52 protein-coding genes (2 of these 52 cut by a window edge) are annotated in these 55,874 nt (G+C 72.0%); 30 read left to right on the top strand and 22 right to left on the bottom strand.

The features are described from left to right. On the top strand, positions 1-241 hold the final stretch of the coding sequence (locus ACFV5H_RS02910; protein WP_385051161.1) for a sensor histidine kinase. 1,043 nt of this gene lie to the left of the window's left edge; only the last 241 of its 1,284 coding nucleotides appear in the window; the start codon falls outside the window, past its left edge; it ends in the stop codon at positions 239-241. Between the two features lie 23 nt (positions 242-264). Then, positions 265-897, top strand: coding sequence for a response regulator (locus ACFV5H_RS02915; protein WP_385192608.1), 633 nt, complete (start codon positions 265-267; stop codon positions 895-897). Positions 898-943: 46 nt separating this feature from the next. Here the strand turns inward: ACFV5H_RS02915 and ACFV5H_RS02920 are convergent, their stop codons facing one another. Continuing rightward, positions 944-1,870, bottom strand: coding sequence for an NAD-dependent epimerase/dehydratase family protein (locus ACFV5H_RS02920; protein ID WP_385192418.1), 927 nt, complete (start codon positions 1,868-1,870; stop codon positions 944-946). After that, complete coding sequence (locus ACFV5H_RS02925) at positions 1,867-2,826, bottom strand: ScbA/BarX family gamma-butyrolactone biosynthesis protein (protein WP_385192420.1); 960 nt, start codon at positions 2,824-2,826, stop codon at positions 1,867-1,869. Before ACFV5H_RS02925 ends, ACFV5H_RS02920 begins: the two co-directional genes overlap by 4 nt. A 257-nt stretch (positions 2,827-3,083) precedes the next feature. Here ACFV5H_RS02925 and ACFV5H_RS02930 point away from each other — a divergent pair, with 257 nt between their 5' ends. From ACFV5H_RS02930 to ACFV5H_RS02945, 4 genes are all read left to right on the top strand, one after another. Continuing rightward, positions 3,084-3,746, top strand: coding sequence for a ScbR family autoregulator-binding transcription factor (locus ACFV5H_RS02930; protein ID WP_385051155.1), 663 nt, complete (start codon positions 3,084-3,086; stop codon positions 3,744-3,746). 230 nt (positions 3,747-3,976) lie between these two features. After that, a complete protein-coding gene (locus tag ACFV5H_RS02935; protein WP_385192610.1) occupies positions 3,977-5,416 on the top strand; it encodes a DUF2252 domain-containing protein in 1,440 nt (479 codons plus the stop codon). 91 nt (positions 5,417-5,507) lie between these two features. After that, on the top strand, positions 5,508-6,347 hold the full coding sequence (locus ACFV5H_RS02940; RefSeq protein WP_385051153.1) for a J domain-containing protein: 840 nt from the start codon (positions 5,508-5,510) through the stop codon (positions 6,345-6,347). A gap of 52 nt (positions 6,348-6,399) precedes the next feature. Continuing rightward, complete coding sequence (locus tag ACFV5H_RS02945; protein WP_073933291.1) at positions 6,400-6,729, top strand: rhodanese-like domain-containing protein; 330 nt, start codon at positions 6,400-6,402, stop codon at positions 6,727-6,729. Positions 6,730-7,040: 311 nt separating this feature from the next. On the opposite strand, the gene paaE is transcribed toward ACFV5H_RS02945, so the two are convergent. The 5 genes from paaE to paaA are packed head-to-tail and all read right to left on the bottom strand — an operon-like array spanning position 7,041 to position 10,663. Continuing rightward, positions 7,041-8,099 (bottom strand): 1,2-phenylacetyl-CoA epoxidase subunit PaaE, encoded by a 1,059-nt coding sequence (gene paaE / locus ACFV5H_RS02950; protein ID WP_385192422.1) that lies wholly within the window; start codon positions 8,097-8,099, stop codon positions 7,041-7,043. Beyond that, positions 8,099-8,641: a 1,2-phenylacetyl-CoA epoxidase subunit PaaD gene (gene paaD, locus ACFV5H_RS02955; RefSeq protein WP_385051149.1), complete on the bottom strand. Its 543-nt coding sequence runs from the start codon at positions 8,639-8,641 to the stop codon at positions 8,099-8,101. The genes paaE and paaD overlap by 1 nt, the downstream gene beginning before the upstream one ends. Further along, complete coding sequence (paaC, locus tag ACFV5H_RS02960; protein ID WP_385192424.1) at positions 8,635-9,369, bottom strand: 1,2-phenylacetyl-CoA epoxidase subunit PaaC; 735 nt, start codon at positions 9,367-9,369, stop codon at positions 8,635-8,637. Before paaC ends, paaD begins: the two co-directional genes overlap by 7 nt. Beyond that, positions 9,366-9,653 (bottom strand): 1,2-phenylacetyl-CoA epoxidase subunit PaaB, encoded by a 288-nt coding sequence (gene paaB, locus ACFV5H_RS02965; RefSeq protein WP_385051144.1) that lies wholly within the window; start codon positions 9,651-9,653, stop codon positions 9,366-9,368. The genes paaC and paaB overlap by 4 nt, the downstream gene beginning before the upstream one ends. Beyond that, a complete protein-coding gene (paaA, locus tag ACFV5H_RS02970) occupies positions 9,650-10,663 on the bottom strand; it encodes a 1,2-phenylacetyl-CoA epoxidase subunit PaaA (RefSeq protein ID WP_385192426.1) in 1,014 nt (337 codons plus the stop codon). The genes paaB and paaA overlap by 4 nt, the downstream gene beginning before the upstream one ends. A 311-nt stretch (positions 10,664-10,974) precedes the next feature. Between paaA and ACFV5H_RS02975 the strand changes: the two genes are divergently transcribed. From ACFV5H_RS02975 to ACFV5H_RS02985, 3 genes are read left to right on the top strand one after another with little or no spacing between them, the layout of a single operon-like run. Next, a complete protein-coding gene (locus ACFV5H_RS02975) occupies positions 10,975-11,868 on the top strand; it encodes a DUF5819 family protein (protein ID WP_385051140.1) in 894 nt (297 codons plus the stop codon). Further along, a complete protein-coding gene (locus ACFV5H_RS02980) occupies positions 11,865-13,106 on the top strand; it encodes an HTTM domain-containing protein (protein ID WP_385192429.1) in 1,242 nt (413 codons plus the stop codon). Before ACFV5H_RS02975 ends, ACFV5H_RS02980 begins: the two co-directional genes overlap by 4 nt. Before the next feature lie 10 nt (positions 13,107-13,116). Next, positions 13,117-13,890 (top strand): TrmH family RNA methyltransferase, encoded by a 774-nt coding sequence (locus tag ACFV5H_RS02985; RefSeq protein WP_385192432.1) that lies wholly within the window; start codon positions 13,117-13,119, stop codon positions 13,888-13,890. Between the two features lie 9 nt (positions 13,891-13,899). On the opposite strand, the gene paaN is transcribed toward ACFV5H_RS02985, so the two are convergent. Beyond that, on the bottom strand, positions 13,900-15,591 hold the full coding sequence (gene paaN, locus ACFV5H_RS02990) for a phenylacetic acid degradation protein PaaN (protein ID WP_385192434.1): 1,692 nt from the start codon (positions 15,589-15,591) through the stop codon (positions 13,900-13,902). A 160-nt stretch (positions 15,592-15,751) separates the two neighbouring features. Between paaN and ACFV5H_RS02995 the strand changes: the two genes are divergently transcribed. Together ACFV5H_RS02995 and ACFV5H_RS03000 are read left to right on the top strand one after the other, a co-directional pair. Next, on the top strand, positions 15,752-17,266 hold the full coding sequence (locus ACFV5H_RS02995; protein ID WP_385192436.1) for a 3-hydroxyacyl-CoA dehydrogenase: 1,515 nt from the start codon (positions 15,752-15,754) through the stop codon (positions 17,264-17,266). Then, positions 17,263-17,853: a TetR/AcrR family transcriptional regulator gene (locus tag ACFV5H_RS03000; protein WP_385051130.1), complete on the top strand. Its 591-nt coding sequence runs from the start codon at positions 17,263-17,265 to the stop codon at positions 17,851-17,853. Before ACFV5H_RS02995 ends, ACFV5H_RS03000 begins: the two co-directional genes overlap by 4 nt. A gap of 11 nt (positions 17,854-17,864) precedes the next feature. Here the strand turns inward: ACFV5H_RS03000 and ACFV5H_RS03005 are convergent, their stop codons facing one another. Then, positions 17,865-18,350 carry an Lrp/AsnC family transcriptional regulator gene (locus tag ACFV5H_RS03005; RefSeq protein WP_030856947.1) on the bottom strand — a complete coding sequence of 162 codons (486 nt, stop codon included), beginning with the start codon at positions 18,348-18,350 and terminating at the stop codon, positions 17,865-17,867. Between the two features lie 185 nt (positions 18,351-18,535). Between ACFV5H_RS03005 and pdhA (ACFV5H_RS03010) the strand changes: the two genes are divergently transcribed. The 6 genes from pdhA (ACFV5H_RS03010) (at position 18,536) to ACFV5H_RS03035 (ending at position 25,689) form a co-directional block, all read left to right on the top strand. Continuing rightward, a complete protein-coding gene (pdhA, locus tag ACFV5H_RS03010; protein WP_385051128.1) occupies positions 18,536-19,678 on the top strand; it encodes a pyruvate dehydrogenase (acetyl-transferring) E1 component subunit alpha in 1,143 nt (380 codons plus the stop codon). Continuing rightward, entirely contained in the window at positions 19,675-20,679 is a 1,005-nt protein-coding gene (locus ACFV5H_RS03015; protein ID WP_385051126.1) for an alpha-ketoacid dehydrogenase subunit beta, read from the top strand. Before pdhA (ACFV5H_RS03010) ends, ACFV5H_RS03015 begins: the two co-directional genes overlap by 4 nt. Next, on the top strand, positions 20,679-22,160 hold the full coding sequence (locus ACFV5H_RS03020) for a dihydrolipoamide acetyltransferase family protein (protein WP_385192439.1): 1,482 nt from the start codon (positions 20,679-20,681) through the stop codon (positions 22,158-22,160). Before ACFV5H_RS03015 ends, ACFV5H_RS03020 begins: the two co-directional genes overlap by 1 nt. An 84-nt stretch (positions 22,161-22,244) precedes the next feature. Next, positions 22,245-23,240 (top strand): NTP transferase domain-containing protein, encoded by a 996-nt coding sequence (locus ACFV5H_RS03025; RefSeq protein ID WP_385051122.1) that lies wholly within the window; start codon positions 22,245-22,247, stop codon positions 23,238-23,240. Further along, on the top strand, positions 23,240-24,598 hold the full coding sequence (locus tag ACFV5H_RS03030) for a molybdopterin molybdotransferase MoeA (RefSeq protein ID WP_385051120.1): 1,359 nt from the start codon (positions 23,240-23,242) through the stop codon (positions 24,596-24,598). Before ACFV5H_RS03025 ends, ACFV5H_RS03030 begins: the two co-directional genes overlap by 1 nt. After that, entirely contained in the window at positions 24,595-25,689 is a 1,095-nt protein-coding gene (locus ACFV5H_RS03035) for a potassium channel family protein (RefSeq protein WP_385051118.1), read from the top strand. The genes ACFV5H_RS03030 and ACFV5H_RS03035 overlap by 4 nt, the downstream gene beginning before the upstream one ends. Positions 25,690-25,712: 23 nt before the next feature. Here the strand turns inward: ACFV5H_RS03035 and ACFV5H_RS03040 are convergent, their stop codons facing one another. After that, positions 25,713-26,561 (bottom strand): ABC transporter permease, encoded by an 849-nt coding sequence (locus ACFV5H_RS03040; RefSeq protein ID WP_385051116.1) that lies wholly within the window; start codon positions 26,559-26,561, stop codon positions 25,713-25,715. Continuing rightward, positions 26,558-27,589, bottom strand: coding sequence for an ATP-binding cassette domain-containing protein (locus ACFV5H_RS03045; protein WP_385051114.1), 1,032 nt, complete (start codon positions 27,587-27,589; stop codon positions 26,558-26,560). Before ACFV5H_RS03045 ends, ACFV5H_RS03040 begins: the two co-directional genes overlap by 4 nt. Positions 27,590-27,725: 136 nt before the next feature. Here ACFV5H_RS03045 and ACFV5H_RS03050 point away from each other — a divergent pair, with 136 nt between their 5' ends. Next, positions 27,726-28,709: an NAD(P)H-quinone oxidoreductase gene (locus ACFV5H_RS03050; RefSeq protein ID WP_385051112.1), complete on the top strand. Its 984-nt coding sequence runs from the start codon at positions 27,726-27,728 to the stop codon at positions 28,707-28,709. A 283-nt stretch (positions 28,710-28,992) separates the two neighbouring features. On the opposite strand, the gene ACFV5H_RS03055 is transcribed toward ACFV5H_RS03050, so the two are convergent. Further along, the gene (locus ACFV5H_RS03055; protein WP_385192440.1) at positions 28,993-29,379 is read right to left on the bottom strand and encodes a hypothetical protein; all 387 of its coding nucleotides are present in this window, start codon (positions 29,377-29,379) and stop codon (positions 28,993-28,995) included. Between the two features lie 444 nt (positions 29,380-29,823). Here ACFV5H_RS03055 and ACFV5H_RS03060 point away from each other — a divergent pair, with 444 nt between their 5' ends. Then, on the top strand, positions 29,824-30,363 hold the full coding sequence (locus tag ACFV5H_RS03060; RefSeq protein ID WP_385051108.1) for a bacterial proteasome activator family protein: 540 nt from the start codon (positions 29,824-29,826) through the stop codon (positions 30,361-30,363). Positions 30,364-30,468: 105 nt separating this feature from the next. Here ACFV5H_RS03060 and ACFV5H_RS03065 read toward each other — a convergent pair whose 3' ends face one another. Next, the gene (locus ACFV5H_RS03065; RefSeq protein ID WP_385192442.1) at positions 30,469-32,112 is read right to left on the bottom strand and encodes a protein kinase; all 1,644 of its coding nucleotides are present in this window, start codon (positions 32,110-32,112) and stop codon (positions 30,469-30,471) included. A gap of 348 nt (positions 32,113-32,460) precedes the next feature. On the opposite strand from ACFV5H_RS03065, the gene ACFV5H_RS03070 reads away from it, so the two are divergent. The 4 genes from ACFV5H_RS03070 (at position 32,461) to ACFV5H_RS03085 (ending at position 38,049) form a co-directional block, all read left to right on the top strand. Further along, entirely contained in the window at positions 32,461-34,098 is a 1,638-nt protein-coding gene (locus ACFV5H_RS03070) for a protein kinase (protein WP_385192444.1), read from the top strand. Positions 34,099-34,459: 361 nt separating this feature from the next. Continuing rightward, a complete protein-coding gene (gene pdhA / locus ACFV5H_RS03075) occupies positions 34,460-35,662 on the top strand; it encodes a pyruvate dehydrogenase (acetyl-transferring) E1 component subunit alpha (RefSeq protein ID WP_385051102.1) in 1,203 nt (400 codons plus the stop codon). Position 35,663: 1 nt separating this feature from the next. After that, the gene (locus ACFV5H_RS03080; RefSeq protein ID WP_385192447.1) at positions 35,664-36,641 is read left to right on the top strand and encodes an alpha-ketoacid dehydrogenase subunit beta; all 978 of its coding nucleotides are present in this window, start codon (positions 35,664-35,666) and stop codon (positions 36,639-36,641) included. A gap of 10 nt (positions 36,642-36,651) precedes the next feature. After that, positions 36,652-38,049: a dihydrolipoamide acetyltransferase family protein gene (locus ACFV5H_RS03085; RefSeq protein ID WP_385192449.1), complete on the top strand. Its 1,398-nt coding sequence runs from the start codon at positions 36,652-36,654 to the stop codon at positions 38,047-38,049. An 88-nt stretch (positions 38,050-38,137) separates the two neighbouring features. Here the strand turns inward: ACFV5H_RS03085 and ACFV5H_RS03090 are convergent, their stop codons facing one another. After that, complete coding sequence (locus ACFV5H_RS03090; protein WP_385192451.1) at positions 38,138-39,130, bottom strand: Bro-N domain-containing protein; 993 nt, start codon at positions 39,128-39,130, stop codon at positions 38,138-38,140. A gap of 321 nt (positions 39,131-39,451) precedes the next feature. After that, a complete protein-coding gene (locus ACFV5H_RS03095) occupies positions 39,452-40,351 on the bottom strand; it encodes a D-alanyl-D-alanine carboxypeptidase family protein (RefSeq protein ID WP_385051094.1) in 900 nt (299 codons plus the stop codon). A 193-nt stretch (positions 40,352-40,544) separates the two neighbouring features. Between ACFV5H_RS03095 and ACFV5H_RS03100 the strand changes: the two genes are divergently transcribed. Continuing rightward, positions 40,545-41,201: a GntR family transcriptional regulator gene (locus ACFV5H_RS03100; RefSeq protein ID WP_385192453.1), complete on the top strand. Its 657-nt coding sequence runs from the start codon at positions 40,545-40,547 to the stop codon at positions 41,199-41,201. Further along, positions 41,198-42,490: a nitrate/nitrite transporter gene (locus ACFV5H_RS03105; RefSeq protein WP_385192455.1), complete on the top strand. Its 1,293-nt coding sequence runs from the start codon at positions 41,198-41,200 to the stop codon at positions 42,488-42,490. The genes ACFV5H_RS03100 and ACFV5H_RS03105 overlap by 4 nt, the downstream gene beginning before the upstream one ends. 174 nt (positions 42,491-42,664) lie before the next feature. Here the strand turns inward: ACFV5H_RS03105 and ACFV5H_RS03110 are convergent, their stop codons facing one another. Further along, on the bottom strand, positions 42,665-43,489 hold the full coding sequence (locus tag ACFV5H_RS03110) for a maleylpyruvate isomerase family mycothiol-dependent enzyme (RefSeq protein ID WP_385192458.1): 825 nt from the start codon (positions 43,487-43,489) through the stop codon (positions 42,665-42,667). A 183-nt stretch (positions 43,490-43,672) separates the two neighbouring features. On the opposite strand from ACFV5H_RS03110, the gene ACFV5H_RS03115 reads away from it, so the two are divergent. Beyond that, positions 43,673-44,476: a carbon-nitrogen family hydrolase gene (locus tag ACFV5H_RS03115; protein ID WP_385192461.1), complete on the top strand. Its 804-nt coding sequence runs from the start codon at positions 43,673-43,675 to the stop codon at positions 44,474-44,476. A gap of 53 nt (positions 44,477-44,529) precedes the next feature. Here the strand turns inward: ACFV5H_RS03115 and ACFV5H_RS03120 are convergent, their stop codons facing one another. From ACFV5H_RS03120 to ACFV5H_RS03140, 5 genes are all read right to left on the bottom strand, one after another. Further along, positions 44,530-45,900: a GDSL-type esterase/lipase family protein gene (locus ACFV5H_RS03120; protein WP_385192464.1), complete on the bottom strand. Its 1,371-nt coding sequence runs from the start codon at positions 45,898-45,900 to the stop codon at positions 44,530-44,532. Positions 45,901-45,988: 88 nt separating this feature from the next. Further along, the gene (locus tag ACFV5H_RS03125) at positions 45,989-46,483 is read right to left on the bottom strand and encodes an LURP-one-related/scramblase family protein (RefSeq protein ID WP_385051082.1); all 495 of its coding nucleotides are present in this window, start codon (positions 46,481-46,483) and stop codon (positions 45,989-45,991) included. A 127-nt stretch (positions 46,484-46,610) separates the two neighbouring features. Further along, positions 46,611-46,862 (bottom strand): DUF6458 family protein, encoded by a 252-nt coding sequence (locus ACFV5H_RS03130; RefSeq protein WP_085572917.1) that lies wholly within the window; start codon positions 46,860-46,862, stop codon positions 46,611-46,613. Between the two features lie 81 nt (positions 46,863-46,943). Further along, a complete protein-coding gene (locus ACFV5H_RS03135; protein ID WP_385051080.1) occupies positions 46,944-48,242 on the bottom strand; it encodes a M18 family aminopeptidase in 1,299 nt (432 codons plus the stop codon). Positions 48,243-48,400: 158 nt separating this feature from the next. Beyond that, on the bottom strand, positions 48,401-50,227 hold the full coding sequence (locus tag ACFV5H_RS03140) for an acyl-CoA dehydrogenase (protein WP_385051077.1): 1,827 nt from the start codon (positions 50,225-50,227) through the stop codon (positions 48,401-48,403). A 164-nt stretch (positions 50,228-50,391) separates the two neighbouring features. Between ACFV5H_RS03140 and ACFV5H_RS03145 the strand changes: the two genes are divergently transcribed. From ACFV5H_RS03145 to ACFV5H_RS03155, 3 genes are all read left to right on the top strand, one after another. Further along, on the top strand, positions 50,392-50,856 hold the full coding sequence (locus tag ACFV5H_RS03145; RefSeq protein WP_030856883.1) for an SseB family protein: 465 nt from the start codon (positions 50,392-50,394) through the stop codon (positions 50,854-50,856). A 140-nt stretch (positions 50,857-50,996) separates the two neighbouring features. After that, a complete protein-coding gene (locus ACFV5H_RS03150; protein WP_385192467.1) occupies positions 50,997-51,989 on the top strand; it encodes a pirin family protein in 993 nt (330 codons plus the stop codon). A 92-nt stretch (positions 51,990-52,081) separates the two neighbouring features. Then, positions 52,082-52,801 carry a sulfurtransferase TusA family protein gene (locus ACFV5H_RS03155; RefSeq protein ID WP_385052490.1) on the top strand — a complete coding sequence of 240 codons (720 nt, stop codon included), beginning with the start codon at positions 52,082-52,084 and terminating at the stop codon, positions 52,799-52,801. A gap of 33 nt (positions 52,802-52,834) precedes the next feature. Here ACFV5H_RS03155 and ACFV5H_RS03160 read toward each other — a convergent pair whose 3' ends face one another. Then, positions 52,835-54,958 (bottom strand): SpoIIE family protein phosphatase, encoded by a 2,124-nt coding sequence (locus ACFV5H_RS03160; RefSeq protein ID WP_385192469.1) that lies wholly within the window; start codon positions 54,956-54,958, stop codon positions 52,835-52,837. A gap of 145 nt (positions 54,959-55,103) precedes the next feature. Between ACFV5H_RS03160 and aspS the strand changes: the two genes are divergently transcribed. Further along, a protein-coding gene (gene aspS, locus ACFV5H_RS03165) for an aspartate--tRNA ligase (RefSeq protein WP_385192472.1) crosses the window boundary here: on the top strand, positions 55,104-55,874 show its beginning. Its footprint extends 993 nt past the window's final position; only the first 771 of its 1,764 coding nucleotides appear in the window; its start codon is at positions 55,104-55,106; its stop codon lies beyond the right edge, outside the window.

The raw sequence follows: 55,874 nt of genomic DNA on the forward strand, positions 1-55,874 counted from the left end.
CAACGTCGCCCGGCACAGCGGGGCGAGCCGCGCGCGGGTGGACGGCGGACACCACGACGGGCGGCTGCTGCTGGAGGTCCGCGACGACGGGCGGGGCGGCGCACGGGCCGGGGCGGGCAGCGGGCTGACCGGACTCGCCGACCGGGTGTCGGTGCTCGATGGCAGACTCACCCTGTCCAGCCCGGTGGGCGGACCGACCCTGCTGCGTGTGGAGATCCCTTGCGCCCCCTGCTCTCCCTGACGGACGGCCGAGCACTGCGCGTCGTGCTGGCCGAGGACAGCGTGCTGCTGCGGGAGGGCCTGATCGGCCTGCTCCAGCAGTGCGGGCACGAGGTCGTCGCGGCGGTCGGCGACGCCGAGGCGCTGGTCGCCGAGGCCGGGAAACACGAGCCCGACATCGTGGTGACGGACGTCCGGATGCCCCCGGGCTTCCAGGACGAGGGCCTGCGCGCGGCCGTGCGCCTGCGCACCGAGCGGCCCACGCTGCCCGTCCTCGTACTCAGCCAGTACGTGCAGCGCCGGTACGCCTCCGACCTGCTGGACTCCGGCGACGGCACCGGCATCGGCTATCTGCTCAAGGACCGGGTCGGCCAGATCGAGGAGTTCGTGACCGCGCTGAGCCAGGTCGCGGACGGCGGCACGGTGGTCGACCCGGAGGTCGTACGGCAGTTGCTGCGCCACCGCCGTGATCCGCTGGAGCGGCTGTCCCCGCGGGAGCGGGAGGTGCTGGCGTTGATAGCGGAAGGCAAGTCCAACGGCGCGATCGCCCGCGAGCTGGTGGTGTCGGAGGCCGCCGTCGGCAAGCACATCGGCAGCATCTTCACGAAGCTGGACCTGCCGTTGACGGACGAGACGCATCGGCGGGTTCTCGCGGTGCTGGCTTATCTGCGGGCGTGACCGGCCGTTACCAGGCGTGACAATTCAAACCGGCCAGACGGTTTTCTTATCGGCCGGTCATCATGTACGACCGGTACCAGGGCGCCGACCGCGCGAACGTACGGGCGAACCCCTCACCCGGTGAGCAGTCCAGATCCTTCCAGAAGCCGTCGTCCGCGAACCAGTGGTCCACGGTGAGCATGCCCAGGTGATGCAGCGCGCGCGGGGACCCGGCGGCCCGGGCGCGGGCGGCGGCCACGTCCACCGGGGCACCGCCGCCGGGCCGTTCCACCCGCTCGTACACGGCCGCGAGCAGCTCCGAGGCGGGGACGGGGTCCGGGTGGGCGACGTAGTGGGCACCGGAGCCATGGCCGGGGGACAGCGCCGCGGCGACGACCGCCCGGCCCAGGGTGTCGACGTCGATCATCGACTGGAGCGCCTCGCAGCCGGACACGGTCGCGGACAACTCCCGCAGCAGTCCCACCAGTCCGGGGATCATCCAGCGGTCGCCCTCGCCGTGCACCAGGTGCGGGCGCAGCACCAGGCCGCCCGCGTCGAGGACATGCCGTTCGGCCGCCGCGCGGGTGCGGCTGGCGGCGGAGGCGGGCGCGATCGGGGCCTCGCCGGGCCGTACGCCCCGGAAGGGGCCCCGGCCGTGGACGGCCGCGGTGCTCACGTACACGATCCGGCGCACTCCGCTCCGTACGGCCTCCTCCACCAGGGCCTTCGTGCCGAGGTCGTTGACCGCGGCGACGGACTCCGGGTCACCGCTCACGCGGGAGGCGCAGTGGACGAGGACGTCGACGCCGGCGCAAGCGCCGTGCAGGGTGCGCGGGTCGGCGAGATCGCCGGGCACCGTCCAGGAGCCCGGCCGCTCGGCCGGCGTACGGCGGGACAGCGACCGGACGCGGACCTCTGGGCGTTCGAGGGCCGCTGCCGCGACCCGGCTGCCGATGAAGCCCGTCGCGCCGGTGATCAGGAGGTCGACGGTCACGGCAGGGACCGTACCGGGTCCGTGGGCGCGCAGGTGAGGGTGGCGGCGAAGACGGGCCGGCCGTCCTGTGTGCCCGACACCCGCACCGTCACCTCGTCCTCGCCCTTGTCGAGCACTTCGGTGTCGAGCCGGCAGGGGCTGTCCAGTTCGGCGTAGCGACTGAAGGAGACGGACAGTTCGGACGGCAGGAAGGGCAGCCGGCCCGACGCCGCGGTCGCGGCCTGGCGGGCCGCCTCGAACAGGACCATGCCGGGGACGTGGTCGTTGGGACGCGGGAAGAGGACCGGGTGCCCGGTGTGTGCGCGCAGCAGCCAGGAGCCGGGCCGGTCCGCGGGGGCGAGGACGACGTCCTCCGCGCGGTGACGGCCCACCAGTTCGGGCGACACCGGTTCCGGCAGCGGTATTCGGGCTCCCTGGGCGGCCAGTTGGCGTTCCCGCAGGCGGCGGTAGGCGGCCGGGGAGGTGCAGCCGGTGCTGCCGGTGCCCCGGGCGACGAGGTGTCCCGCGCGGCGGAACTCCATCGTCGTGCGCATGCCGTTCAGGCCCCGGCCCCGGCGGCGGACCTCGGAACAGACGACGTCGACGGTGACCGGCTCGTCGGCGTCCGCGAGCAGCAGCCGGTCGGGGTCGGTGGTCACGTCCAGGTCCCGCATGACGAAGTGGGTGTCGGCGGGGGCGCCGAACTCCGCGTGGGCGAGGGCCATCGAGGTCTGGCGCAACGTTTCGCCGACGATCATCGGATCCTGGCGGCGGTCGTCGACGGGGCCGAAGAAGGCGTGGTCGGCGGGCCAGCGCGCGGTGACACGGAAGCGGACGTCCGAGAGCCGGACCCATTCGACCGGGAAGACGTCCGCCGCGCGGGGGCGGTGGGCGAGTTCGGTGGTGACGCGGGTGCGGGCACCGGGTCTGCCGGCGGTGTTTGCGGGCGGGACCCGCTGTCCGGTCTGATCCTCCATGGGGGCGCTCCAGGAATCCGGCTGCGGCATGAGGAACACCCGGGATCGGGAATCGGACCTCCGGGCGGTTCGCACTAAGATACGGACGAGTTGGTTTTTTTCCAAGGGTGATCCACACCGCCGGAGACGAGCCCACGCGCCCCGCACGACACGACAGACCGCACGGCGGCTACACGGCGGCTACACGGCAGCTTCACGATGACCGCACGGTGCGACCCACGAGATCCATGCGATCCACCCAGATCAGGAGGCACCCGATGGCGCGACAGGAGCGCGCGATCCGCACCCGGCGGACCATCCTGGAGGCGGCGGCGGCCGTCTTCGACGAACGTGGCTACACCTCGGCGACCATCGGGGAGATCCTGGAGCGGGCCGGGGTCACCAAGGGTGCGCTGTACTTCCACTTCGGCTCCAAGGAGGAGCTGGCGCTCGGCGTGTTCGAGGAGCAGCTCGCGATCTCCCTGCCGCCCCAGTCCAGCAAGCTGCAGGAACTCGTCGACTCCGGCCTGGTGCTGGCGCTGCGGCTGCGGACCGAGCCGCTGGTGCGGGCCAGCGTCGGGCTGGCCCTGGACCAGGGGGCGCTGGGGCTGGACCGCACTCCGGCGTTCGGCATGTGGATCGACCAGACCACCCGGACCCTGGCCGAGGCCAAGGCGGGAGGCGAACTGCTGCCGCACGTCGACGCGACGGAGACGGCGGAACTGCTGGTCGCGAGCTTCTCCGGGGTGCAGCTCCTGTCGCAGCTGCGCTGCCAGCGGCAGGACCTGGAGCACCGGGTCGCCGTGCTCTTCCACCACATGCTGCCGGGCGTGGCCGTTCCGGCCGTGCTGGCCCGGCTGGACATCTCCCAGGACCGCGCCGGGCGGTTGCTCGCCGAGGGGCGGCTGCCGACGGCGGGAGAGGTGGCGGAGGTCGGGTAGGGCCAGGACCTCGTACGCGCCGGGTCGGGCCCGGACTTCTCCACACCGGGTCGGGCCCGGACTTCTCCACACCGGGTCGGGCCCGGACTTCTCCACACCGGAGGAGTTGTCCACAGGGTCTGACGTGTTTCGGCCACCGGTTGTACGGTCGGCACGATCGATGTCGACGCGTGTGTACGGCACGTATGTGTACGGGGGAGGCGGTCGCCGTGACCGAAGCCGTTGCCGGGATGTCCGGGACCCATGAGCCTGCCGGTGCGAGCGGCACCGGCGGTACGGCCCCGGTGCGGCGGCTGCCGCGGGTGCCGGGATTCGCCGAGCGGTCCGCCGGGGGCCGCCCCAAGGACGAGGGCAAGGCCCTGCGCGGTCGGGTTCCCCGCGCGGCACACGCCGCCTTCGACCCGGACGCCTCCCGCCCCGGTGCCGTGAGCGCCGTCGAGGAGTCCAGCCGGGGCCGGCTGCCCGAGCTCGCACCGATCCGGGTGGGCAGGATGGCGGCGACACCGTTCGCCTTCCTGCGCGGATCGGCGGGCCTCATGGCGTACGACCTGGCCCGCACGCCGGTGACCCGGATCGGCGCCCAGATCTGCGGCGACGCCCACGCGGCGAATTTCGGCCTCTACGGCGACGCCCGCGGCGGACTGGTCATCGACCTGAACGACTTCGACGAGACGGTGCACGGCCCCTGGGAGTGGGACCTCAAGCGGCTCGCCACCTCCCTGGTGCTCGCCGGGCGCGAGGCCGGCGCGGACGAGGACACCTGCCGTGCCGCGGCCCACGACACCGTGGGCGCCTACCGCCGCACGATGCGGCTGCTGTCCAGGCTGCCGGCACTGGACGCCTGGAACGCCATCGCGGACGAGGAACTGGTCTCCCACACCGACGCCCACGACCTGCTGGGCACCCTGGAGCGGGTCTCCGAGAAGGCCCGCGCGAACACCAGCGGCCGGTTCGCGGCCAAGTCCACCGAGACGACCGGGGACGGCGGACGCCGCTTCGTCGACGCGCCGCCGGTCCTGCGCCGCATACCGGACGGCGAGGCCGCCGCAGTGGCCGCCTCGCTGGAGCAGTACCTCGGTACGCTCCCGCCCGACCGCCACCCGCTGCTGGCCCGGCACGCGGTGCACGACGTGGCGTTCCGCGTCGTCGGCACCGGCAGCGTGGGCACCCGCTCGTACGTCGTGCTGCTCCTCGACCACCGGGGCGAGCCCCTGGTCCTCCAGGTGAAGGAGGCCCGCCCCTCGGCACTCGTGCCGCATCTGCCGACGGCCGGGTTCGACGCCCCCGAGGCCGGCCACGAGGGCAGGCGGGTGGTCCACGGCCAGAAGCGGATGCAGGTGATAAGCGACAATCTGCTGGGCTGGACGACGGTCGACGGCCGCCCCTACCAGGTGCGCCAGTTCCGCAACCGCAAGGGCAGTGTCGACCCGGCCGCACTGGCCGCCGACCAGATCGACGACTACGCCCGCATGACCGGCGCCCTGCTGGCCCGCGCCCACTCCCACAGCGCAGACCCCCGTCGCATCGCCGGGTACTGCGGCAAGAACGACGAACTGGACGAGGCCGTGGCGGCCTTCGCCGTGGCCTACGCAGACCGCACCGAGGCCGACCACACCGACCTGGTGACCGCGGTGCGCTCGGGACGGATCGCGGCGGAGACGGGGGTGTGAGCGGTCGTCCGGGCCGGGCGCGCGCCTCTGACCGGGGAGTGCGCCGCCACAGCGGGGTATGCCGCCCGGCCGGGTGGCCTACGCTGTCCGGGTGACGACCTCGGAAGGTGAGCAGAGTGGCGGCGCCGGCGCGGAGCGGACCCCCGGCGGTGGTGGTGCGGCGCGGCCCGAGGAGCGGCTGGAGCAGGCCGTACGCGCGGCCGAGCAGGCGCTGATCGAGTTCGAGATCGCCGTGGAGACCTTCCGCGTCGAGGTCGAGAACTTCTCCCGGCTGCACGAACAGAAGCTCGGCCCGATGTACGCCCGGCTCGAGGAGCTGGACGCCCGGATCCTGGAGGCCAGGGCCGCCCGCAGCGACGACCCGGAGGACCGGCGCCGGGCCGACGAGGCACGCGCCCGGCTGATGCCCATCCCCGGCGTCGAGGAGCTGCTCAACGGCTGGATGGACGGCGACGGCCTCTTCCCCGAGGCCACCGCCATGCTCACCGACCAGCCGGTCCGGCCCCCGCGGCGGGTGCGGCCCAGCGAGGAGGCCCGCAAGCTCTACCGCGACCTCGCCCGCAAGGCCCACCCGGACCTGGCGCAGGAGGACAAGGAACGCGCGCGCCGGGAGGAGTTCATCACCCGCGTCAACGCCGCCTACGCCCGCGGCAGCGAGGACGAGCTGCGCGAACTCGCCGAGGAGTGGGCCAAGGGACCGGAGCTGAAGCGCGTCCCGAGCGCGGGTGAGGAGCTCTACGCCCGCCTCGAATGGCTCGCCCGGCGCAAGGAAATGCTCACGCTGGTCGCCAGGGAACTGGAGGACGGCGCCATCGGCTCGATGCTCCGCCTCGCCCCGGACGACCCCGACAGGCTCCTGGAGGAGATCGCCGAGCAGCTGCGGACCCAGGTGACCGAGCGCGAGGCGGAGCTGGCGGCGCTGCTGGCCTGAGCCGGGGCCCGCCCGGTCGGGTAGCGTCGGGGGCATGAGTTTTGGAGCTGGTGTGCCCACGGTCCGGGTCGCGGACATCGAGGACGGCGACTTCCTGCTGGACGTCCGCGAGGACGACGAGTGGAAGGCCGGCCACGCCGCAGGGGCGCTGCACATTCCCATCAGTGAGTTCGTGGCCCGTTACGGCGAGCTGACCGAGGCCGCCCCGCAGGACGGCCGGGTCCATGTGATCTGCCGTTCCGGCGGACGGTCGGCGCAGGTCACCATGTACCTGGCCCAGCAGGGCGTGGACGCCGTGAACGTGGACGGCGGCATGCAGGTGTGGGAGGCCGCCGGGCGCCCGGTCGTCACGGACGACGGAGCGCCGGGGCACGTTCTGTAGCACCCTCCCCGGAGACGCCCGCACGCTCGCCCGGCCCGCCGGACGCGGCCCTGCGGGCTCCCGGTGACACCGGCCGGCCGCCGGGTCGGCACTGGAGAGCGGCGCCGGCTGGCAGGGCCGGCACCGGAGGCGCCCCTGGGGTGGCCCCCGGCCCGCAGGGGCGGGCCGGAGCGAGCCGTGGCTCCTGCCGGTCGAAGTCCAGCTTTGCTCGCTCCGTCACCGGAGAGCGGCGCCGGCCGGTTGGGCCGGCGCCGGAGGCGCCCCGGGGCGGTCCCTGGCCGACGGGGGTGGGCCGGAGTGAGCGAGGGCTCCTACCGGTCGAAGTCCAGCTCCACCCGCTCCGTCACCGGATGCGACTGGCAGGCCAGGACGTAGCCCGCCTCCGTCTCCTCCGACTCCAGCGCGAAGTTGCGGTCCATCCGTACCTCGCCCGAGACGAGGAAGGCGCGGCAGGTTCCGCACACCCCGCCCTTGCAGGCGTAGGGCGCGTCGGACCGGTTGCGCAGCACCGTGTCCAGCAGGGACTCGCCGTCCTGGACGGGCCAGGTCCCGCCGCGTCCGTCGAGCCGGGCGGTGACCGTGCTGTGCGCGAGGGCGGGCGCCGTGGCGACGGTCGTCGTACCGGCGTCCACGTGGAAGATCTCCTGGTGGACGCGGGAGCGCGCCACACCCAGTCCGCGCAGCGCCCGCTCGGCCCCTTCGACCAGGCCGTACGGCCCGCACAGGAACCAGCCGTCCACCTGCTCCACGGGCAGCAGGGCCGGCAGCAGCCCGGTCAGCCGCTCCTGGTCCAGCCGTCCGGACGGCAGTCCCGCCTGCTGCTCCTCCCGGGAGAGCACCGTCACCAGCTGGAGCCGCTCGGGGTAGCGGTCCTTCAGGTCGGCGACCTCCTCCAGGAACATCGTCGAGGCGGCCGTCCGGTCACTGCGGATCAGGCAGAACCGGGCCCGCGGCTCGCGCGCGAGGAGGGTCGAGACGATCGACAGCACCGGTGTGATGCCGCTGCCGCCGACGATCGCCGCGTACCGGCCGGGCGCGGGAGGGAGCGTGAAGCGGCCGGCCGGGGTCATCACCTCCAGCTCGTCGCCGAGGCCGATCTCCTTGAGCGCGTACGTGGAGAAGGCGCCGCCCTCGACCAGCCGCACGCCGACCCGGAGGGTGCTCGGTGCCTCGCCGTCGGGTGCGGGGGAGCAGATGGAGTAGGTGCGCCGGATGTCCTCGCCGTCCGCGACGCGCCGCAGGGCCAGGTGCTGGCCGGGGGCGTACCGGTACTCCTCGGCCAGGTGCGGGGGGACGGTGAGGGTGAGGGCGACGGAGTCGTCGGTGAGCCGGTCGACCGCGGCCACCCGGAGCCGGTGGAAGCGGGCCATCACAACTCCTTGAAGTGGTCGAACGGTTCACGGCAGGCCAGGCAGCGGCGCAGCGCCTTGCACGCGGTGGACGAGAAACGGCTGAGCAGTTCGGTCTCGGCGGATCCGCAGTGCGGGCAGCGGACGGGCACCGGTTCGTCCTCCGGCCGGGTCGCGCGGGTGCGCGTCGGGCCCAGCTCCACCCCGACCGGCCCGGAGGCCGTCCGTACGCGGGGCGGGGCGATGCCGAACTCCCGCAGTTTGCGGCGTCCTTCGTCCGTGATGTCGTCGGTCGACCAGGCGGGCGCGAGCACCCTGCGCACGGTGACCTCGCGCACCCCGTGCTCGCGCAGCACCCGCTCGATGTCCAGGCTCATCGCCTCGACGGCCGGGCAGCCGGTGTACGTGGGGGTCAGCTCGACCTCGACGGTGTCCGCACCGCGCGCGTGCACCGCGCGCACGACGCCCAGTTCGCGCAGGGTCAGTACGGGCAGTTCGGGGTCGGGCACCGAGCCGGCGAGCTCCAGGAGTTCGGCCTCCAGCGGGGTGAGGGCGGTCACCATGTCGCCCCCGGATGGCTGCGGTGCAGGTGCTGCATCTCGGCGAGCATCCGGCCGAAGGGCTCGGTGTGCAGACCCTGACGGCCCGCACCGGCGGTCCACGCTCCCGTGCGCGGGCCCTCGGGCACCGTGAGGGTGGACCGGCGCAGCACCTCCGAGACCCACTCCAGCCAGGCCGTCTCCAGGCCGCTCCAGTCGACTTCCAGGCCCTCGACGGGCTGGAACATCTCACCGGTGTGACGCCACAGCGCGTCCACGGCACGCTGCATCCGCGCGTGGCTCTCGTCCGTGCCGTCGCCGAGCCGCAGCGTCCACTGCTCGGCGTGGTCGCGGTGGTAGGCGGTCTCCTTGACCGCCTTGCCGGCCAGCGGCGCGAACGGCCCTTCCCCTGCGGTCAGTTCGCCGTAGAGGAGGTACTGGTGGGCGGAGAAGAACAGCTGGCGGGCGATGGTGTGGGCGAAGTCGCCGTTGGGCTGCTCCACCAGCTGGAGGTTGCGGAAGGCGCGCTCCTCGCGGAGATAGGCCAGCTCGTCCTCGTCGCCCACCATCGACAGCAGCACACGGGCCTGGCCCAGCAGGTCCAGCGCGATGTTGGCGAGGGCGACCTCCTCCTCCAGCACGGGGGCGTGTCCGGCCCACTCGCCCAGGCGGTGGGAGAGCACCAGCGCGTCGTCGCCGAGGGCGAGCGCGGCCGTCACGTGGGCGGTGTCCTCGGCGGGGGTCGTGGTCACAGGTGCCGCACCCCCTCGGGGATCTCGTAGAACGTCGGGTGCCGGTAGGGCTTGTCGGCGGAGGGCTCGAAGAACGGGTCCTTCTCGTCGGGCGAGGAGGCGGTGATCGCGGACGACGGGACGACCCAGATCGAGACGCCCTCGCCGCGCCGGGTGTACAGATCGCGGGCGTTGCGCAGGGCGAGCTCCGCGTCCGGCGCGTGCAGGCTGCCGGCGTGGGTGTGGGACAGTCCCCGGCGCGAACGCACGAAGACCTCCCACAGGGGCCAGTCGGTGTGGGTCATGCTCGCGCAGCTCCTGTCTCGCTGTTCGTGTGCTTGGCCGCGTGGGCCGCCGCGGCCTCCCTGACCCAGGCGCCCTCCTCGTGGGCCTGCCTGCGCCGGGTCAGCCGCTGTTCGTTGCACGGGCCGTTGCCCTTGAGGACGTCCCGGAACTCGGACCAGTCGATCGCCCCGAAGTCGTGGTGTCCGCGCTCCTCGTTCCACTTCAGGTCCGGGTCGGGGAGGGTGAGGCCGAGCGACTCGGCCTGGGGGACGCAGATGTCGACGAAGCGCCGGCGCAGCTCGTCGTTGGAGTGGCGCTTGATCTTCCAGGCCATCGACTGCGCGGAGTGCTGGGACTCGTCGTCGGGCGGGCCGAACATCATCAGCGACGGCCACCACCAGCGGTTCACCGCGTCCTGCGCCATCGCGTGCTGCTCCGGAGTGCCCTTGCTGAGGGCCAGCAGCAGCTCGTAGCCCTGGCGCTGGTGGAAGGACTCCTCCTTGCAGATGCGGACCATCGCGCGTGCGTACGGGCCGTAGGAGCAGCGGCACAGGGGCACCTGGTTGGTGATCGCGGCGCCGTCCACCAGCCAGCCGATGGCGCCGACGTCCGCCCAGGTCAGCGTCGGGTAGTTGAAGATCGAGGAGTACTTCTGGCGGCCGGAGTGCAGCTTGTCGAGCAGCTCGTCCCGGCTGGTGCCGAGGGTCTCGGCGGCGCTGTACAGGTACAGGCCGTGCCCGGCCTCGTCCTGCACCTTGGCCATCAGGATCGCCTTGCGGCGCAGCGAGGGCGCGCGGGTGATCCAGTTGGCCTCCGGCTGCATGCCGATGATCTCGGAGTGGGCGTGCTGGGCGATCTGCCGGACGAGCGTGGCCCGGTAGGCGTCCGGCATCCAGTCGCGCGGCTCGATCCGCTCGTCGGCGGCGACGGCCGCGTCGAAGGCGCGCTCGTAGCCGGAGGTGTCGCCGGCGCCGGCCGGTGCGTCGTACGCCTGGCTGCCGGCCGTATCGCGGGCGGCTGCTGTCGCCATGAGGTCCCCCTCGACTGGATGCTTCCCGGAGCACGCTCCCGACCGATCGTTCGGTTCGTGCGATTCCATGGTGAGACGGGCGCCGCGAGGTGTCAACCGCTGTGGATAACCTGCGGGGACCGCCTGTGGACAACGGGGCTCGGGCCGCGCTGTGGATACGGCCACGGAACGGGACCCCGGCGGGACTGTGCTCGGGGGGCCGGTGCTGAGTACCGTTCCGTGCGACACGGCGGAGCGGTCGTGCGGGGCGGAACGCCGTTCTCGTGGCCGGGAGGGCGCGGCGACGGACCGGGATCGGGGAGCGGGGCGGAATGGACGCGTACGACAAGGGCTCGAACGCCCGGCACGGCCCTGCGGGGCCCTCCGCCGGGCCGGGCGGGCCGGAACCGGGCGCCGCCCTGCCCGGGCCCACCGCTCCGGGTGAGCCCGCCGCCCCGGCCGGCTCATCCGGACCCGGAGCCCTGCCGCCCGGTACCGGCCGCCCGGAAGACCTCCCGCACTCCCCCGCGGATCCCGGCGCCGGCTTCCACGCCGCCCCCGGCCCGCCCGCCGGGCCCCGTACCGGGGTGGCCGCGCTCTCCCTGCGCTATCAGATCGGTGCCGCGGTGGCGCTCGCGGTCGTCGCGGTCGTGGTCTGTGTGCACCTCGGCATGACGTTCCTGCACGTCGCGCCGGCGAACACGGTCAGCAAGAAGCACGGCGGGACGGTCGAGAACTGGATCTACCCGGAGTTCGAGCAGAACTGGAAGCTGTTCGCGCCGAACCCGTTGCAGCAGGACATCGCCGTCCAGGTGCGTGCCGAGATCCGTACGGCGGACGGGGGGACGCGGACCACCGGCTGGTACGACCTGTCCGCACAGGACGGCCGCGCCATCGACGGCAACCTCCTGCCCAGCCACACCCAGCAGAACGAGCTGCGCCGCGCCTGGGACTTCTTCGTCGCCACGCACGACGACGACAACCGGCCGGTGGGCCTGCGCGGGGCGCTGTCCGAGACGTATCTGCGCCGGATCACGGTGCTGCGCCTCGACCGCGCGGACGCGGCCGGTCCGGGCGGTGCCGTCGAGCGCGTCCAGATCCGCTCACGGACCGCCCAGGTGCCGCCGCCCGAGTGGAGCGGGGAGAAGGTCTCCACCACACCCGTGTACCGCACGCTGTCCTGGTGGTCGCTGCCCGAGGACGAGGTCCGGGGAGGCGCGGGGTGAACCGCTGCTCGCTGGCCCTGTCCCGCGCGATCGCCCGCGTCACCGACTCCGCGCTCGGCCCCTGCCAGACCGCCGTGATCCGCATCGGCTTCAGCCTGACCTGGCTGCTGTTCCTGCTGCGCGAGTTCCCCCACCGTCAGGAGCTGTACGGTCCCGACGGCCCCTGGAGCTGGGACCTCGCCGATCAGCTGGTCGCGACGAACGACGCCTTCACGCCGCTGCTGTGGTCGGACAGCCAGGTCTGGTTCGAGGCCGTCTACGCGCTCGCCGTGCTGTGGAGTCTCCTGCTGCTGCTCGGCTGGCGCACCCGCACCATGTCGGTGCTGTTCATGGTGGGTGTGCTGGCGCTGCAGAACCGCAGCGTCTTCATGGGGGACGGCGGCGACAACGTCCTGCACCTGATGTCGATCTACCTGGTGTTCACGCGCTGCGGCCGGGTCTGGTCCCTGGACGCACGCCGTGCGCGCCGCGCGGCCGTGGCACGCGCGCGTGGCGAGCGGCCGCGCGACCGGACCGGCCCGGTGCTGTGGGGCGTGCTGGGCCTGCTGCTGCTCCTGGCGACACTGGCGGGCCGGATGGACGGCGACTGGTTCATACCGGCGCTGCTGTGGACCGTATGGCTCGCGCAGGCGCTGTGGTGGCTGGTGGGGCGCCGCGCGGAGACCGGGCAGCCGCGGATCCTGCTGGACGTCGTCGCGAACGTCGTGCACAACGGCGCGCTGCTGGTGATCATGGCCGAGGCGTGTCTGATCTACGCCACGGCCGGCTGGTACAAGGTCCAGGGCTCCCGCTGGCAGGACGGCACCGCCGTCTACTACCCGCTGCACCTTGAGTACTTCTCCCCCTGGCCGGCTCTCGCGGACCTGCTGTCGGCCAGCGGCACGATGGTGATGCTGGTGACCTACGGGACGGTCGCCGTGCAGGTCGCCTTCCCGTTCACGCTGTTCAACCGGCGGGTCAAGAACGTCCTGCTGGCTTTCATGATCATGGAGCACGCGGTCATCGCCGTCGTGCTCGGACTGCCCTTCTTCTCCCTGGCGATGATCGCGGCGGACGCGGTCTTCCTGCCGACGGCCTTCCTGCGCCGCCTCGGGAACCTCGCGGTACGCGCGCGTGGGCGGCTGCGCCCGCGCGGGACATCGGTTCCCCGGCCGCGGCCCCCGGCCGGCCGGCCGGCCGGAAAGGATCCGGCGGAGGCCGCCCCGGTGCCCGGCGGAGTGCCGGGCCCGCGCACGTAGGCTGCACGCCATGACCGACCCCGCTCCCGAGACCCCGGCCGGCCCCGTCTCCGTCTGGCACCGCCTGGCCGGCACCGCCGTGCTGCTCGACGGCTTCCACGCCCTCAAGCACGCCGTGCGCTTCGGGGCCGAGGTCCCGGTGGCGCTCACCGCGGACCGGGCCGGCGCGCTCGCCCTCGCCGACGAGCTGGCCGGGGACGTGCGGGAGGCGCTGGCGGAGCTGCTGACCGAGGTGCCCCACGAGACGTACGCCGCTCTGGTGCCGCGCCCGCATCCCACCGCCGTGGCCGCCCTGGCCGTACGCCCCTCCCGCGCGGGCAACCTCGAGAAGCTGGCGCACACCCCGCGCACCGCCCCCGTGGTGGTCCTGGACAACCCGCGCAACCTCGGCAACGCGGGCGCGGTGATCCGGCTGGCCGCCGGTTTCGGGGCGACCGGGGTCGTCACCACCGGCACGCTCGACCCCTGGCACCCCACCGTCGTGCGCGGCGGGGCGGGGCTGCACTTCGCCACCGCCGTGGAGCGGCTGCCCGTGGAGGAGCTGCCGCCCGGGCCGGTCTTCGCGCTCGACCCGGAGGGCGAGGACATCCGCTCGCTGAAGCTCCCGGACGACACGCTGCTCGCCTTCGGCTCCGAGCGCAGCGGACTGTCGGCGGAGCTCCGCGCGCGGGCCGACCACCTGGTGGCGCTGCCGATGCGCCCCCAGGTCTCCAGCTACAACCTCGCGACCAGTGTGGCCATGACGCTGTACCACTGGAGCGCCACCGGGGGCGCGCCCTCCTGAAACGGTGTCCTACGCCTCCCGGCGCACCTCGACCACCCGGAACCGGTTGGCCACGAACGCGCCGTCGCACAGGGCCGCGTTGGCCGCCGGGTTGCCGCCGGAGCCGTGGAAGTCGGAGAAGGCCGCCGTCTGGTTGACGTACACCCCGCCGGTGAGGTTCAGGGAGAGCTGGGCGGCCTCCTCCAGGCAGACCTCCCGCACCGTCTCCTCGACCTCCGGGGAGGTCGTGTACGCGCCGACCGTCATCGCGCCCTTCTCGCGGACCGTGCGCCGCAGCAGCTCCGCCGCGTCGTCGGCGGAGTCGACCGCGACGGCGAAGGAGACCGGGCCGAAGCACTCGCTCATGTAGGCGGCCTCGGCGTCCGGCTTGGCGCCGTCGAGCTTCACGATCACCGGTGTGCGCACCACCGCGCCCGGGAACTCCGGGTGGGCGATCTCACGGGAGGCGAGGGCGACCTCGCCGAGCCCGGCGGCGGCCTCCAGGCGGGCCTTCACGTCCGGGTTGACGATCGCGCCCAGCAGCGCGCTCGCGCGGGCGTCGTCGCCGAGCAGGCCGTCGACCGCCTTCGCCAGGTCGGCGGTGACCTCGTCGAAGGACTTGGGGCCCTGGTCGGTGGTGATGCCGTCGCGCGGGATCAGCAGGTTCTGCGGGGTGGTGCACATCTGGCCGCTGTACAGCGACAGGGAGAACGCCAGGTTGGCCAGCATCCCCTTGTAGTCGCCGGTCGACTCCACGATCACCGTGTTGACGCCGGCCTTCTCGGTGTACACCTGCGCCTGGCGGGCGTTGTTCTCCAGCCAGTCACCGAACTCGGTGGAGCCGGTGTAGTCGATGATCCGGATCTCCGGGCGGGTGGCCAGCGTCTTGGCGATGCCCTCGCCGGGCCGCTCGGCGGCCAGCGCCACCAGGTTCGGGTCGAAGCCGGCCTCGGTGAGCACCTGACGGGCCACCTGGACAGTGAGCGCGAGCGGCAGCACCGCGCGGGGGTGCGGCTTGACCAGGACCGCGTTGCCGGTGGCGAGGGAGGCGAACAGGCCCGGGTAGCCGTTCCACGTGGGGAAGGTGTTGCAGCCGATGACCAGGCCGATGCCGCGTGGGACCGGCGTGAACCGCTTGGTGAGCGCGAGCGGGTCGCGCTTGCCCTGCGGCTTGGTCCACTCCGCGGTGCCGGGCGTGCGGACCTGCTCCGCGTACGCGTAGGCCACCGCCTCCATGCCGCGGTCCTGCGCGTGGGGGCCGCCCGCCTGGAACGCCATCATGAACGCCTGGCCGGAGGTGTGCATGACCGCCTGGGCGAACTCCATCGTCCGGTCGCTGATCCGCGCGATGATCTCCAGACAGACCACCGCGCGGATCTCCGCGCCCGCGTCCCGCCAGGCCCGCATCCCCGCCTTCATGGCGGGCAGCAGCTCGTCGAGGTCCGCGTGCGGGTAGCTCACGCCCAGCTCGATGCCGTACGGGGAGGTCTCGCCGTCCACCCAGCCGTCCGTACCGGGCTGGCCGAGGTCGAGGCGGGTGCCGAGCAGGGCGTCGAAGGCGGCCTTGCCCGCCGCCATGTCCAGGCTGCCGTGCTCCCCGTACGCCTTGGGGTGCTCGGGGTGCGGGGACCAGTACGCGCGCGTGCGGATCGCTTCCAGCGCCTGGTCCAGGGTGGGACGGTGCCGGGCGATCAGCTCGTGCGCCGTGGGTTCGGCGGCCATGCGGGACCAACTCCTCGTCTCAGGAACTCTTCGTCGAGCTCATGGACCTGTGCGGAAACGTAGTCAGAACGGGCGGTCAGAGTTAGAGTAACCGAACGATCGGTCGGGACAAGAGGGTCCGCCGCATCTGTGGAAAACCCCGTGCGGGAGGATCGCGCACATGACAGCACTCGACCTCAGCAGTCCCGTGGCCGTGGTCGGCACCGGCACCATGGGCCAGGGAATCGCCCAGGTCGCGCTGGTCGCGGGCCATCCCGTGCGGCTGTACGACGCCGTCCCCGGCCGGGCCCTTCAGGCGGCCGAGGCGATCGGCGCCCGGCTCGACCGGCTGGTGGAGAAGGAGCGCCTCACCACCGCCGAGCGGGACGCGGCCCGCGCCCGTCTGCGGCCCGCCGACGAGACGGCCGAGCTCGCCGACTGCGCCCTGGTCGTCGAGGCCGTCCTGGAGCGCCTGGACGTCAAGCAGGAGCTGTTCCGCGCGCTGGAGGACGTCGTCTCCGACGACTGTCTGCTCGCCACCAACACCTCCTCCCTCTCCGTCACCGCGATCGGCGGCGCCCTGCGCTTGCCCGGCCGCTTCGTGGGCCTGCACTTCTTCAACCCCGCGCCGCTGCTGCCGCTCGTCGAGGTCGTCTCCGGCTTCGCCACCGACGTCTCGTACGCCACGCGCGCGTACGAGACGGCCCGCGCCTGGGGCAAGACGCCCGTCGCCTGCGCCGACACCCCCGGCTTCATCGTCAACCGCGTCGCCCGGCCCTTCTACGCCGAGGCCTTCGCGGTGTACGAGTCCCAGGGCGCCGACCCGGCCACCATCGACGCGGTCCTGCGCGAGTCCGGCGGTTTCCGCATGGGCGCCTTCGAACTGACCGACCTCATCGGGCAGGACGTCAACGAGTCCGTCACCCACTCGGTGTGGCAGTCCTTCTTCCAGGACGTGCGCTTCACCCCCTCGCTCGCCCAGCGCCGCCTGGTCGAGTCCGGCCGCCTCGGCCGCAAGACCGGACACGGCTGGTACGACCACAGCGGCGGCGCCGAGCGCCCCCGGCCGCACACCGCGGAGCCCGCCGGGCCGCCCGCGTACGTGGTCGCCGAAGGTGATCTGGGACCCGCCGCCGAACTGCTCGCCCTGATCCGCGAGGCGGGCATCGAGGTGCGCGAGGAGGGCGAGGACAACGGCACCCGCCTGGTGCTGCCCAGTGGCGGCCAGCTGGCGCTCGCCGACGGTCAGACCTCCGTGGAGTACCGCGACGTCGTCTACTTCGACCTCGCCCTCGACTACCGCGCGGCCACGCGCGTCGCCCTGTCCCACGCCCCGGACACCTCCCCGGTGACCGTCACCGAGGCCACCGGACTGTTCCAGGCGCTCGGCAAGAAGGTCAGCGTCATCGGGGACGTCCCCGGAATGATCGTCGCGCGGACGGTGGCCCGGATCATCGACCTCGCGGTCGACGCGGCCGCCAAGGGCGTCGCCACCGAGGAGGACATCGACACCGCGATGCGGCTGGGTGTGAACTACCCCCTGGGGCCCTTCGAGTGGAGCCGCCGCCTCGGCCGCGGCTGGGCCGGCGCCCTGCTGGACGAAATGCACGAGATCGACCCGTCCGGCCGCTACGCGCCCTCCCTCGCGCTCTACCGGTACGCGTGCGCCACCGACAAGCGGGAGGACACCCCATGACCACCGCCAGGCGCGACACCTACACCCCGGAGACGCTGCTGTCCGTCGCCGTCCAGGTGTTCAACGAGCGCGGCTACGACGGCACCTCCATGGAGCACCTCTCCAAGGCCGCCGGCATCTCAAAGTCGTCGATCTACCACCACGTGGCCGGCAAGGAGGAACTGCTGCGCCGCGCGGTGAGCCGGGCCCTGGACGGGCTCTTCGGCATCCTCGACGAGGAGCACGCGCGCGTGGGGCGCGCCGCCGGGCGGCTGGAGTACGTCGTACGGCGCATGGTCGAGGTGCTGATCGCCGAGCTGCCGTACGTGACACTGCTGTTGCGGGTGCGCGGCAACACGGGCACCGAGCGGTGGGCGCTGGAGCGGCGGCGTGAGTTCGACCACCGGGTGGCGGCGCTGCTGAAGGCCGCGGCGGCCGACGGGGACGTGCGCGAGGACATAGAGGTGCGCCTGGTGACCCGGCTGGTCTTCGGCATGATCAACTCGATCGTGGAGTGGTACCGGCCGGACGGGCGCGGCATGAACGAGCTCGAGGTGGCCGACGCGGTGGTGCAGCTGGCCTTCGGAGGACTGCGCAAGGCGTCCTGAGGGCCCTCACCTCACCCCTGCGGCTCCAGGTCCTCCTCCTCGAACACCAGCAGGGTGCGCGTGCTCAGCACCTCGGGGATCGCCTGGAGCCGGGTGAGCACCAGCTCGCGCAGCGCCCGGTTGTCGGGCGTGTGCACCAGCAGCAGTACGTCGAAGTCCCCTCCGACCAGCGCGATGTGCGAGGCGCCCGGGAGCTGCCGGAGCTGCTCGCGGACCGTGCGCCAGGTGTTCTGGACGATCTTCAGGGTGATGTACGCGGACGTCCCGTGACCGGCCCGCTCGTGGTTGACGCGGGCCCCGAAACCGCGGATGACACCGTCCTCGACCAGCCGGTTGATGCGCGCGTACGCGTTCGCGCGGGAGACGTGCACCCGCTCGGCGACCGAGCGTATCGACGCGCGGCCGTCCGCCTGGAGCATCCGCAGGATGTCCTGGTCGATGGCGTCCAGGGGCCGCGCGGGAGCGAGCGGCCCGGTCCCCTCCTGGCCTTCGGCCATTTGTTCAGATGCCACCCGCCCCCACCTCTCCGCCGTGGACGTCCTGCATCCATCTCAGGTTGTGGAGAACCGTTTGTCCACAGCCTGGTGCCACCCGTAGCCAAAATGTGCCGGCGACCGAACAATCGGTTGGTGAGGCGCGTCACAGACGCCGCGCCTCCGACATCCCACGAGGAGGTGCCGTCATGACGGTCATGGAGCAGCGGGGGGCCTACCGACCGACCCCGCCGCCCGCCTGGCAGCCCCGTACCGACCCCGCGCCGCTGCTGCCCGACGCGGAGCCGTACCGCGTGCTCGGCACCGAGGCGGCCGCCGAGGCCGATCCGGAGCTGCTGCGCCGGCTGTACACGGAGCTGGTGAAGGGCCGCCGCTACAACGCGCAGGCCACCGCCCTCACCAAGCAGGGCCGTCTCGCGGTCTACCCCTCCAGCACCGGCCAGGAGGCCTGCGAGGTCGCCGCCGCGCTCGTCCTGGCGGAGCAGGACTGGCTCTTCCCGAGCTACCGCGACACCCTCGCCGTCGTCGCGCGCGGAGTGGACCCCGTCGAGGCCCTCACCCTGCTGCGCGGCGACTGGCACACCGGCTACGACCCCCACGAGCACCGCGTGGCCCCGCTGAGCACCCCGCTCGCCACCCAGCTGCCGCACGCCGTCGGTCTCGCGCACGCCGCCCGCCTCAAGGGCGACGACGTGGTCGCGCTCGCCATGGTCGGCGACGGCGGCACCAGCGAGGGCGACTTCCACGAGGCGCTGAACTTCGCCGCCGTCTGGCAGGCACCGGTGGTCTTCCTCGTCCAGAACAACGGCTTCGCGATCTCCGTACCGCTCGCCAAGCAGACCGCGGCCCCGTCGCTGGCCCACAAGGCCGTCGGCTACGGCATGCCCGGCCGCCTGGTCGACGGCAACGACGCCGCCGCCGTGCACGAGGTCCTGGCCGACGCCGTACGCCGCGCCCGCGCGGGCGGCGGTCCGACCCTGGTCGAGGCGATCACGTACCGCGTGGAGGCCCACACCAACGCCGACGACGCGACCCGCTACCGCGGCGACGCCGAGGTCGAGACCTGGAAGCGGCACGACCCGATCGCCCTGCTGGAGCACGAGCTGACCGGGCGCGGACTGCTCGACGAGACCGGTGTCGAGACCGCCCGCCGGGACGCCGAGACCATGGCCGCCGATCTGAGGGCCCGCATGAACCAGGACCCGGCGCTCGACCCCCTGGACCTCTTCACCCACGTCTACGCCGAGCCCACCCCCCAGCTCCTGGAGCAGCGCGAGCAGTTGCGGGCCGAGCTGGCGGCCGAGGCCGAGCCGGAAGGGACACAGCGATGACCACCGTCGCCGTCAAGCCGGCCACCATGGCGCAGGCCCTCACGCGCGCGATGCGCGACGCCATGGCCGCCGACCCGTCCGTGCACGTCATGGGCGAGGACGTCGGCACCCTCGGCGGGGTCTTCCGCGTCACCGACGGACTCGCCGAGGAGTTCGGCGCGGACCGCTGCACGGACACGCCGCTGGCCGAGGCGGGCATCCTCGGCACGGCCGTCGGCATGGCCATGTACGGACTGCGCCCGGTCGTGGAGATGCAGTTCGACGCGTTCGCCTACCCGGCCTTCGAGCAGCTGATCTCGCACGTCGCGAAGACGCGCAACCGTACGCGCGGGAAGATGCCCCTGCCGCTCACCGTCCGTGTCCCCTACGGCGGCGGCATCGGCGGCGTCGAGCACCACAGCGACTCCTCCGAGGCGTACTACATGGCGACCCCGGGGCTCCACGTCGTCACGCCCGCCACCGTCGCCGACGCCTACGGGCTGCTGCGTGCCTCCATCGCCTCCGACGACCCGGTCGTCTTCCTGGAGCCCAAGCGGCTGTACTGGTCGAAGGACTCCTGGAACCCACAGGAGCCGACGGCCGTTGAACCGATAGGCCGTGCGGTGGTGCGGCGCTCAGGGCGGAGCGCCACGCTCATCACGTACGGGCCGTCCGTACCCGTCTGCATGGAGGCGGCCGAGGCGGCCCGGGCCGAGGGCTGGGACCTCGAAGTCGTCGATCTGCGCTCCCTGGTGCCGTTCGACGACGAGACGGTGTGCGCCTCGGTACGGCGGACGGGGCGTGCGGTCGTCGTCCACGAGTCGGGTGGCTTCGGCGGCCCGGGCGGGGAGATCGCGGCCCGGGTCACGGAGCGCTGCTTCCACCACCTGGAGGCGCCGGTGCTGCGTGTGGCCGGGTTCGACCTGCCGTACCCGCCGCCGATGCTGGAGCGCCACCACCTGCCCGGAGTGGACCGGATCCTGGACGCCGTGGGGCGTCTGCAATGGGAGGCCGAGAGCTGATGGCACAGGTGCTGGAGTTCAAGCTGCCCGACCTCGGTGAGGGGCTCACCGAGGCGGAGATCGTGCGCTGGCTGGTCGAGGTCGGTGACGTCGTCGCCGTGGACCAGCCGGTCGTCGAGGTCGAGACGGCCAAGGCGATGGTGGACGTGCCCTGCCCCTACGGCGGTGTCGTCACGGCCCGCTTCGGCGCGGAGGGCACGGAACTGCCCGTCGGCGCTCCGCTGCTGACGGTGGCGGTGGGCGAGCCGGCCGACGGCCGCCCGGCCGGGGAGGCGAGCCCCGCGGAATCCGCGGAATCCGAGGGTGCGCGCGGCGGGACCCCCGCCGCCGGGGGCTCCGGCAATGTCCTGGTCGGCTACGGCACCGCGGAGGCACCGGCCCGGCGCCGCCGCGTCCGTCCGGCGGAGACGACACCCGCGACCCCCGCCGTACCCACGGCACCCTCCGCCCCTTCCACCCCCGTGGCGAACGGACAGCTCAGGACCGAGCAGCCCACCGCCGCGCAGGCCCGCACCCGGGGTGCGGTGGACGGCCCCGTCCCCGTGATCTCGCCCCTGGTGCGCAGGCTGGCCCGGCAGAACGGTCTGGACCTGCGGGAGATGACCGGCTCCGGACCCGAGGGGCTGATCCTCCGCGCGGACGTGGAGTACGCCCTGCGCGCCGCCGCCGCTCAGGGGCGCCCGGGTACGACGGCCGGCGAACCGCGCACGCGGACCGACCGGGCGGGCGCGGGCGCGCCGGCACCGGCCGCGGGCACCTCGGGCGTGACCCGTGTCCCCCTCAAGGGCATCCGCGGGGCCGTCGCCGACAAGCTCTCCCGCAGCCGTACCGAGATCCCCGACGCGACCTGCTGGGTGGACGCCGACGCGACCGAACTGATGCGCACACGGGCCGCGATGCAGCATTCTTCCGGGGGGAACCCCCGGACCCCCACGGCGGGCGGGCCGAAGATATCCGTCATCGCCCTGCTGGCCCGCATCTGCACCGCCGCGCTCGCCCGCTTCCCCGAGCTCAACTCCTCGGTGGACACCGAGGCCAGGGAGATCGTCCGGTACGGCGACGTGCACCTCGGCTTCGCCGCGCAGACCGACCGGGGGCTGGTCGTCCCCGTCGTCCGGGACGCGCACACGCGGAACGCCGAGTCGCTCACGGCCGAGTTCGCCCGGCTGACCGAGGCGGCCCGGACCGGCACGCTGACGCCGGCGGAACTCACCGGTGGCACCTTCACGTTGAACAACTACGGCGTGTTCGGCGTCGACGGCTCCACACCGATCATCAACCACCCCGAGGCCGCCATGCTCGGCGTCGGCCGCATCGTCCCCAGGCCATGGGTGCACGAGGGCGAGCTGGCGGTGCGGCAGGTCGTGCAGCTCTCGCTCACCTTCGACCACCGGGTCTGCGACGGCGGCACCGCGGGAGGCTTCCTGCGGTACGTGGCGGACTGTGTCGAACAACCGGCGGTGCTGCTGCGGACGCTGTGAGTCCGCTTCGAGTCACCGGTCTCTCCGGCCGCGTCTCGGTGCCCCCGCGTTCCCTGTGATCGTGGGGGCACGCATACTCGGAGGGTGACCGAGTATCAGCCACCCGGCGGTCCTTCCGGCGATCCCTCTGGTGATTCTTCCGGCGATCCTCCCGGTGGTCCCTCCGACGGCTCCTCCGGGGACCCCGACTCCGCGTACGACGCCGTCGTGCTCGCCGGTGGCGCCGCCCGGCGGCTCGGGGGCGCGGACAAGCCCGGGGTACGGGTGGGCGGCCGGGCGCTGCTCGACCGGGTGCTCGCGGCCTGCGCCGGCGCCCGGACCACGGTGGTCGTCGCCGGTGCCCGCCCCACCGCACGGCCCGTGATCTGGGCCCGCGAGGAACCCCCGGGCGGCGGCCCCCTGGCCGCGCTCGCCGCCGGACTCCGGCACACCACGGCCGACCAGGTCGTCCTGCTCTCCGCCGACCTGCCCTTCCTCGACCGCCGCACGGTGCGGGGACTGCTGGCACCCCTCCGGCACGGCACCGCCGACGGCGTGCTGCTGACCGATTCCGACGGCCGGGACCAGCCGCTCGTCGCCGCGTACCGGACCGGGCCCCTGCGCCGCGAGCTTGCCGTGCTCACCGGCCGGCACGGCGAGCTGACCGGGCTGCCCCTGCGCCGGCTGACCGGCGTGCTCGACCTCACCCGTATCCCCGACCCGGTGGCGTCCTTCGACTGCGACACCTGGGACGACATCGCCACTGCCAGGGCACGCATCAGGGAGCATGGACACGTGTTGGATGAATGGATCTCCGCAGTCAAGGACGAGCTGGGCATCGACCTGGACGTCGACACCGGCGTACTGCTCGACCTCGCCCGCGACGCCGCCCACGGGGTGGCCCGGCCCGCCGCGCCGCTGACCACCTTCCTCGTCGGCTACGCGGCCGCACGGGCGGGCGGTGACCGGGAGGCCGTCGCCGAGGCGGCCCGCAAGGCCGCGGCGCTCGCCCTGCGCTGGGCCGACGAGGAAACCCCCGACGCCACCCCCAAGGCTTCCGACGCCACCCCAGAAGCCCCCGACACCCGCCCGGACGCCTGATGACCGCGCGCGCCGCCCGGGCCGACGAGAACGCCGACGACCTCGACGTCGAGGAGGCGCTCGCCCTCGTGAAGAAACATCCCGGCGGCACCACGGACACCCCCCGCCACACGCACCCGCACCACGACGCCACCGCCTGGCCCGACGCCCGCGCCATCGCCGAGGACGCCCCGCGCCACGGCACCCGCGGACGCACCGGCTGCCTGACCCCGGTCGCCGTCCCCCTCGTCTCGGCCCTGGGCCTCACCCTCGCCGCCCCCCTCACCGCCCTCACCGACCTGCCCTCCTTCGACACCTCCGCGATGGACGGCTGGGCGGTCTCCGGCCCCGGCCCCTGGTCCGTACGGGACGAGGGCGTCCTCGCCGGGCACGCCGCGCACACCCCGCTCACCGACGGCGAGGCCGTCCGTATCGCCACCGGCGCCCGTGTCCCCCCGGACACCACCGCAGTACTCCGCAGCGAACACGGCCGCACCGACGACAAGGGCCGGCTGCACGTCACCGCCGCCACCCGGCCGCCGCACACCGTCACCCACGGCCAGGACATCCGCCCCCGCGGCCAGGAGTGCCGCAGCGGCGACCAGTTGCTGCCCGTGGGCACGCCGGTGACCCCGCCCGTCCTGGGCATGGCCGCCGCCGCCGGATACGACACGCTCACCGCCGTCCCCCGCCCCCGCGTCGACGTGTTCGTCCTCGGCGACGAACTGCTCGGCGAGGGCCTGCCGCACGACGGGCTGATCCGGGACGCGCTCGGCCCGCTGCTGCCGCCCTGGCTGCGCGCACTCGGCGCGGAGGTCACCGCCGTGCGCCGGGTCGGCGACACCGAACAGGCGCTGTACGAGGCGATCACGGCGTCCGGCGCCGACGTCGTCGTCACCACCGGCGGCACCGCCGCCGGCCCGGTCGACCATGTGCACCCCGCGCTGCGCCGCATCGGCGCCGAACTCCTCGTGGACGGAGTCAAGGTGCGCCCCGGCCACCCCATGCTCCTGGCCCGCACCAAGGACGACCAGCACCTCGTCGGCCTGCCCGGCAACCCCCTCGCCGCCGTCTCCGGCCTGCTCACGCTCGCCGAGCCCCTGCTGCGCACCCTCGCGGCCCGCCCCGCCCCCGAGCCGTACACGCTGCCGCTGCGGGACGGGGTGCAGGGTCACCCGTACGACACCCGGCTGGTTCCGGTCGCCCTGCGCGGCGATCGGGCGCTGCCGCTGCTCTACAACGGCCCGGCCATGCTGCGCGGCATCGCGGCGGCCGACGCGCTCGCCGTCGTACCCCCCGGCGGCGCACGGCCCGGCCAGGAGACGGAGCTGCTCGATCTGCCCTGGACGTCCGGGGGAATCGGGGTGTGTTTCACGTGAAACTTCCGGGCCAGGACGCCATCGCTCGTCAGGCGGACGAACACCTGGTGACCCATCGGGTGAAACTCCCGAGGAAGCTGGTGGAGCACCCGGTCCGCCAGGTCGCCAAACGGCTGTCGTGGGCCCTGGTGGTGCTGGTGGTGACGGCGCTCGTCGTGTACGCCGACCGCGACGGCTACAGCGACAACTCCGACGGGACCCTCGATCTCCTCGACGCGTTCTACTACGCGACCGTCACCCTCTCCACCACCGGGTACGGCGACATCACGCCGGTCAGCGACAGCGCCCGGCTCACCAACATCTTCGTCATCACGCCGCTGCGTGTGCTGTTCCTGATCATCCTGGTCGGCACCACCCTCGAGGCCCTCACCGAACGCACGCGGGAGGAGTGGCGACTGAACCGCTGGAGGTCCGCGTTGCGCGATCACACCGTCGTCGTCGGATTCGGCACCAAGGGCAGGTCCGCGATCAAGACCGTCTGCGCGACCGGGCTCCGGAAGGAGCAGGTCGTGGTCGTCGACCCCAGCGCGAAGGCGATCGAAGCGGCCACGGCGGACGGCTACGCGGGTGTCATAGGGGACGCCACGCGCAGCGAGGTGCTGAAGCGGGCCGAGGTGCAGCGGGCACGGCAGATCATCATCGCGACGCAGCGCGACGACACGGCCGTCCTCGTGACGCTGACGGCGCGGCAGATCAACCGGGGCGCGAAGATCGTGGCCGCGGTGCGCGAGGAGGAGAACGCCCCGCTGCTGAAGCAGTCGGGCGCCGACGCGGTCATCACCAGCGCCAGCGCGGCCGGGCGGCTGCTCGGGCTGTCCGTGCTCAGCCCCTCGGCCGGCATGGTCATGGAGGACCTGATCCAGCAGGGCACGGGACTCGACATCGTGGAGCGGCCGGTCATAAAGGTCGAGGTGGGCAAGACGCCCCGCGAGATCGGCGACCTGGTGGTGAGTGTCGTACGCGGGCACCGGGTGCTCGGCTACGACGACCGGGACGTCGGGACGCTGGAGCTGACGGACCGGCTGATCACGATCGTGCGGGCGACGCCGGGCACACAGATCGCGCCCGACGTCCGCCCGTTCCGCGGCTGAGGCCGTCTGCTTCCGGTTGCCGCCTACTTCCGGTTGTACAGCCGCATCGTGACCGGCCCGAAGACCACCACGAACAGTCCGGCCCAGCCCAGCGTCCAGGCGACCTCGTCGGCCGGCCAGTCACCCGCCATCAGTCCGCGCACCGCGGACGCCAGGTGGGTGACGGGGCTGTTGTTGACGAACGCCTGGAGCCAGCCGGGCATGGTGCGCGGGTCGACGAAGACGTTGGACAGGAAGGTGAGCGGGAAGATCACCATCATGCTGACGCCCATCACCGACTTCTCGGTGCGCAGCATCAGCCCGAACATGGTCCAGATCCAGGAGAAGGCGAAGGAGAACAGCACCAGCAGCGCGATCCCGGCGAGCACTCCGGGGACCCCGCCGTCGGCGCGGTAGCCGAGGATCATGCCGACGGTCAGCATCACGACGGACGCGATGGTGTAGCGCAGGGCGTCGCCGAGCAGATAGCCGACCATCGTCGACGGCCGCCAGATCGGCAGGCTGCGGAACCGGTCGAAGACGCCCTTCTCGATGTCCGTGTTGACCGAGACCCCGGTGTACATGGTGATCATCACGACCGACATCACCAGGATTCCCGGCAGCAGGAACTGGATGTACTCCTTCGGCGACCCGGCCAGCGCCCCGCCGAACAGGTACGTGTACATCAGCACCATCATGATCGGGAACGCCGTCACGTCGAAGAGCTGCTCCGGCACGTGCTTGATCTTCAGGATCGCCCGCCAGCCGAAGGTCAGCGAGGCCGACCAGGCGCTGGGCCGTGGCGGGCGCTCCTCGGCGACCAGCAGTTCGGCGAGGGAGTCGGTGCGCACCGGGGCGAGTTCGGCGCTCTCGGTGGTCGTCGTGGTGCTCATGCCGCCACCTCGTCCTTCGGGTCGTGGGAGTCGTCCTGGTCGGATGCGCCGGACACGCGCGTGTCGTGGCCGGTGAGGGCCAGGAACACCTCGTCCAGGCTGGGCTGGCCGAGCGAGAAGTTGTCGACGGTGACACCGGCGCGAGCCAGTTCGCTCAGCGCACGGGCGGCCTGCTCGGCGGCCGTGTCGTGGCTCGCGGCCGCGGTGAGGCGGGCGGTCAGCGCCACCGGGTCGGGCTCGGGCTGCACCCGCGCGTCGAGGGCGCGGCGCAGCAGATCGGCGGCGAGCGGCCGCTGCTCGGCGTCCCGCAGCCGCAGATGTACGGACCCGGCGCCGACGGACGCCTTCAGCTCGCCCTTGGTGCCCTCGGCGATCACCTTGCCGCGGTCGATGACGGCGATCCGGGACGCCAGCTGGTCGGCCTCGTCCAGGTACTGCGTGGTCAGCAGCACCGTCGTGCCCTGGGCGACGACCGCGCGCACGATGTCCCACACCTGGTTGCGGCTGCGCGGGTCCAGGCCGGTCGTCGGCTCGTCGAGGAACAGCAGGTCGGGGGTGTTGAGGATGGACGCGGCGATGTCGATACGGCGCCGCATGCCACCGGAGTAGTGCTTGACCTGCTTCCCGGCCGCGTCCGTGAGCCCGAAGGCCTCCAGGAGCTGGGCTGCGCGGGTGCGGGCGGCGGGCTTGCGGTGGCCGAGGAGCCGGCCCAGCAGGACCAGGTTCTCGGTGCCGGTGAGGTCCTCGTCCACGGACGCGTACTGGCCGGTGAGGCTCACCCGGCCGCGCACCTCGTCGGCCTCGCGCACGATGTCGTGACCGAAGACATGGGCTTCGCCGCCGTCGGGACGCAGGAGGGTGGCGAGCATCTTCACGGTGGTGGTCTTGCCGGCGCCGTTCGGTCCGAGGACCCCGTACACCGTGCCGGCCGGCACGGCGAGATCGACGCCGTCGACGGCCCGCGTCTCACCGAAGGTCTTGACCAGGCCCGCGGTCTCGATCGCCAGGCCGGACGTCTGCGTGCTCATGCTTCGGGTCCTTCCGCATGCTTGGGCTACGCATGGACAGACCTTCACCGTCGCGCAAACTCATCGCTTCCGCACACGGTTTTCCCCGGGCGGCCGGTCCGGCCCGCGCGCCCGTCCCAGGAGTACCGTCCCCCTCATGTATGCGATCACGATTCCCGAACCCGGTGGGCCTGAGGCGCTGGTGTGGGACGAGGTCCCCGACCCCGTGGCCGGCCCCGGCGAGGTCCTGGTCGAGGTGGTGGCCGGTGCCGTCAACCGGGCCGACATCCTCCAGCGGCAGGGCTTCTACAACCCTCCGCCCGGTGCCTCCCCCCACCCCGGTCTCGAATGCTCCGGACGGATCGCCGCGCTCGGTGACGGGGTGAGCGGGTGGGCCGTCGGCGACGAGGTCTGCGCGCTGCTCGCCGGCGGCGGCTACGCGGAGAAGGTCGCCGTCCCGGCCGGGCAGCTGCTGCCCGTACCCGAGGGGCTCACCGTCGACCAGGCCGCGGCGCTCCCGGAGGTCGTCTGCACGGTCTGGTCGAACGTCTTCATGGTCGCCCACCTCCGCCCCGGCGAGACCCTCCTCGTGCACGGCGGCTCCAGCGGTATCGGCACGATGGCGATCCAGCTCGCGAAGGCCGTCGGAGCGAGGGTCGCCGTCACCGCCGGCACCACTCGGAAACTGGAGCGCTGTGCCGAACTCGGCGCCGACATCCTGATCAACTACCGCGAGCAGGACTTCGTCGCCGAGCTGAAGCGGGCCACCGACGGCGCGGGCGCGGACGTGATCCTCGACAACATGGGCGCCAAGTACCTGGACCGCAACGTCCAGGCCCTCGCCGTCAACGGCCGGCTCGCCATCATCGGCATGCAGGGCGGTGTGAAGGGGGAGCTGAACATCGGCGCCCTCCTCGGCAAGCGCGCCGCCATCAGCGCGACCTCGCTGCGCGCCCGGCCGCTGGAGGAGAAGGCGGCGATCGTGGCGGCCGTACGCGAACACGTCTGGCCGCTCGTCACCGACGGCCGGGTCCGTCCCGTCATCGACCGCGAGATCCCGATGCCGGACGCGGCCACCGCCCACCGGGTCGTGGAGGACAGCGGCCACATCGGCAAGGTCCTGCTGGTCACACCGGACTGAGCCGGACCGGCTGCCGGGGCGGGGCCCGCCCCCACTGCCGGCGCGGCACGCCGGCCGCGCCCACCGGGGGCGGGTTCCCGTCCGAGTACGGCACCGCCCTGTGCGTGTCCCACTCGGTGCGGTGGAGGGAGACGGCGCGGAACCCTGGGCCGGCCCCGGGTTCCGCGTCCTGGCAGGAGGCCCGCCCGGCGGCGGCGCTGCCGCCCGGTGACGCCGCGGCCCGGGTGCCGGGAGGCCGTGTGCGGGTGGCCGCCGCGGCCCGTCAGGGGATTCCGGGCAGAGCTCAGGACGTGCCGCGCCCCTGACGCATGCGCAGTGCGACGAAGGCGAGGCCGAAGCCGAGTCCGATGAGCATCAGGCCGCTGCCGAGCGGCAGGATGCGCAGTACGGGCTCGGTGGAGGAGGCGACCGTGTCCGGCTCCGCCGACCGCGAGGTCGCGGAGGGCACGGGGACCGCCGCCTGGGACGCCGGTGTCCGCGGGACGGTGTCGCCCGCGCCCGGCGCCCGGGACACGGCCTCGTCGTCCCCCGGCCGCGGTGGCGGCTCGCTCACCTCCTCGGCACGCCCCGGCTTCCGCGGTACGGCACCCGCGCCCCCGTCGCCCGGACCGTCCCGGTCGCCGTGCTCCCGGTCGCCGTGTTCCCGCTCCCGTGACTCCCTCTCGGTCATCTCGTGCCGCCCCGGCCGGTCCCGGCCCTCACCCGGCCGGTCCCGGCCCTCACCCGGCCGGCTCCCGGCCCGCGACGGCTCCCCGGAGGGCGACGACGAGGGCGAAGGGGACGGGGACGCGGAAGGGGGAACGGCGCCGACCCCGTACGCCGCCCCCGTGCCGAGGGGCGCCACGACAGGGCCGTACGGCACCACCGCCGCCCCCGTGACCAGAACAACCGTCGCCCCCACTACACGCAGCCATGGAGCCACGACCGTGACCTCCCGCGCCGGCCGGTGCTCGGTCACACCGTCGGCAAGATGGGCCGGATGGACGCCCAACAGCCTGGCATTCCCGGGCGCTCCCGGCATTCCGGATACGGCCGTCGGGTGGACCCCCGCCGGAGAACCCCACTTCCGGGGGCACCGCCGAAGCGGTGCACGGCCGTGCGCGACAATGGCGGCATGGAGATGCCGAGGAACGAACGGTCGCCGGAGAATCCGCAGATCCTGGTCGTCGGCCAGGACGGTATGGCGCTCAGCGGCGGCACCGGAGACGAGGACTCCCGCGAGACCCCGGTGACGGAGCAGGTGGAGCAGCCGGCGAAGGTCATGCGGATCGGCAGCATGATCAAGCAGCTGCTGGAGGAGGTGCGCGCGGCTCCCCTGGACGAGGCCAGCCGGGTCCGCCTCAAGGAGATCCACGCCAGTTCGGTGAAGGAACTGGAGGACGGTCTGGCCCCGGAGCTGGTCGAGGAGCTGGAGCGGCTCTCCCTGCCCTTCACGGACGAGACCACCCCGAGCGACGCCGAGCTGCGGATCGCCCAGGCCCAGCTGGTGGGCTGGCTGGAGGGCCTGTTCCACGGGATCCAGACCACGCTCTTCGCCCAGCAGATGGCCGCGCGCGCCCAGCTGGAGCAGATGCGCCGCGCCCTCCCGCCCGGCGTCGGCGACGGCTTGGAGGACCCGCACCCGGGCGGCCGCTCGGGCGGTCCGTACCTGTAGACCGCGCTACGTCCCCGTAGACCGCGCGACGTCCCTGTCCGAACGCCACGAAGGGGCCCGGCATCCGGTGCCGGGCCCCTTCGTCACGTCTTGTACGTCCCGGGGTCAGGACGGGGGGTTGCCCGTCGAGACCTTGAGGGTGATCTCGGGCATGTCCTCGGGGTCGACGTCCGTGCCCGCCGGCGGGAACTGCTCCCTGACGGAGCCCTCGCCGTAGGTGTTCTCGTCGACCTCGACGATCTTGAAGTCTCCCCAGCCGGCGGCCTGGAAGCACTCCTTCACCGACTGGATGTACTTGAACTTGAAGTCGGGGAGCTGGATCTTGTCGGGATCGTTGGTCGACTCGTACGGCTCCTCGCACTTCTCCTTGTCGATCGTCTTCTTCGTGTCCGGCCCGCGGTAGCCCTCCGCCTTGGTCGCCGACGCCGACGCCGAAGCGCTGCCACCCCCGCCGGCCTGCGGATCCTCGTCACCGCCGTTCATCATCAGCGCCGCGATCAGCCCGCCGACGGCGACGAGGGAGACGACGACCGCCCCGATGACCACCGGCTTGCTCCGGCCACCGCCCGAGCCGCCCGAGCCGGGCGTCTGGGGCGTGATGTTGTACGGCGACGGGGTCTGCGGCTGCGGCGCGTACGGCGACGGGGCGGGCGTCCGGTAGCCGCCCTGCTGCGGATAGCCGTACGCGGGCGACGGCGCGGACGGCGCCGGGGTGCCGTACGGGTGCGGCGCCGGCGCCGGCTGGTACGGCGTCTGCACGTTGCCCGTGGGTGCCTGTGGCGCCTGGCCGACCGGCGGGAACACCGCGGAACCGACGCCCGCGCCGCTCTGCGCCTGCGCGCCCGGCACGATGCTCGGCGGGGCCGGGTGGAAGGACTGCGCCACCCGCAGGCACTCCCCGCGCATGGACTCCGCGCTGGGGAAACGCTCGTTCGGATTCTTCTTCAGCGCGCGGGCGATCAGCGCGTCCACGGCCGGCGGCAGCGAACGGTTGATCGAGGACGCGACCGGCGGTTCCTCCTGCACATGCGCGTACGCGATGGCCAGCGGCGAGTCCGCCTCGAACGGCAGCCGTCCGGTGACGAGCTGGAACAGCATGATGCCGACCGAGTACAGGTCGGAGCGGGCGTCCACGCCCCGGCCGAGCGCCTGCTCGGGGGAGAGGTACTGCGGGGTGCCGACGACCATGCCGGTCTGCGTCATCGACGTCACGCCGGACTGCATGGCGCGGGCGATGCCGAAGTCCATGACCTTGACCACGCCGCGCTTGGTCATCATCACGTTGCCCGGCTTGATGTCGCGGTGGACCAGCCCCATCTCGTGGCTGATCTCCAGGGCCGCCAGCACGTCCGCGGTGATCTTCAGCGCCTTGTCGGCGGGCATCGCGCCCTGCTGCCGTACGTCCTCGTCGAGCACGGAGCCGAGCGGACGGCCCTCGACGTACTCCATGACGATGTACGGCGTCGTCATGCCGTCCACGTCGTCCTCGCCCGTGTCGAAGACCGAGACGATGTTGGTGTGCGTGAGCTTCGCCACGGACTGGGCCTCGCGGCGGAAGCGCTCACGGAAGGCCTGCTCCCGGCCGAGTTCCGTGTGCAACGTCTTGATGGCGACCTGGCGGTCGAGCACGCTGTCGTAGGCGAGGTGGACCGAGGCCATGCCGCCCTGGCCGAGCAGGTCCCGCAGTTGGTAACGTCCGCCGGCGAGCGCCCGCCCCGCGTTGTGGCCCTGTGCGCCGTCCTGGCTCATGTTCCGCGTCCCCCGTAGCCTCTCCGGCGCCGCCGTCCCGGTGGCCGATCCGTCGTAGATCCAATGCGCTATTCCCGGCCAAGTCTGCCCCAGGCCACTGACACGTCAAGCGCGGTGCCCGTTCCGTGACCGTACGCGAAGGAAGCGTCGCGGAAGCGTTACAGCGGTCGTACTACCGGTACACGGAATTTGCACGACAGTACGGAGTACGGGTTTCATGGCCGGTCCGTCTCGTGCCGGTCCTGGAGGCCCGTCCCGGACCGGGGGCACACGCCGAGGCTGTAGCGTGGCCGACGAAGACCGTAACAACACCGCGCGCACCGCGGGCAGAAACGACGGCGAGGACTGATGGCACAGCAGCAGCGCGCTCAGGGCCCGTCCGACCCCGAGGCGACTGGCGGCGGCATCTCGGACGCGCCGGACAACTGGGGCAACGGCGGACTCGTCGGCGACGGCCGGTACCGGCTGACCCACAGGCTCGGCCGGGGCGGCATGGCCGAGGTGTTCGCCGCCGAGGACGTACGTCTCGGCCGCACGGTCGCCGTCAAGCTGCTGCGCGCCGACCTCGCCGAGGACCCCGTCTCCAAGGCGCGCTTCACGCGCGAGGCGCAGTCGGTGGCCGGTCTCAACCACCACTCCATCGTCGCCGTGTACGACTCCGGCGAGGACGTCGTCGGCGGCCAGTCGGTGCCGTACATCGTGATGGAGATCGTCGAGGGCCGCACCATCCGCGACCTGCTGATGAACGCCGAGGCCCCGGGCCCCGAACAGGCGCTGATCATCGTCTCCGGTGTCCTGGAGGCGCTCGCCTACTCGCACCAGCACGGCATCGTGCACCGCGACATCAAGCCGGCCAACGTCATCATCACCCACAACGGTGCCGTGAAGGTGATGGACTTCGGCATCGCCCGCGCGCTGCACGGCGCGTCCACGACGATGACCCAGACCGGCATGGTCATGGGCACCCCCCAGTACCTCTCCCCGGAGCAGGCGCTCGGCAAGGCCGTCGACTACCGGTCCGACCTGTACGCCACCGGCTGCCTGCTGTACGAACTGCTGGCGCTGCGGCCCCCCTTCACGGGCGAGACGCCGCTGTCGGTGGTCTACCAGCACGTCCAGGACATCCCCACGCCCCCGTCGGAGGCCTCGGACGCCTGCCCGCCGGAGCTGGACGGCATGGTCATGCGCGCCCTCGCCAAGGAGCCCGACGACCGTTTCCAGACGGCCGAGGAGATGCGCGGGCTGATCCAGTACGCGCTGCAGATGCTCTACGAGCAGGGCGGCCACACCGGCACCTGGAACACCGGCCCGGTGGAGATGCACGAGGGCCCGCGCACCCCGGCGGCCGGCTTCGCGGGCACGACCGCGATGCCGCACCCGGACGCCGCCGGTACGGCGGCGATCCCGCAGCCGATCCTGCCCGCCGGGTACGGCGGCGGGTACGGCAGTGACGACGGCGGCTTCGAGGGACACGGCAACAAGGGCAGCGGCCGCGGCAAGCTGTGGGTCCTCGCGGTGCTCGCGGTGATCGCCGTCGCGGCGGGAGTGGCGCTGGCGCTGCAGAACGGCGGTGGCGGCGGGGGCGGGGGCAAGACCGACACGTCGCCGTCCGTGACGCAGAGCACCGGCGACGAGAAGTCCAGCGAGAGCCCGAGCGACGAGGCGACCGAGGAGACGACCGACCCGGGCACGGAGACCGAGACCGACCCGGGCACGGGGTCCGGCGGGAACTGGGACCAGTCGTACACGCCGTCCCAGGAGCCGACGTACACGGAGACGCAGGACCCGACGAGCGAGGCGCCGAGCACCCCGCCGACGTCCGCGCAGCCGACCCAGTCGGGCGGCACCGGGGACGGTGGCACCGGGGACGGCGGCACGGACGCGGGCACCGGGGACGGCGGCACGGACGCGGGCACCGAGAACGGCGGCACGGACGCGGGCAGCGAGAACGCCGGCACGGGCAGCATCGAGGGTGTGACCGGCTGACCCCGGCCGCACCCCCGCTCACCCCGCGCGGCGTACCACTTCCGGTCGCGAAACTCGACCCTTCCCGTGCCCGGGGTGGCCGGGATAACGTGCCGTTGCTCCGGCCTCCTGCGAGGCTGTGACCAGCGCGCCTTCGACACCTTCTCCGATTTACTTGGAAATCCAAGCAAAATCGCAGGTCAGAGGGGTTTCACAGAGATGTGGAGCACTGGGTAACGTGCCTCTTGCAGGGCGCTCGCCGGGGCACCTGTCACGCCTGTTCCCGGCCGAGTGGCACCCACCCCGTGCCCGGTGGTCGAGAACAGGTGAGCCGCACTGGCCTACCGGCAACCCCGGGGGCCGGACCGACGGAGGAGCACACGTGACCGTGGAGAGCACTGCCGCGCGCACATCGCGACGCAGCGCCGGAACGAAGGCCGGCACCACCGGCACCAAGCGCACCACCAGCACCAAGAAGGCCACCGGCGCCGGGAAGAGCGCCGAGCCCGCCCTCGTCCAGTTGCTGACGCCCGAGGGCAAGCGCGTCAAGAACGCCGAGTTCGACAAGTACGTCGCCGACATCACCGCCGACGACCTGCGCGGCCTCTACCGCGACATGGTGCTCACCCGACGCTTCGACGCCGAGGCCACCTCCCTGCAGCGCCAGGGCGAGCTGGGCCTGTGGGCCTCGCTGCTCGGGCAGGAGGCGGCACAGATCGGCTCCGGCCGGGCGCTGCGCGACGACGACTACGTCTTCCCCACCTACCGCGAGCACGGCGTCGCCTGGTGCCGCGGGGTGGACCCGACCAACCTGCTCGGCATGTTCCGCGGCGTGAACAACGGCGGCTGGGACCCGAACGGCAACAACTTCCACCTGTACACGATCGTCATCGGCTCGCAGGCCCTGCACGCCACGGGCTACGCGATGGGCATCACCAAGGACGGCGCGGACAGCGCGGTCATCGCCTACTTCGGCGACGGCGCGTCCAGCCAGGGCGACGTGGCCGAGGCCTTCACCTTCTCCGCGGTCTACAACGCCCCGGTGGTGTTCTTCTGCCAGAACAACCAGTGGGCGATCTCCGAGCCGACCGAGAAGCAGTCCCGCGTGCCGCTGTACCAGCGCGCCCAGGGCTTCGGCTTCCCGGGCGTCCGCGTGGACGGCAACGACGTGCTGGCGAACCTGGCCGTCACCAAGTGGGCCCTGGAGCGGGCCCGCGCGGGTGAGGGGCCGACGCTGGTCGAGGCGTTCACGTACCGCATGGGCGCGCACACCACCTCCGACGACCCGACCCGCTACCGGGGCGACGAGGAGCGCCTGGCCTGGGAGGCCAAGGACCCGATCCTGCGTCTTCGCCGCTATCTGGAGTCCGCAAACCACGCGGACGAGGGATTCTTCGCGGAACTGGAGACCGAGAGCGAGGCGTTGGGCAAACGAGTGCGCGAAGCGGTCCGTGCCATGCCGGACCCGGACCACTTCGCCATCTTCGAGAACGTGTACGCGGACGGACACGCGCTCGTGGACGAGGAGCGTGCGCAGTTCGCGGCGTACCAGGCGTCGTTCGCGGACGCGGACGGGGGTAAGTGACATGACGGACAAGATGGCCCTGGCCAAGGCGATCAACGAGTCGCTGCGGCACGCCCTGGACGCGGACCCGAAGGTCGTCGTCATGGGCGAGGACGTCGGCAAGCTCGGCGGCGTGTTCCGGGTGACGGACGGCCTGCAGAAGGACTTCGGCGAGAGCCGCGTCATCGACACCCCGCTCGCCGAGTCGGGCATCGTCGGTACGGCGATCGGCCTGGCCCTGCGCGGCTACCGCCCGGTGGTGGAGATCCAGTTCGACGGCTTCGTCTTCCCGGCGTACGACCAGATCGTCACGCAGCTCGCGAAGATGCACGCCCGCTCGCTGGGCAAGGTCAAGATGCCCGTCGTCGTGCGCATCCCCTACGGCGGCGGCATCGGCGCCGTGGAGCACCACTCGGAGTCCCCGGAGTCGCTGTTCGCGCACGTGGCGGGCCTGAAGGTGGTCTCCCCGTCGAATGCGTCGGACGCGTACTGGATGATGCAGCAGGCCATCCAGAGCGACGACCCGGTGATCTTCTTCGAGCCCAAGCGGCGCTACTGGGACAAGGGCGAGGTCGACACCGAGGCGATCCCGGGCCCGCTGCACACCGCGCGCGTGGTGCGCGAGGGCACGGACCTCACCCTCGCGGCGTACGGCCCGATGGTGAAGCTCTGCCGGGAGGTCGCGGACGCGGCGGCCGAGGAGGGCCGCTCCCTGGAGGTGCTGGACCTGCGCTCGGTCTCCCCGATCGACTTCGACTCCGTCCAGGCGTCGGTGGAGAAGACCCGCCGCCTGGTCGTCGTCCACGAGGCACCGGTGTTCTTCGGTTCCGGCGCGGAGATCGCCGCGCGGATCACGGAGCGCTGCTTCTACCACCTGGAGGCCCCGGTGCTGCGGGTGGGCGGCTACCACGCCCCGTACCCGCCGGCCCGCCTGGAGGAGTCCTACCTCCCGGACCTGGACCGGGTGCTCGACGCCGTCGACCGCTCGCTGGCGTACTGAGGAGAGGGTCGTGACGACGATGACGAACGCGTCCGTACGCGAGTTCAAGATGCCGGACGTGGGCGAGGGCCTCACCGAGGCCGAGATCCTCAAGTGGTACGTCCAGCCCGGTGACACGGTCACCGACGGCCAGGTGGTCTGCGAGGTCGAGACGGCGAAGGCGGCCGTCGAACTGCCCATCCCCTACGACGGTGTGGTCCGCGAGCTGCACTTCCCCGAGGGCACCACGGTGGACGTGGGCACGTCCATCATCGCGGTGGACGTCGCGGGCGGCGCGGCACCGGTGGAGGAGGAGGCACCTGCACCTGCCCCCGCCGAGGAGCCCGAGGAGCAGCCGGCGGCCCGCCAGCCGGTCCTGGTCGGCTACGGCGTGGCGACGTCCTCGACGCGCCGCCGCCCCCGCAAGCAGGCGGCCCCGGACACCGCCGCCCAGCAGGCGGTGGCAGCGGTCCAGCACGAGCTGAACGGCCACGTCGCCCCGGCGGCCCCCGCCGCGGGGGCTTCGCGCCCGCTGGCGAAGCCGCCGGTGCGCAAGCTGGCGAAGGACCTGGGCGTCGACCTGACGACGGTCACCCCGACCGGCCCGGACGGCGTCATCACCCGCGAGGACGTCCACGCGGCGGTGGCGCCTCCGGCTCCGCAGGAGACCGCCCCGGCCGCCGCCGTACCGGTTGCCGCCCCCGCGGCCCCGGTGTCGTACGACACCGCCCGCGAGACCCGCATCCCCGTCAAGGGGGTCCGCAAGGCCACGGCGGCGGCGATGGTCGGCTCGGCGTTCACGGCGCCGCACGTCACGGAGTTCGTGACGGTGGACGTGACGCGGACGATGAAGCTGGTCGAGGAGCTCAAGCAGGACAAGGAGTTCACGGGCCTGCGCGTGAACCCCCTGCTGCTGATCGCCAAGGCCCTGCTGGTCGCGATCAAGCGCAACCCCGACGTCAACGCGTCGTGGGACGAGGCGGCCCAGGAGATCGTGGTCAAGCACTACGTCAACCTGGGCATCGCGGCGGCCACCCCGCGCGGTCTGATCGTGCCGAACATCAAGGACGCCCACGCCAAGACGCTGCCGCAACTGGCCGAGTCCCTGGGTGAACTGGTGTCCACGGCCCGCGAGGGCAAGACCTCGCCGACGGCGATGCAGGCCGGCACGGTCACGATCACCAACGTCGGCGTCTTCGGCGTCGACACGGGCACGCCGATCCTCAACCCGGGCGAGTCCGCGATCCTCGCGGTGGGCGCGATCAAGCCCCAACCATGGGTCCACAAGGGCAAGGTGAAGCCCCGCCAGGTCACCACCCTGGCGCTCTCCTTCGACCACCGCCTGGTCGACGGCGAACTGGGCTCCAAGGTCCTGGCGGACGTGGCGGCGATCCTGGAGCAGCCGAAGCGGTTGATCAGCTGGGCATGAGGGCTGTGAACCACTAGGTTCATGAGACAGGAGGGGCGCCGCAACTTCGGATTGCGACGCCCCTCCTGCTGTGCCGGTCCGCTCGGACCTACGGGAGCACGTACACCGGAGCGGCGTCCTCCGCCCCACCCCGCGAGCGGATACAGGCGTGCTTGCGCAGCAGCCTCAGACACTCGTTGACGCGCCGCACGGAAAGCCCCGTACGGGCGGCGATCGACTCCAGCGGCTCGCGCAGCTCACCCTGCTCGACGAGCACCGGCGCGATCACCACGGCCACCGCCCACACGTCCTCCGTCACGGACAGCCGATGCCGCCAGTCGGCAAGGACGGACTCGGTGGTGAGCCGCGTGGTGAGGCGTCCGAAGGGTGCCCGGCGCTCGAGGACAAGGGTGTAGAACCGGTCCGCGATGCGTTCCAGCGCCCGCACCATGGCCTGCTGCACGGCGAGCGTGGCCTGTTGGACAGTGAGCGTGGCCTGTTGCGTGGCCAGCATCTCCTTCTGTATGGCCACCGTCTCCTTCTGCAAAGCGATCGATTCGCGTTGCCCGTCGGCCAGCTCCTCGTCCAGCCGAAGGTTGTGCGCCTCCAGCCGGACGATGGCCTCGGCGACCTGCTCCGGCATGGCGTAGGCGATGGGGGCGCCGGGGTCGGCGGGCTGCACCTCGGCCTCGTCGAGAGAGTAGGAACCCTCGCGCTGGACGGTCTCGATGACCTCGGCGACCCACTGCTTGAAGGGGGCGCAGGACGATTTGGTGCAGGCGTTGACGAGCAGGATGAGGCCTTGCAGAGAGATGACTTGCAAGTCTCGACGCCACTCCCTACCTGCGGGAATGCTGAGACCGTAAGCTCTGCTTACGGTCTCGATACACTCTCGGTGCTCGTCGGGGACATGGTCTGCGAGCGCCTTCCGGGAATTCTTGTGGCCGAGTTCCTTGCACACGTCCACCGCCGGGAACCAGTGAGACCCGTCCGGCATGGTCAGCCTCCGGACCCGGGCGCCGGTGGCCGCGTACACGAAGTCGCTGACGTCGATCGCCTCGTGCCGTTCGGCAGAATGCGGTCGCTTGATGGGTTCGTTCATATGAACCACCTCCGCTGCGGAACGTAGAGCGCAAAGGAGGGCATATGCCAGCCAGTTCGATGATGTTCACGACTGCGAGCGAAAGTGAACGAAACCACTGCGGCGGCTCATGGCGACGTGTATGGCGGATGCCCGAGGCGACGGCGAGGTCGTCGGCGCGGTGACATTTCTCGGCACCGCTTTCCACCTGCGTAAACGCTGAGACCGTAACCTCCAGTTACGGTCTCGGACATCTCTCGTCGCCCAGTGCCGAGGGCAGTGCGAGGCACGCGAAAGGGGCCCACGCGTAACTGCTGTGGGCCCCTTTCCGGTTCAGCGGTGTCAGATCTTGCCGAAGCCGTAGCCCAGGAGCTTCTTCGCGTCCTTCTCGCGCTGGGCGGACGACGACGAGGCGAGGACCGTGCCGATGACCGTCTTGCCGTTGCGGGTCGCGGCGAAGACCAGGCAGTACTTGGACACCGAGCCGGAGCCGGTCTTCACGCCGATCGTGCCGCTGTAGCTGCTGAGCAGCGAGTTCGTGTTGGTCCACGGCGCCATCGTGCGGGTGCTGCCCGTCTTGGTCTTCGTCTTCGCCGTGTACTTCTTCGTCTTCACGATCGAACGGAACGTGGAGCTCTTCATCGCGCTGCTCGCGATCTTCGTCAGATCGCGCGGCGTCGAGTAGTTGCTGCCGTTCCCGATGCCGTCGAAGGAGTCGAAGTGGGTGTTCTTCAGGCCCAGCTTCTTCGCCTCGGAGTTCATCTTGCCGATGAACGACTTCACGCGGGCCGCACGCGTCGTGCCCGAGCCGAACTTGTCCGCGAGCGCGTACGCCGCGTCGCAGCCGGACGGCAGCATCAGCCCGTACAGCAGCTGGCGCACGGTGACCTTGTCACCGACGATCAGCCGTGCGGACGAGGCGTTCTTCGACACGATGTAGTCGCTGTACGCCTTCTGGATCGTGACCTTGGTGTCGAGGTTCAGGTTCTTCTGCGCCAGCACCACCTTCGCGGTCATGATCTTCGTCGTCGAGCCGGTCGAACGACGCGTGTCGGCCGCCTTCGTGTACAGCGACTTGCCGTTCGCGTTGTTCATCACGAAGCCGCCCTTGGCGACGATGGACGGCGCGGCGGCGGCCTGCGCGGGCGCGGCGTAGAGGGCCCCGGAGGCGAGCAGGGCGCCGGTGGTCACGGCGACGCCGGCGGCTCTGCGGACACGGAAGCCCTGAATGTCGATCTTCAAGTCGAATACCCCGATTGCCTGGAATGGCCGTACCCTGCGGCCAAGTTGAGACGCGGCCCATAAAGGGGCCGCGTCTTTCTGACTCGCGGTGCGTGCGGATGGTTGTGCGCGAACCGGGGTCACTTCGGACTTCTTCGAGTCCGCATCGTGGATGGATTCTTCCATGCGTGCGTGTTGTATCTATCCTGTCCGCATGACCAGCATGGCCCCCGTGAAGCAACCCCCCGCCGCCGACCGCGTCTACACCCACGTCAAGCAGGGCGTCCTGGACCGCCGCTACGAGGGCGGGACACTGCTCACCGAAGGCGAGCTGGCCGAGGCCGTGGGGGTCTCGCGGACCCCCGTGCGCGAGGCACTGCTGCGGCTGCAGGGCGAAGGGCTGCTCAAGCTCTACCCGAAGAAGGGCGCCCTCGTCCTGCCCGTCTCCGCGCAGGAGATCGCCGACGTCGTCGAGACCCGGCTGCTCGTCGAGGAGCACGCCGCCCGGAAGGCCGTACCCGCGCCGCCCGGACTCATCGAGCGGCTGGAGGAGCTGCTCGCCCGGCAGAAGGAGCAGGCCGCGGCCGGTGACTTCGCCGCGGCCTCCGTCACCGACCGGTGTTTCCACGCCGAGATCGTCCGCAGCGGCGGCAACGAGATCCTCTCCCGCCTCTACGACCAGCTCCGCGACCGCCAGCTCCGGATGGGCGTCGCCGTGATGCACTCCCACCCGGACCGGATCGCCAAGACCCTCGCCGAGCACGGGGAGATCCTTCAGGCGCTGCGCTCCGGCGACGCGGAGGCGGCCGTCGAGGTCGTCCACCGGCACGTCGGCCGGCTCTCCCACCTGGCCAGGGGCGAGGTGCGATGAGCGGCACGCTGCCCGGGGATCCTCCCGGCGGACGGCGCGCCCTCGCCGTGTGGGGGATCGGCGTCTCGGTCTACTTCGTCGCCGTCATCTTCCGTACGTCGCTGGGTGTGGCCGGTCTCGACGCCGCCGATCGCTTCGACGTGGGCGCCTCCGCCCTGTCCACCTTCTCCATCCTCCAGCTGCTGGTCTACGCGGGCATGCAGATACCCGTCGGGCTGCTGGTCGACCGGCTCGGCACCAAGAAGGTGCTGGGCATCGGCGTGGTGCTGTTCACGGCCGGGCAGCTCGGCTTCGCGTTCTCACCCTCGTACGGCATGGCGCTCGCCTCGCGGGCACTGCTCGGCTGTGGTGACGCGATGACGTTCATCAGCGTGCTGCGGCTGGGCACCCGGTGGTTCCCGGCCCGGCGCGGGCCGCTGATCGCGCAGATGGCGGGGCTGGCCGGCATGGCGGGCAACCTCGTCTCCACGCTGGTCCTGGCGCGGCTGCTGCACGGCATCGGCTGGACGGCGGCGTTCGCGGGGAGCGCGGTGGCCGGTGTCGTGGTGTTCGTGCTGCTCCTGTTCTTCCTCAAGGACCACCCCGAGGAGCACGAACCGGAGCCGGTGCCGCACCAGGGGGCTGCTTATGTACGCCGTCAGATCGCCGCCTCCTGGCGGGAGCCGGGGACGCGGCTGGGGCTGTGGGTGCACTTCACGACCCAGTTCCCGGCGATGGTGTTCCTGCTGCTGTGGGGGATGCCGTTCCTGGTGGAGGCGCAGGGGCTGTCGCGGGCGGTCGCCGGTGAGCTGCTGACTCTCGTCGTGCTGTCCAACATGGTCTTCGGGCTCGTCTACGGCCAGGTCATCGCCCGGCATCACGGGGCGCGGCTGCCGCTGGCGCTGGGGACGGTGGGGGCGACGGCGGCGCTGTGGGCCGCGACCCTGGTCTGTCCGGCGGACACGGCGCCGATGTGGCTGCTGGTGGTGCTGTGCGTGGTGCTGGGGGCCTGTGGGCCGGCGTCGATGATCGGGTTCGACTTCGCGCGGCCGGCGAATCCGGCCGAGCGGCAGGGGACGGCGTCGGGGATCACGAACATGGGGGGGTTCGTGGCCTCCATGACGACGCTGTTCGCGGTCGGGGTGCTGCTGGACGCGACGGGGGACGACTATGCCGTCGCCTTCTCGTCCGTGTTCGTGCTGCAGGTTCTGGGTGTCACCCAGATCCTGCGGTTGCGGAGGCGGGCGGTGCGCAGGGAGCGGGAGCGGTTGGTGGCGAGCCGGGTGAGCTCGGTGCACGTGCCTGTGTGACGGCACCCGGTGTCGCTGCTGGGCGGGGGTGGGCCGCGCGGCCGGCGCTTGCCGGGTGCCTCCCCCAGTGCCTGAACGGCCTGGGAGGTGCCCCCATCGCCCACCCTCCCCCACTCTCGGCTTCGCTCGAGCGGGGGATCCCCATCGCCCCTGCGGCACGATTGCCCGCGACCATCACGGGGTGACCGCGAAGTGCCTCAGGATCGCCGCCGCCAGGTCCAGGTCGCCCTCCGTCTTCACCCTGTCCGTCACCGCTTCCGCCGTCACGCGGCCGCAGGCCAGGCGGACGTAGGTCTCCCAGTCGAGGACGAGGGTGGCGGCCGGGCCGAGGGCCGGGGCCGTCTCCAGGGTGCCCCGGCCCTGGATGTCGACGCGGATGGTGCGCAGGAACTCCACGGGACCGTGGACGTCGAGGACCACGGCCGAGCTGCGCGGCGCCTGCGCCAGCTCGGCGACCACGCGCGGCAGCTCGGCGAGCAGCACGTCACGGGCGATGTGCGCGCCGGGGGAGTCGAGGTTGCCGGGGCGGCCGAGGGCCGTGCGCAGGTCCTGCTCGTGCGCCCACACGTCGAAGGCGTGCCGGCGCATCGACTCCTCCAGCGTCAGCTCCGTACCCAGCGGGCCGCGCACCTTGGCGCCGGGCTCGCGGTTCTCGTTCCGCAGCTGGCGGTTGCGGCGGATGATCGAGAGCTCCAGCTCGGAGGTCATCTCGGGCGCCGTGTGGTGGCGGCGCACGTCGACCTGCATCTCCATGTACCGCTGGTGGTCGTTGGTGACGTGGAACAGGTCGCGCGGCAGCGTGTGGATGGGGCGGGGGTCGCCGTACATCTCGGAGTCCAGACCGATGACGTGCGAGACGACGTCGCGGACCGACCAGCCCGGGCACGGCGTCCGCCGGTTCCAGTCGGCCTCCGGGAGCGGCTGCACCAGCTCGGATATCGCCTCGATGGAGTGGGTCCAGGCGTCGGCGTAGGGCTGGAGGGTGGGATGCAGACTCACGGAAACGGGACCCCTCGGCGGTCGGTACACGGGCAGGTTGTGGCGGCGGTGCCAGTGGGCGGTGGCTGCACTCGGCGGGTGTCTCGGGACGCTAAGTTACGCTGCTGTGAGGCACCCCGGCAGTGCTTTCGTGTGACGATCGTAGGCCCGTGTGCGCGGGTCGAATGCCAGGACGGTGGTAGTGTGCGCGCTTCCTTGCTCCAAGTCGCCGTGAACGAGGACGAATCGGTCGAATCGCGTCGGCTCCGGGTCGCCGGGATGGTACGGGATCAGGCCGGGGCCGATCTCGTCGTGCTGCCGGAGCTGTGGACCACGGGCGCGTTCGCGTACGAGGAGTTCGGCAGTGAGGCGGAACCGCTCGAAGGGCCGACCTCCGAGGCGATGGCCAAGGCCGCGAGCGACGCGGGCGTGTGGCTGCACGCGGGCTCGATCCCCGAGCGTGCCCCTGACGGCACCCTCTACAACACCTCGCTCGTCTTCTCCCCCTCCGGTGAGCCGGCCGCCTCCTACCGCAAGATCCACCGCTTCGGCTTCGACAAGGGCGAGGCCGTGCTGATGGGGGCGGGCGACGCACTTGTGACGGTCCGTCTGCCGCACACCGTCGTCGGTGTGGCGACCTGCTACGACCTCCGTTTCCCCGAACTCTTCCGCGGTCTCGTCGACGCCGGTGCCGAGACCCTCGTCGTCCCGGCGGGCTGGCCGGAACGCCGCCGGTCCCACTGGACGCTGCTGGCCAAGGCACGGGCGGTGGAGAACCAGTCGTTCGTCCTCGCGTGTGGAACGGCCGGGACGCACGCGGGAGTTCCACAGGCGGGTCACTCGATCGTGGTGGATCCGTGGGGCGAGGTCCTGGCGGAGGCGGGCCCCGGCGAGCAGATCCTCACGGTCGACTTCGACCCCACCACGGTGGCGGGCACCCGCGAACGCTTCCCGGCCCTCAAGGACCGCGTCCTGGGCCTGGCCGCTCCCCGGCACACCACCGGGTAGACCGCCCCGCCGCGGGAAGCACGGGGTGGGGCGGCCGCCCGGAGACGTGCCGGTCAGCGCCGGGCCGAGGACAGCAGCATGCGCAGCGGGACGGCCTTCGCCTCGGCCTCGTGGCCCGCCTTGTTGACGTGGATCCCGTCGCCGACGTCGTACGCCCCGTTGATGCTGTTGGGGCTCACCGGGTCCAAGATGGCGTGGTCGAAGTCGACGACGCCGTCGCACTCGCCGCCGCAGTCGCCCTGGTCGCCCACGTACGCGCCGATGTCCCAGCGGTAGCGGTTCATCCGGTCGGTGTAGATCGGGCGCGGGGTGCTCGGCACGACGTACACCTCGATGCCCGCCTCGTGGAGCCGTGCGAAGACGTCCTTGTAGCTGCTGATGATCTGGTCCGACGTGCACTTGTTCTGCAGGTCGTTGGTGCCGTAGAAGTAGATCACCCCGGTCACGCCGTGCAGTGCCAGGACGTCGCGCCGCAGGCGCGGTCCGGCTTCGAGTCCGGCGACCGACGCGGGAGCGTCCGGGCAGCCGGCCGCGCTGTGGGTGCCGTTGATGCCGGCGTTGGCCACGGCGAGCTGCCGGTGCGCGGGCAGTTCCGCGGTGATGCGGCGGGCGAGGACGTCCGTCCAGCGGCTGTTGTTGCCGTTCCCGTCGCACCCGGGGCCGCAGTCGGTGCTGCCCGCGCCGTCCACCACGGAGCTTCCGTACGCGACGATCGTGCCGCGCAGCCGCGGGTTGCGTACGTCCACCGCGCTCACCAGGTAGGTGGACCCCACCGTCCTCGTGTACGCCGCCGCGTCCGTGTCGGCGACGTGGTCACCGCTGCCGGGCTCGGTGAGGTAGTTGTCGCGGTACGCCGCGCCGTGCTCGCCGGGGCGCACGCTGCCGGGCACGTGGAGACTCACCGCGAGGTCGCTCTGCGGTGCCGTCGTGAGGGCGACCGGATCGCTCCACACGTCGCCGCCGGCCGGCACCGTGACGGACGTACGGCCGTGGAAGGTGAGGGGCCGGGTGGTGCCGGCGCGGACCGCGGCGCTCCTCCCGTCGTCGCTCAGGGCGACCGTGCCGCGCCCGATCCTCAGCGGCTCGGTGCCGAACTCGTTCTGGACACGCACCCGTACGGCGTTCCCGCCCTGGCTCAGGCGGGCGATCGACCGCACCGACTGGTCGTTCAGGGTGGTCTGCGCGAGCCGTTGCTGGGAGCCCGCCCAGACGGTGTGCCAGCCGGAGGGTGCTGGAGCGCTGCTCGCCCGGGACGGGCCGGAGGGCGCCACCGGCACGGCCGGTGCCGCGCCGACCAGCGTCGAGAGCAACGCCGTCACGGCCATCAGCACCGCCGTCCGTGCGCCGCCGCGCCCACCCGTTCCCGCTCCGCGTCCGCCGCGTGTTCCACCGGTCGTCATCCGTCCGCCCTTCCGTCGTGTCATCGCGCAGTCATCTGCGATGGATGCCCGGAAGGAGGGCCCGCTGCACCACGGCAGCACCGGTGGCCCACCGGCCCCTGCCTTTTCCCCGCTACCCCTCCCGCTCCTTCTCCGCCAGGTTGATCACGCACACCGCCACCGCGATCAGCAGCGCCGGGTCCGCGTCCTCGCGCACGACGTCGACGGCGTAGGTGTCCCGTACGCTCAGCAGCCGCCGGGAGATCACGGCGAGCAGTTCGCCGTCGTACTCGACGGCGAACTCCCGGTCGAGGATCCGGCCGCTGACGTCCAGTTCGGTGCCGCCGTCCGCCAGGGCCACCCGGTAGTGGTTGCGCAGCAGCGACAGCCGCTTGCGCCGGACCGTCGCCAGCGGCTCCCCGCCGCGCTCGATCACCATCGTGTCGCGCAGGGCGAACATCTTCTGGCGGATGTCGATGAGGACGCGCCCCTCGGTGTCCTTCAGCTCGAAGGTGTCCCGCAGCCGCATCGCCTTGCCGTCGACGAGGAAGACCTGGTTCCCCCGGTCGTCCTCGATCCAGTAGTCGTCCCCGATCCCGAGGATCCGGTCCCGCACAAGGAATCTCATGCCGCCAGCCCTTCCCCGCGCCCGGTTCCGGGACGCGGACACTAGCCCGACGGGCTGACCCCTCCGGGCACGACGAGGGCGCGGGAGAGACGTTCTCCCGCGCCCTTCGGTGGTTCCTGTCGGCCGGTCAGACCCCGTACCCGTCGCTGTAGCCGTCGCGGGTGCGGGGGCGGGTGGTGTCGTCCACGACCGGGGTGGTGGGGGGTACCACGACCCGCCTGCGCCGGGCGATGCTGCTGAACGTCGCGACGCCGATCAGACCGACGATCATGAAGATGACGCCGACCAGGTCAAGGTTGACACCCTGCATGTCCCAGTCGGTCGCGAACGTGAGGATTGCTCCCACGGCGATGAGGATGATGCATCCGCCGAGGCCCATGAGTGTCGCCTCCCTGTCCGGTGTTTCCGGTGCGGACCGGGTACCCGGGCGGGCGTCACCCATGCGCCGCGGGGCGGTCGACTAGCCGTCGAGGAACGCGACGAGGGCGTTCGCGAGCAGGAACGGGTCCTGCGCGCCGCACAGTTCGCGGGCGCTGTGCATCGACAGGATGGCCACGCCGATGTCGACGGTCCTGATGCCGTGCCGGGCGGCGGTGATCGGGCCGATGGTGGTGCCGCACGGCATCGCGTTGTTGGAGACGAAGGACTGGAACGGGACGTCCGCCTTCTCGCAGGCCGCCGCGAAGACCGCCCGTCCGGAACCGTCCGTGGCGTAGCGGTTGTTGACGTTGACCTTGAGGATGGGGCCGCCGTCGACGCGCGGGTGGTGCGTCGGGTCGTGCCGCTCCGCGTAGTTGGGGTGGACGGCGTGGCCGGTGTCGGAGGAGAGGCAGACGGTGCCGGCGAAGGCGCGGGCCCGGTCCTCGTACGATCCTCCGCGCGCGAACACCGAACGCTCCAGGACACCGCCGAGCAGCGGGCCGTCCGCGCCGGTGTCGGACTGGGAGCCGTTCTCCTCGTGGTCGAAGGCGGCGAGGACGGGGATGTAGGAGAGGCCGGAACCCTTGGCGGCCACGGCGGCGAGCGCGGCCGTGCCGGCGTGCACGGAGAGCAGGTTGTCCATGCGCGGGCCGGCCACCAGCTCGTGGTCGCGGCCCAGGTAGGCGGGTGCTTCGACGGAGTGCACCATCAGGTCCCAGCCGGTGACCTCGCCGGACGGGAGCCCCGCGGTCTCCTCCAGGAAGGCGATCAGGTCGCCGTCGCGCACGTCGTCGCCCAGGCCCCACACCGGCTGCATGTGCCGCTGCTTGTCGAGCTTGAGGCCGTCGGCGTTGACGGAGCGGTCCAGGTGGATGGCGAGCTGGGGGACCCGCAGCAGGGGGCGGTCGACGTTGACCAGCCGGGTGGAGCCGTCACGCAGGGAGAGCCGGCCGGCCAGGCCCAGGTCGCGGTCGAGCCAGGAGTTGAGCAGCGGCCCGCCGTAGATCTCCACGGCGACCTGGCGCCAGCCGTGCGCCCCGCTGTCGGGCCGGGGCTTGACGCGCAGGTTGGGGGAGTCGGTGTGGGCGCCGACGATCCGGAAGGGGGTGTGCGCGCCTGCGCCCTCGGGGACGTACCAGGCGATGATCGCACCGCCGCGCAGCACGTACCTGCCGCCTGCCGACCCGTCCCAGGCGTCCGTCTCCGCGACCTGCCGGAAGCCCGCCTTCTCCAGCCGCTCGGCGGCGTTCGCCACGGCGTGGTACGGCGTGGGGCTCGCCGCCAGGAAGGACATCAGGTCGTCGGTGTGGCCGCGATCGAAGCGGGGGGGTTCGCTCATGGGTTCACCTTAACGAGCGGGAGGGCCCGCTTCCCTGTGCGGGAGCGGGCCCTCGGGCGGGGTCCGGCCGGATCTCGTGGGGTCTGTCCGGGGAGGTCCCGGGAGGCCCGGAGGAGGTCCGGGAGATCCGGAGGAGGTCCGGGAGGTCCCGGAAGGGGTCAGAACGCCGCCTCGTCCAGCTCCATCAGGTCCAGCTCGACGCCCGCGGCGACCTTGCGGGCCAGGGTGACGCCGGGCAGGACGTTGGCCGCGAAGAACTTCGCCGCGGCGATCTTGCCGGTGTAGAAGGCGACGTCCTTGGCGGAGGCCGTCGGGAGCTTCTCGGCGGCGATCGCGGCACCGCGCAGGAGCAGGTAACCGACGATCACGTCACCGGACGCCATCAGCAGACGGGTGGTGTTCAGGCCCACCTTGTAGATGTTCTTGACGTCCTGCTCGGTGGCCGCGAGGTCGGTGAGCATCAGGCCGACGATGGCCTCCAGCTCGACGGCCGCCTTGGCCAGGTGCTCGCGGGCCGCGCCGAGCTCCTCGCCGCCCTCGCCGAGCGCCAGGAACTTCTTGATGTCCTCGGCCAGCGAGTTCAGCGCCGCGCCCTGGTTGCGGACGATCTTCCGGAAGAAGAAGTCCTGGCCCTGGATCGCGGTGGTGCCCTCGTACAGGGTGTCGATCTTGGAGTCCCGGATGTACTGCTCGATCGGGTACTCCTGGAGGAAGCCGGAGCCGCCGAAGGTCTGCAGCGACTGGGCGAGCTGCTCGTAGCCCTTCTCGGAGCCGTAGCCCTTGACGATCGGCAGGAGCAGGTCGTTGAGGGCGTGCTCGGTCTTCGTGTCCTCGCCCGCCGCCTCCTTCACCGCGATCGCGTCCTGCACCGACGCCGTGTACAGCACCAGCGCGCGCATGCCCTCCGCGTACGCCTTCTGCGTCATCAGCGAGCGGCGCACGTCGGGGTGGTGGGTGATGGTGACCTTGGGCGCGGACTTGTCCATGAAGTTGGCCAGGTCCGGACCCTGGACGCGCTCCTTGGCGTACTCCAGCGCGTTGAGGTAGCCCGTCGACAGCGTGGAGATCGCCTTCGTGCCGACCATCATGCGGGCGAACTCGATGATGCGGAACATCTGGCGGATGCCGTCGTGCTTGTCGCCGATCAGCCAGCCCTTGGCGGGGTGGCGGTCGCCGAAGGTCATCTCGCAGGTGTTGGAGGCCTTCAGGCCCATCTTGTGCTCGACGTTGGTGGCGTAGGCGCCGTTGCGCTCGCCCAGCTCGCCGGTCTCGAAGTCGAAGAGGTACTTCGGGACGAGGAAGAGGGACAGGCCCTTGGTGCCGGGTCCGGCGCCCTCGGGACGCGCGAGCACGTAGTGGAGGATGTTCTCCGACATGTCGTGCTCACCGGAGGTGATGAACCGCTTCACGCCCTCGATGTGCCAGGAGCCGTCCTCCTGCCGCACGGCCTTGGTGCGGCCCGCGCCCACGTCCGAGCCGGCGTCCGGCTCGGTGAGGACCATGGTGGAGCCCCACTGCTTCTCGACGGCGATCCGGGCGATCTTCTTCTGCGTCTCGTTGCCCTCGTCGTGCAGGATCCCGGCGAAGGCCGGGCCGGAGGAGTACATCCACACGGCCGGGTTGGCGCCCAGGATCAGCTCCGCGTACGCCCAGATCAGCGACGGGGGAGCCGTGGTGCCGCCGACGCCCTCGGGCAGGCCCAGGCGCCAGTACTCGGAGTCCATGAAGGCCTGGTAGCTCTTCTTGAAGGACGCCGGGACCGGCGCGGTGTTGGTCTCGGGGTCGAAGACCGGCGGGTTGCGGTCGGCGTCCGTGAAGGACTCCGCGAGCTCGTTCTCCGCGAGCCGGGTCAGCTCCTCCAGGATGCTCTTCGCGGTGTCGACGTCCATCTCGTCGAACGGACCCGTGCCGTACAGCTTGTCGCGTCCGAGCACCTCGAAGAGGTTGAACTCGATGTCGCGGAGATTCGACTTGTAGTGCCCCATGGCGACGGCTCCCGTTGGAGAGGTATCGGCGAGGCACTGACTCCTCGCGACTGATTCACGTACCGGCAAGTAGTTCCGATGATGCTACCCGTCGGTAATAAGAAGCAACCCCGATCCGGACATCTGTGACCCAGCCCTCCCGCCGGATCAGTAGTCTGTGCGGCATGTACGGCTACGACCAGAGCGCAGGGGCACAGCAGGGTTACGTCCCGCCGCAGCAGCAGATGCAGGGCGGGTACGGGCAGCAGGCGCCGCTGTATCCGGAGCCGTCCGCGCCCTCGCTCGCCGACGCGGTGCGCGCGTTCACCACCGGGCAGATGGCGGCCGAGGACTTCCAGCAGGTCTTCGCCACCTCCAAGGTCTACTGCCCGCGCGGCGACAACCCCGGATTCCTCGCCCTGCACAACACCCAGCAGCCGGTGATCCCGATGTTCACCTCGCTGAAGGAGCTGCGGCGGTACGCGGGCAAGGAGTCCAAGTACTTCGTGATCACCGGCGCCGAGGTGATCGACCTGCTGCCCACGGGGTACGGCTTCGTGCTCGACATGGAGGGCGAGCACCGGATGGTGTTCGACGCGAAGGCCGTGGAGCAGATGGTCGAGTTCGCGATGCGCCGCATGTACGGCTGAGGCCGTCGCCGCGCGGACGGCCGGCGCACGCCACTCCTGAAGCACCGGGCCCGGAGGGAATGTCCTCCGGGCTCTCTTCGTTCGGGGTGGCAGGAAGTTCAATGCTCAACTAAAATGGGTGTACCCGAGGAGGTACCGACATGCCTGCAGTGACCGTCGAGAACCCGTTGACGCTGCCCCGTGTGACCGCGCCCGCCGACGCCGTGGCACGCCCCGTGCTCACCGTCACGACCGCGCCGAGCGGTTTCGAGGGCGAGGGCTTCCCGGTGCGCCGGGCGTTCGCCGGGATCAACTACCGCCATCTCGACCCGTTCATCATGATGGACCAGATGGGTGAGGTGGAGTACGCGCCCGGGGAGCCGAAGGGCACCCCCTGGCACCCGCACCGCGGCTTCGAGACCGTCACCTACATCATCGACGGGATCTTCGACCACCAGGACTCCCACGGCGGTGGCGGCACCATCACCAACGGCGACACCCAGTGGATGACGGCGGGTTCCGGCCTGCTGCACATCGAGGCGCCGCCGGAGCAGCTCGTCATGTCCGGCGGGCTCTTCCACGGGCTCCAGCTGTGGGTGAACCTCCCCGCCAAGGACAAGATGATGGCGCCGCGCTACCAGGACATCCGGGGCGGCTCCGTCCAGCTCCTCACCTCCCCCGACGGCGGCGCGCTGCTGCGCGTCATCGCCGGTGAGCTGGACGGCCACGAGGGCCCGGGCGTCACGCACACGCCGATCACGATGGTGCACGCGACGCTGGCGCCGGGCGCGGAGATCACCCTGCCCTGGCGCGAGGACTTCAACGGTCTCGCGTACGTCATGGCGGGCAAGGGCGCGGTCGGTGCCGAGCGCCGCCCGGTCCACGTCGGCCAGACGGCCGTCTTCGGCGCGGGTTCCTCGCTGACCGTCCGCGCGGACGAGAAGCAGGACTCCCGCACCCCGGACCTGGAGGTCGTCCTGCTCGGCGGCCGGCCCATCCGGGAGCCGATGGCCCACTACGGCCCGTTCGTGATGAACACCCGCGACGAGCTCCAGCAGGCCTTCGAGGACTTCCAGAAGGGCCGGCTCGGCACGGTCCCGGCGGTGCACGGCATGTCGGAGGGCGGACCTGCGGTCGGCAACGACGACGCCTGAAGACTGCCCGCGTCCGGCAGTGATCCCGGCCGCGTACGGACATGATCATGTCCGTACGCGGCCGGGATCGCCGAGGAGAGGGCGGGGTACCGATGGGTGAGCGCCGGGTACGGAAGATGCTGCGGCAGATGGAGAGCGGGGAGCCCGTACGGGTCACCAGCGCCATGCCGACCACGACGAAGCTCGCCCGGCTGGCCGCCATGGCCCAGAAGTTCGGGTACGCGTACGCGGACGTACGCCGGGGCGGCGGGCCGAAGGGCGACCAGTACCTGATCGTGATCGTGCCCGATCCCGGCCCCGAGGCCCGCGAGCGGGCCGCGCGCAACCGGGCGCGCTATCCGGGGGCCGCCCACGGCGGCGAGCTGCCGCGCCTCGCGCCCGAGGAGGTCGAGCTCCTCAAGGCCCGCATCACGTTCGACATCAGCACGATGTACACCGACAAGCAGATGGTCCTGCTCGCCGGCATCGCGGCCGTCCCGCTGGCCCTGCCGTTCGGCCTCCTGCTCGGCTCGGGTGCCACGGCCGTCGTCCTCACCGCCGTCTTCTGGGCGGCGCTGATGGCCCTCCTGCCGGTCGGGTTCGCCGTCAACCGACGGTTCAGGGAGAAGTACGCCGCTCGTCTGCGGGACGCAGGGTTCACACCGGTGACCGACCCGGCGGGCCGGCTGCGCCACCTGCCGCAGGACGGCCGGCTCCCCGGGCACGGCAACCCGTTCCACGCCGGAGCGCCCGTGCCGCCGCCCGCGGCTCCGCCCCCGCCCGCCGGACAGCGCCGCGCGGATTCGCGTGAACACCGGCGGACCGGGCGGTGAGGACGCCGGCGGCCTGACACACCTCCCGGCCGCTCAGCCGGGACCGGCCCCCTCCGTCTCGTACAGCTCGAACCAGATGCTCTTGCCCCTGCCGCGCGGGGCGACGCCCCAGGTGTGGGCGAGGAGCTCGATCAGGACCAGGCCGCGTCCGGAGGACGCCAGCTCGCCCGGCCGGCGCATGTGCGGCAGGTCGTCGCCGGCGTCGGTGACCTCGATGCGCATCCGGCGGCCGTCGCTGCCGCCGGTGATCTCGGCGAGCAGCAGGGCGTCGGTGTCGGTGTGCACGAGGACGTTGGTGAGCATCTCCGACAGCAGCAGCACCGCCGAGTCCACCTGGTCCGGCGAGGACCAGTCGTGGAGCAGTTCGCGCAGTTGCTGGCGGGCCACCGAGACCCGCTCGGGCTCGGCCTGCGCCACCGTCAGCGCCGTGCGGCGCACCGGCTGCTCCACCGTGTCCGACCCCACGCCGCAGCCGCAGCCCTCGCCCTCCCGGGACAGCAGCATCATGGCGATGTCGTCCTCGCGGCGGTCGGCGAGCGGGCCGGTGGTGTGGTGGGAGGAGGGGCCGTGCACCGCCTGCACCAGGGCGTCGGCCAGTTCCTCCTGGTTGCCCTTGTGCTCCTCGAGGATGGTGCGCAGCCGCTGCCAGCCGGTCTCCAGGTCGTGGCCGCCGGTCTCGATCAGCCCGTCCGTGCAGATCAGCATGGTCTCGCCGGACTCCAGGACGAGCCGGGTGGTGGGGTAGTCGGCGTCCGGGTCGACGCCCAGCGGCAGCCCGCCCGCCGTCGGCCGGGCCAGCACCGTCCCGTCGGCCATGCGGATCACCGGGTCCGGATGCCCGGCGCGCGCCACCTCCAGTACCCCGGTCACCGGGTCGACCTCGACGTACAGACAGGTCGCGAAACGCAGTTCCACCGGGTCCGCCTCGTTGATCCCGTGCAGGAAGCGGGAGGCGCGGGAGAGCACGGCGTCGGGGCGGTGCCCCTCGGAGGAGTAGGCCCGCAGGGCTATCCGCAGCTGGCCCATCAGCCCGGCCGCGCGTACGTCATGGCCCTGGACGTCCCCGATGACCATCGCGAACCGTCCGCTCGGCAGCGGGATGACGTCGTACCAGTCGCCGCCGACCTGGAGCCCGCCGCCGGTGGGGACGTAGCGGGCGGCGATGCTCATGCCCGGGATGCCCGGACCGAGCTCGGGCAGCATCGTGCGCTGCAGGCCCTCGCTCAGTTCCCGCTGGTTCTCGGCCGTGCCCGCGCGGGACAGCGCCTGGGCCAGCATCCGGGCGACCGTGGTCAGCACGGAACGCTCGTCGGGGGTGAACGCGACCGGGTAGGCGAAGGCCGCCAGCCAGGCGCCCATCGTGCGGCCGGACGCGGTCAGCGGCAGGAAGGCCCAGGACTGGCGGCCGAAGCGCTGGGCGAGCGGCCAGGTGAGCGGGTAGCGGGCCTTGTACTGCTCCGGGGAGGAGAGGTAGACCGCGCGGCCCGTGCGCACCACCTCGGCGGCCGGGTAGTCCGTCTCCAGCGGCATGTACGTGAACGGGCGGTCGTCATCGGGCTCCTGGCCGTGGTGGCCGATGATCGTGAGCCGGTCGCCCTCGACGCCGAACACGGCCAGTCCGTCCGGTGAGAAGCCCGGCATCGACAGGTTGGCCGCGACCCGCAGCACCTCCTGCGTCGACCGCGCCTCCGCCAGCGCCCGGCCCGCGTCCAGCAGGAACGCCTCGCGGGAGCGCCGCCAGTCGCCGGTGACCGCGCTGCGCCCGGCGGGTGTGCCCGGCCGGGGCTCGGCGACCTCCTGAAGGGTGCCGGTCAGGACGTACGCCTTGCGGGCGCGGTCGAAGGAGGGCCTGGAGCGGCTGCGCACCACCCGGACGACCCGGTTCTGGTCGTCCATGATCCGGATGCGTACCTCGGCGAGGGTGCCCTCGGCGACGGCGAGCTGGACCACTCCGGTGATCTCGTTCCAGTCGACGGGGTGCAGACGGGCCCGGATCTGGGCCTCCGTGAGGGTGACCTGTTCGGCGGGGAGTCCGAGCAGCCGTGCCGCCACGGCGTCGACCGTGACCAGCCCGGACGCGGTGTCCCAGTGCCACAGGCCGGTGTCGAGGGCGGCGAGGACGTCCCCCAGGGCGGGCAGGGGCTCACCAGTGCGCATTGCACCACTTTATGAAGACGGTGTCGGAAACTGCCACTGCGCCCGGCCGGTAATGACGGAGAAGCGATCTTGGGCCGGCCGGTAGGCTTGGGGGGAGTTTCACGTGAAACGACGACCCCGATCCGCGAAGGCTGGATGAACGACGATGCATCGGTACAGGTCCCACACCTGCGGCGAGCTCCGCGCCTCTGACGTCGGCACCGACGTCCGGCTGAGTGGCTGGCTGCACAATCGGCGCGACCTGGGCGGCATCCTCTTCATCGATCTGCGCGATCACCACGGCATCACGCAGCTCGTGGCCCGCCCGGGCACCGAGGCGTACGAGGCGCTGGACAAGCTCTCCAAGGAGACCGTGGTCCGCGTCGACGGCAAGGTCGTCTCGCGCGGCACGGAGAACGTCAACTCCGAGCTGCCGACCGGTGAGGTCGAGGTCGAGGTCTCCGTGGTCGAGGTGCTGGGCGCCGCCGCCCCGCTCCCCTTCACGATCAACGCCGAGGACGGTGTCAACGAGGAGCGGCGCCTGGAGTACCGCTTCCTGGACCTGCGCCGCGAGCGCATGCACCGCAACATCATGCTGCGTACGCAGGTCATCTCGGCGATCCGCCACAAGATGACCGCGCTGGGCTTCAACGAGATGGCGACGCCGATCCTGAGCGCCACCTCCCCGGAGGGCGCCCGCGACTTCGTGGTCCCGTCCCGGCTGAACCCCGGCAGGTTCTACGCGCTGCCGCAGGCGCCGCAGCAGTTCAAGCAGCTGCTGATGATCTCGGGCTTCGACCGCTACTTCCAGATCGCGCCCTGCTTCCGTGACGAGGACGCCCGCGCGGACCGCTCGCCGGGCGAGTTCTACCAGCTCGACGTGGAGATGAGCTTCGTCGAGCAGGAGGACGTCTTCCAGCCGATCGAGAAGCTCATG

Source organism: Streptomyces sp. NPDC059787 (assembly GCF_042732315.1).
In the GTDB taxonomy this organism is placed as follows: domain Bacteria; phylum Actinomycetota; class Actinomycetes; order Streptomycetales; family Streptomycetaceae; genus Streptomyces; species Streptomyces atrovirens.

Coding starts and splice junctions, on each gene's coding strand:
- ACFV5H_RS03045 (WP_385051114.1), bottom strand. CDS start 27,589: ATGAGCACGCAGACGTCCGGCCTGGCGATCGAGACCGCGGGCCTGGTC.
- ACFV5H_RS03140 (WP_385051077.1), bottom strand. CDS start 50,227: ATGGGGCACTACAAGTCGAATCTCCGCGACATCGAGTTCAACCTCTTC.
- ACFV5H_RS02930 (WP_385051155.1), top strand. CDS start 3,084: ATGGCGCGACAGGAGCGCGCGATCCGCACCCGGCGGACCATCCTGGAG.
- paaD (WP_385051149.1), bottom strand. CDS start 8,641: ATGGTGACCGCCCTCACCCCGCTGGAGGCCGAACTCCTGGAGCTCGCC.
- ACFV5H_RS03100 (WP_385192453.1), top strand. CDS start 40,545: ATGACCAGCATGGCCCCCGTGAAGCAACCCCCCGCCGCCGACCGCGTC.
- ACFV5H_RS03090 (WP_385192451.1), bottom strand. CDS start 39,130: ATGAACGAACCCATCAAGCGACCGCATTCTGCCGAACGGCACGAGGCG.
- ACFV5H_RS03155 (WP_385052490.1), top strand. CDS start 52,082: ATGGGTGAGCGCCGGGTACGGAAGATGCTGCGGCAGATGGAGAGCGGG.
- ACFV5H_RS03030 (WP_385051120.1), top strand. CDS start 23,240: ATGACCGCGCGCGCCGCCCGGGCCGACGAGAACGCCGACGACCTCGAC.
- ACFV5H_RS03105 (WP_385192455.1), top strand. CDS start 41,198: ATGAGCGGCACGCTGCCCGGGGATCCTCCCGGCGGACGGCGCGCCCTC.
- ACFV5H_RS03080 (WP_385192447.1), top strand. CDS start 35,664: ATGACGGACAAGATGGCCCTGGCCAAGGCGATCAACGAGTCGCTGCGG.
- ACFV5H_RS03060 (WP_385051108.1), top strand. CDS start 29,824: ATGGAGATGCCGAGGAACGAACGGTCGCCGGAGAATCCGCAGATCCTG.
- ACFV5H_RS03135 (WP_385051080.1), bottom strand. CDS start 48,242: ATGAGCGAACCCCCCCGCTTCGATCGCGGCCACACCGACGACCTGATG.
- ACFV5H_RS02995 (WP_385192436.1), top strand. CDS start 15,752: ATGACAGCACTCGACCTCAGCAGTCCCGTGGCCGTGGTCGGCACCGGC.
- ACFV5H_RS03125 (WP_385051082.1), bottom strand. CDS start 46,483: ATGAGATTCCTTGTGCGGGACCGGATCCTCGGGATCGGGGACGACTAC.
- ACFV5H_RS02985 (WP_385192432.1), top strand. CDS start 13,117: ATGACCGACCCCGCTCCCGAGACCCCGGCCGGCCCCGTCTCCGTCTGG.
- ACFV5H_RS03070 (WP_385192444.1), top strand. CDS start 32,461: ATGGCACAGCAGCAGCGCGCTCAGGGCCCGTCCGACCCCGAGGCGACT.
- paaB (WP_385051144.1), bottom strand. CDS start 9,653: ATGACCCACACCGACTGGCCCCTGTGGGAGGTCTTCGTGCGTTCGCGC.
- ACFV5H_RS03000 (WP_385051130.1), top strand. CDS start 17,263: ATGACCACCGCCAGGCGCGACACCTACACCCCGGAGACGCTGCTGTCC.
- ACFV5H_RS03130 (WP_085572917.1), bottom strand. CDS start 46,862: ATGGGCCTCGGCGGATGCATCATCCTCATCGCCGTGGGAGCAATCCTC.
- ACFV5H_RS03065 (WP_385192442.1), bottom strand. CDS start 32,112: ATGAGCCAGGACGGCGCACAGGGCCACAACGCGGGGCGGGCGCTCGCC.
- ACFV5H_RS02975 (WP_385051140.1), top strand. CDS start 10,975: ATGGACGCGTACGACAAGGGCTCGAACGCCCGGCACGGCCCTGCGGGG.
- ACFV5H_RS02935 (WP_385192610.1), top strand. CDS start 3,977: ATGTCCGGGACCCATGAGCCTGCCGGTGCGAGCGGCACCGGCGGTACG.
- ACFV5H_RS03150 (WP_385192467.1), top strand. CDS start 50,997: ATGCCTGCAGTGACCGTCGAGAACCCGTTGACGCTGCCCCGTGTGACC.
- pdhA (WP_385051128.1), top strand. CDS start 18,536: ATGACGGTCATGGAGCAGCGGGGGGCCTACCGACCGACCCCGCCGCCC.
- paaE (WP_385192422.1), bottom strand. CDS start 8,099: ATGGCCCGCTTCCACCGGCTCCGGGTGGCCGCGGTCGACCGGCTCACC.
- ACFV5H_RS02925 (WP_385192420.1), bottom strand. CDS start 2,826: ATGGAGGATCAGACCGGACAGCGGGTCCCGCCCGCAAACACCGCCGGC.
- ACFV5H_RS03020 (WP_385192439.1), top strand. CDS start 20,679: ATGGCACAGGTGCTGGAGTTCAAGCTGCCCGACCTCGGTGAGGGGCTC.
- ACFV5H_RS03005 (WP_030856947.1), bottom strand. CDS start 18,350: ATGGCCGAAGGCCAGGAGGGGACCGGGCCGCTCGCTCCCGCGCGGCCC.
- paaA (WP_385192426.1), bottom strand. CDS start 10,663: ATGGCGACAGCAGCCGCCCGCGATACGGCCGGCAGCCAGGCGTACGAC.
- ACFV5H_RS03120 (WP_385192464.1), bottom strand. CDS start 45,900: ATGACACGACGGAAGGGCGGACGGATGACGACCGGTGGAACACGCGGC.
- ACFV5H_RS03015 (WP_385051126.1), top strand. CDS start 19,675: ATGACCACCGTCGCCGTCAAGCCGGCCACCATGGCGCAGGCCCTCACG.
- ACFV5H_RS03145 (WP_030856883.1), top strand. CDS start 50,392: ATGTACGGCTACGACCAGAGCGCAGGGGCACAGCAGGGTTACGTCCCG.
- ACFV5H_RS03050 (WP_385051112.1), top strand. CDS start 27,726: ATGTATGCGATCACGATTCCCGAACCCGGTGGGCCTGAGGCGCTGGTG.
- ACFV5H_RS03160 (WP_385192469.1), bottom strand. CDS start 54,958: ATGCGCACTGGTGAGCCCCTGCCCGCCCTGGGGGACGTCCTCGCCGCC.
- ACFV5H_RS03055 (WP_385192440.1), bottom strand. CDS start 29,379: ATGACCGAGAGGGAGTCACGGGAGCGGGAACACGGCGACCGGGAGCAC.
- paaN (WP_385192434.1), bottom strand. CDS start 15,591: ATGGCCGCCGAACCCACGGCGCACGAGCTGATCGCCCGGCACCGTCCC.
- ACFV5H_RS03040 (WP_385051116.1), bottom strand. CDS start 26,561: ATGAGCACCACGACGACCACCGAGAGCGCCGAACTCGCCCCGGTGCGC.